Below are 41,993 nucleotides of genomic sequence, written 5' to 3'. Positions count from 1 at the left end.
GACTCGTTCGTGGAGATCGGGCTCGGCTACCTGGCGCTCGACCGGCCGGCGGGCACGCTGTCGGGCGGCGAGGCGCAGCGCACCAAGATGATCCGCCATCTCGGCTCCTCGCTCACCGACGTCACCTACGTCTTCGACGAGCCCACCACGGGCCTGCACCCGCACGACATCCAGCGGATGAACGAGCTGCTGCTGCGGCTGCGCGACAAGGGCAACACGGTGCTGGTGGTGGAGCACAAGCCGGAAGTGATCGCCATCGCCGACCATGTCGTCGACCTCGGTCCCGGCGCGGGCGCGGCGGGCGGCGACGTCTGCTTCGAGGGGACCGTCGAGGGGCTGCGGGACAGCGGCACCGTCACCGGCCGCCACCTGGACGACCGGGCCACGCTGAAGGAGACGGTGCGGAAGCCGACCGGCGCGCTGGAGATCCGCGGCGCGACGGCCAACAACCTCCAGAACGTCGATGTGGACATCCCGCTCGGCGTGCTGTGCGTCGTCACCGGGGTGGCGGGTTCCGGCAAGAGCTCGCTCGTGCACGGGTCGGTGCCCGCCGGCGCGGGCGTGGTGTCGATCGATCAGACGCCGATCAAGGGCTCGCGGCGGAGCAACCCGGCGACCTACACCGGCCTGCTGGACCCGATCCGCAAGGCGTTCGCGAAGGCCAACGGCGTCAAGCCCGCGCTGTTCAGCGCCAACTCCGAGGGCGCCTGCCCCACCTGCAACGGCGCCGGCGTCGTCTACACCGACCTGGCGATGATGGCCGGGGTCGCCACCACCTGCGAGGACTGCGAGGGCAAGCGGTTCCAGGCGTCGGTGCTGGAGTACCGGCTCGGCGGCCGCGACATCAGCGAGGTGCTCGCGATGTCGGTGGCCGAGGCCGAGGAGTTCTTCGGCGCCGGCGAGGCGCGCACGCCCGCCGCGCACCGCGTCCTCGTCCGGCTCGCCGACGTCGGGCTCGGCTACCTCACCGTCGGCCAGCCGCTCACCACGCTGTCCGGCGGCGAGCGGCAGCGGCTGAAGCTGGCCACCCACATGGCCGAGCAGGGCGGCGTCTACGTCCTCGACGAGCCGACCGCCGGGCTGCACCTCGCCGACGTCGAGCAGCTTCTCGGGCTGCTCGACCGGCTCGTCGACTCCGGCAAGTCGGTCATCGTCGTCGAGCACCACCAGGCGGTCATGGCGCACGCCGACTGGATCATCGACCTCGGTCCCGGCGCCGGGCACGACGGCGGCCGGATCGTCTTCGAGGGCACCCCCGCCGACCTGGTCGCCGCCCGCTCGACCCTCACCGGCCGGCACCTGGCGGACTACGTCGGCGCCTGACCGGCGGCCCCTCGCGTCCGTCGCGAGGGGCGTCAGCGGCGTCCCAGCAGCTCGGTGACCCGGATGAAGCCGTCGGTGCCGTGGCCCAGCCCGATGACGCGGCGGGCCAGGCCCTCGGCGGCCCGCATGACGCCGGCGTCGATGCCGTGGCCCTCGGAGGTGTGGATGATGTGGGCCATGGACGACGCCGCCGAGGTGATCGGGTTGCCCTCGCCGGAGAAGTCCCCCTCGTCCACCCTCGCCGCGAGCTCTTCGAAGCCCGGCGACAGGATCGCGCTGATGCCCTTGGCGAACGGCGCCAGCTCGCGCGCGGTGATCCCCTCCGCCTTCGCCACGGCCAGGGCGTGCGCGTAACCCGACATCGCGGTCCAGAAGATGTCCAGCAGCGCGATGTCGTACGCGGCGGCCCGGCCGATGTCCTCGCCCAGGTGGGTGTGGGTGCCGCCTAGGGCCTCCAGCACCGGCAGGTGCTCCCGGTAGAGGTCGTGCGGGCCGCTGTGGATGAACACCGCGCCGGGGGTCCCGATGGTGACGGTCGGCGTCATGATCGCGCCGTCCAGGTACCGGATGCCGTGCTCGGCCGCCCAGGACGCGGTGGCGCGGGCCCGTCCGGGCGTGTCGGCGGTCAGGTTCACCACCGTGCGGTCCTTGAGCGCGGCGGTGACCGCGTCGCGCCGCAGGATCGCGTCCGCCGCGTCGTAGTTGACCACGCAGACCACGGTCAGCTCGCTCGCGGCGACCGCCTCCTCCACGGAACGGGCGCGGACCGCGCCGCGTTCGACCAGTTCGCGGTCCCGGCCCGGGGTCCGGTTCCACACGGTGGTCCGCACACCGGCGTCCACGAACGCGCCGGCCAGGGCCCGCCCCATCGGTCCCAGACCGATCACGGTGACGGCAGACTTGTCAGACATGGTGCAACCTCCACGACAAAGCGAAGAACAACGGACGGGACAGTGATGACGCGCAAGCTCGCCCAGAACACGAACGTCTGCGGGGTGACGGCCGCGATCGCCGTGATCGACGGCAAGTGGAAGACGGGCCTGCTCTGGATGCTGGAGGACCGCCCGCACCGGCCCGGTGAGCTGCGCCGGCGGCTGCCGGGCGTCAGCGAGAAGGTGCTGACCCAGGCCCTCCGGGAGATGGAGGACGACGGCCTGGTGCACCGCGAGGTGCACGACGGGCTGCCGCTGAAGACGGTGTACTCCCTGACGGAGTTCGGCCGCGACCTGTCCGAGGCGCTGGCCCCTCTCTCCGACTGGGGCCACCGGCGCCTGGAGAAGATCGCCGAGGCACGGTCGGCTTCCTGAACACGCGCCCCCTCCGCTCCTCCTCGGCCGTGCGGCCCGCCGACCGCCCGACACCAGGTTCGCCCCACCGCCGCGTCCCCGCCAAGTACCCACAAAAAAGTGGGTATCGGCTGGTGGAGCCGGGGGACGAGGGGCGTCTGCCCGACGCTGTCCGAGGGGGTTCCTAAGATCGTGGCATGGCTCTGGATCTGTTCGCGGGGATCCCCGTCGCCGACTACGCGGCGGCCCTGGAGTGGTACGAACGGCTGCTGGGCTCCCCGCCGACGTTCGTCGTGAGCGACACGGAGGCCGTGTGGGAGCTCGCCGAGCACCGGTCCGTGTTCGTCGAACACCGGCCCGAGCGCGCCGGCCACGCCGTGCACACGGTCTTCGTCGACGACTTCGACGAGCGCCTCGCGCGGATCGCCGAACGGGGACTGCGCCCGGCGGAGCGGGAGACGTACTCCAACGGCGTGCGCAAGGCCACGTTCCGTGATCCCGAGGGGAACGAGATCGGCTTCGGCGGCGCTCCGCGGTGACCGCCGATCGTGACCGCGCCCAACGGGCGCGGCGGCGACCCGTGGCCGTCGCCGCGCCGCACGACGGCGCGGGTCAGCGAGCGTCCCGGCCGAGGTCGCCGTGGGCCGCCGCCGACAGGTCCCGCCCGTCGTCCCAGGTCTTGAGCCGGTCGGCGTAGGCCTGCCGGATCATCGGGTGGAAGCCCTGGCCGAACAGCACTCGCAGGGGCGGCTCGTCGGAGTCGACGATCTTCAGGAGGGTCCGGGCCGCGGCGGCCGGGTCTCCGGCGGGCTGCTTTCCGGTGACCGCGGCCAGGCGCTGGCGAAGACCGGCGTAGGCCGGGTCGGGCCGGGCCATGTGGCCGTTGTCGAGCGGGTCGGGGTTCCTGCCGTTCCGGGTGGCGAAGCCGCCGGGCTCGATGATGGTCACCTTGACGCCGAAACCGGCGACCTCACCGGCCAGGGCCTCGTTCAGGCCCTCCAGGGCCCACTTGGAGGCGTGGTAGGCGCCGCCGAGCGGCATCGCGATCAGCCCGGCGGCCGAGGACAGCTGGATGATGTGCCCGGAACCCTGCGCGCGCAGGTGGGGCAGCGCGGCCTGGACCACCCACACCGCGCCGAACAGGTTGGTCTCCATCTGGTCGCGCAGCTCCCGCTCGGTCAGTTCCTCGACCGCGCCGATCTGGGCGTAACCGGCGTTGTTCACGATGACGTCGAGGCGGCCGAAGTGCTCCTTGGCCCGCTTCACGCTCTCGAACACGGCGGCCCTGTCGGTCACGTCCAGTTCGAGGGGGAGCACCGCCTCGCCGTAGGTGGCGACCAGGTCCTCAAGGCTCGCGGTGCCGCGGGCGGTGGCGGCCACCCTGTCGCCGCGGGACAGCGCGGCCTCGACGAACCGGCGGCCCAGGCCGCGCGACGAACCGGTGACGAACCAGACCTTGCTCATGATGACGTTCCGCCCCTTCGCGGTGGCGGCGTTCCAGGGTCGCCCCGGCCGCCGCTGTCGGCTGTTACGCCCTCCAGACACACGACTCGGCGAAGCTGTGACACCCACCGAGAGTGACCTACGTCTCGCGCGACGGGGAGGCGGGCCGCTTCCGTCGGGGAAGGGGGTCGTTCTGGACTGGGAGGCGTTCAAGGAGCTCGACGCTCTCGGGACCCCCACCACCGGGGTGACTCCAGGGGGCTTCGCATGCCGGGGTGGCCGGTTCGGGCCAGCGGGGGCGGGGCGGGACGGCCGCAGTGGATCATGGGGATTTCGGACAGGGGGTCGTATGCGTCTCAAGGGGCCGGTTCCCGATGCCGGGTCGCCGTGGAACGAGATCTTGCCCGGGCTGTTCATGGGCGGGCACCACTGTCGCGGGAGCGGCGGCGAACGGGTTCCCGTCGTCGTCGGGCGCGAGTTCGACGTCGTCGTCAGCCTCTACCGGCGGGACGGGTGCGGGCCCGGGGACGGGGTCGCGCACCACTGCCGGGAGGTCCCCGACGGGCCGTTGAACGTCGGCCAGATCAGCGCCGTCCGCGAGCTGGCGGAGATCGTCGCCGACGACGTGCGCGAGGGCCGGCGGGTGCTCGTGCGGTGCCGGTCGGGGTACAACCGGTCGGGTCTCGTCGTCGTCCAGTCGCTGGTGGAGCTGGGTACCCCGTGGAGGACGCGATCTTCCTGGTGCGGTACCGGCGGTCCCGGTGGGCGCTCAACAACCAGCTGTTCGTCGACTACCTGACCACCGGGCTCGGCGTCGCCGAGCTGCTGGTGGGGCTGGACGAGGTCAGCGACGACGCCTGAGGCGCGGTGACGCGGCGGGGTTGACCGCGTCGGGTAGGGTGAGCGACGGCGAAGGGGAGTAGTCCCGAACCGCCGAGAGGTCGACATACTGGCTGCCCCCAGGGGTGGCCCGGCCCTCGGGCCGCGTGGAGCGGTGGACGAGACCTTCGGCCTGGTAGGACGTGCCCGGGACACCGGGCGCATTCGTCATGCCGGGCCGAGTGGTCCTCCCGTCCCGGGTGGCGTCGCGCGGCCCGGCCCGTCGGGAGAGGCCGCCGGTTCCATGTCGTTCAACGTCGCCACGTTCGCGACCACGTTCGCGCTGATATTCCTGGCCGAGTTGCCGGACAAGACCATGTTCGCCTCGCTGGCGATGGGCACCCGGATGCGCCCGTCGTGGGTGTGGCTGGGAACCGCGAGCGCGTTCGTGGTGCACGTCGCCATCGCCGTGGCGGCCGGCAGCGTGTTCTCGCTGCTGCCCGAGATGCTGGTACAGATCGTGGCGGCGGCGCTGTTCGCGTTCGGGGCCTGGACGCTGCTGCGCGGCGGGAACGACGACGAGGACGACGACGTCGCGCGGGGGCGGCGTGTGACGGGCTTCGCGGCGACCTGGGCGACGGCGTTCACGGTCGTGTTCGTCGGCGAGTGGGGCGATCTGACGCAGATCACCACCGCGAACATGGCCGCCACGCGCGAGGCCCTGCCGGTCGCGGCCGGGGCCCTGCTGGCGCTGACGACGGTGTCGGCGCTCGCGCTGGTCGCCGGCAGGTTCATCGCCGACCGGGTTCCGTTGAAGACGGTGCAACGGGTGGGCGGCGTCGTCATGCTGGCGCTGGCAGTCTGGTCGCTGGTCGAGGCGTTCACGGGATAGGGCGGAAACGATGGGTGCGCATCACGGGCGGGTTCCGGCGTCGCCGGGCGCGGTACGGGCGAGCCTGGCGGTCGTGGTGCCGCTGGCACTGGTCACGCTGGTCGCGTTGGTGTGGATGTGGCCGTCGGAGGTGAAGTCCGGGGGCGGGCAGAGCATGCCCCGGTTCACCGGGGAGGTCGTGGGGATCGAGCTCAGGCCGTGCCCGCCGCCGATCGGCGCGGCGAAGTCCGACCCGCGGACCTGCGGCCAGGCGCACGTCCAGCTGACCTCGGGCCTCAGCAAGGGGCAGGTCGTCCCGGTCGAGCTGCCGAACGGCCCCGGCTCGCAGGTGTTCTCGACCGGCGACGACGTCGTGCTGATCAACGCGGGCGAGTCCCCGGACGGCAACCCCTACCAGCTGTCCGACCACGACCGGTCGAACGCGCTGTGGCTGGTCGGGCTGGCGTTCGTGCTGGCGGTGGTGGCGTTCGGGCGGTGGCGCGGGCTGACCGCGCTGGTCGGGCTGGCGATCACGTTCGTGCTGCTGCTCCAGTTCCTGCTGCCCGCGATCCTGGACGGCGCGCCACCGCTGCTCGCCGCGATCGTCTGCGCGTCGGCGATCATGCTGACGGTGCTGTACCTGACGCACGGGTTCACGGTCACCACCTCGGTCGCGGTGGTCGGAACGCTGGTCAGCCTCGTCCTCACCGGCGCGTTCGCCTGGGCGGCGATGGAGATGGCGCACCTGAGCGGGTTCGTGGACGACAGCGCGCTGAACCTGAACCTCGGCTACCAGATCAGCACCGAGGGGCTGCTGCTGGCGAGCATCATCATCGGGTCGCTGGGCGTGCTCGACGACGTCACCGTCACCCAGGCCGTCACCGTCGCCGAACTCGCCCACGCCAACCCCGCCTCCCGGTTCCGGGACCTGTACCGGGCGGGCGCGCGGGTCGGCCGGGCGCACATCGCCTCGGTGATCAACACGATCGTGCTGGCCTACGCGGGCGCGTCGCTGCCGCTGCTGCTGCTGTTCACGGTGGGGCGGCAGCCGCTCGGCGAGGTGGTGACCGGGCAGATCGTCGCGCAGGAGATCGTGCGGAGCGTCGCCGGGACGATCGGGCTGATCGCGGCGGTTCCGGTCACGACGGTGCTGGCGGCGCTGGCACGGTCCCGGAGCGACGCGACGGCGGGGCGGCCCGCCGAGCCCGAGCCGCACGCCGCCCACGTCCACTAGGCCGTCCTCCAAAGCCCTGGCCCACGACGCTCGCCCAGGGGGCTCGCGCCTCACCAGGGCTTGGCGAGCGCGTGACCCGCGGGCCCTCGCCTCCGGCTGCGGGCCCGCAGGTCAGGTAACGCGCTCGCTTGGCCGAGGCCCACTCCGAAGCAGGCCCTAGCCCCAGAACCGGAACACCGGGCCGGTCCTCGCGTCCATCTCGCAGGCGTTGGCGAACGTCCGGCTCCACCACACCGGGACGCCCTGCCGGACGCCCGTCGCGGTCGCGGTGACCGGGGCGTGCCCCCGGGCGCAGGAGTGGGGGTCGCCGGGCAGGCGGTCGAGGTCCCCGCCGACCGATTCGAGGACGGCGCAGGTCTCCTCGCCGTGGGGATGGTTGCCGAGGCCGTCGGGGCAGGTCAGGAGCGCGCCGCGCAGGGGCGTTCCGGCCGCGTCCGCCACGGTCAGGTCGAACTCCGCGGTGGGCGGGCCGAGGACGGCGTCGGTCGGAAGGGCCGTGGCGGGGATCAGGACGGCGGGGATCAGGGCGGCGGTGAGCAGTGCGGTTGCGCCGGAGAGGGCGGGGACGCGCAAGGTTGCCTCCACTGTGTAGTGATTCCTGTACACAGTGTGACGGCAGTGGAGTGGCGGGTGCGCGGGACGCGGGGTGACGGATGGCTGCCGACGGGGCAGGTGGCTGTCCGTGCCGGGTGACGTAACGGCCCTCGGCGAAGGCCGTCAGCGGGCGGTGACCGGGGCCTCGGCGGGGGCGAGATGCTCGGCGAGGACTGCCAGATGGGTCCGGCGAGCCTCGGCGTGTCGCCGCCGCCCCGCCTCGGTCACCACGACGATGACGCCGCGCCGGTCGTCTTCGCACAGGGCGCGCTCGACCAGCCCGTCCTTCTCCAGGCGGGCGACGGTGCGGGACAGGGCGCTCTGGCTCAGGTACATGTCCGCCGAGATTTCCTGCATGCGGCATTTGTCACGTTCGTTGGCGACGAGGCGGTCGAGGGTCTCGAACTCGCTCATCGTCAGGCCGTGCTCGTCCTGCAGTGCGCGGTCCAGACGGCAGGCGACCGTGTTGTAGCTGGTCAGCAACGAGCGCCACTGGCCGATCAGCTCCGCCTCCGACTTCATGCCGCGCAGCGTACCATGCGCACGCATCAGATGCACGTGAATTAAATGTGAACACAATAAGTGCTTGGACATTTGATGCATGCGCATGTACTGTGCCGTGGCGTGACCATCACCGAAACCCCCCGTGCATCCGGAAGCCCGACCGCGGCCGGCTCCGCGCCGGTCGAGCAGCGATGGACCCCCAGGCTGTGGGGCGTCCTCGGCGTGCTGTGCGCCGTGCTGTTCCTGGACGGCCTGGACGTGTCGATGGTCGGCGTCGCCCTGCCGTCCATCGGGACCGAGCTCGGCCTGTCCACCACCTCCCTGCAGTGGATCGTCAACGGCTACGTCCTCGGCTACGGCGGCCTGCTGCTCCTCGGCGGACGCACCGCCGACCTCCTCGGCCGCCGCCGCGTCTTCCTGATCGCGCTCGCCGTGTTCGCCGTGGCGTCGCTGATCGGCGGGCTGGTCGACAACGGCCCGCTGCTGATCGTCACCCGCTTCGTCAAGGGCCTGGCCGCCGCGTTCACCGCGCCGACCGCCCTGTCCATCCTCACCACCACCTTCCACGAGGGCCCCGCGCGCAACCGGGCACTGTCGGTGTTCTCGGTCTTCGGCGCCAGCGGGTACTCCTCGGGGCTGATCCTGGGCGGCCTGCTGACCAGCTTCGGCTGGCGGTGGACGTTCCTGACGCCGGTCCCGCTGGCGATCCTGGCGCTGGTCGCGGGACTGGCGCTGATCCCGAAGGACAAGCCCGCCGACGGCGGCGGCCACGACCTGGTCGGCGCGGTCACGCTGACCGCGGGCATGCTGCTGGCCGTCTACACCGTCGTGTCCGCGCCCGAACGCGGCTGGCTCGACCCGCTGACGATCGGCTCGATCCTGCTGGCCGTCGCGCTGCTCGCCGCGTTCCTGATCACCGAGAACCGGGTGCGGCACCCGCTGATCCGGCTCGGCATCCTGCGGATCGGCTCGATCGTGCGGGCCAACCTCAGCGTGGTCGCGCTGTTCGGCTCCTACCTGAGCTTCCAGTTCATGATGACGCTGTACCTCCAGGACGTGCTGCGCTGGTCGCCGCTGAAGATGGCGCTCGCGCTGCTGCCCGCCGGGCTGATCGTGGCGTTCGGCTCGCCGTTCGTGGGCCGGCTCATCGACCGGTACGGCACGTCGCGGCTGATCCTGGCCTCGATGGCGTCGCTCAGCCTCGGCTACGTGTGGTTCATCGCCACCGCCGGGAACACGCCGCACTACGCGTTCACGGTGCTGCCGACGATGCTGCTGCTGGGCGGCGGGTTCGCGTTCGGCTTCAGCTCGATCATGGCGCAGGCCACCGAGGGGATCGACGACTCCGAGCAGGGGCTCGCCTCCGGCCTGGTGCAGACGTCCGGGCAGGTCGGCGCGGCGCTGGTGCTGGCCGCGGTGACCGCGCTGGTCGCGGGCGGCACGCACGGCGGCGGCGACTTCGGCCAGTTCCACGCCGGGGTGAACCTGGTGACGGCGGTCGCGGTCGTCGGCCTGGCGCTGAACGTGGTGCCGCTGCTGCGGCGCCGCCGCGAGCCCGCCCTCGCGTCCTCCTGACCCGCCCCGATGATCGTCCTGCGGCCCCCGGTCCGGTCCACACCGGGGGCCGCAGGCGCGGATCAGGGGGCGCAGCCGAGGGCCTCCAGGAACGCGGTGGCGGCCGGGCTCGGCGTGAAACGGCTCCACACCAGGACCTCGATCCGGACCGGGGCGTCCTTCACGCAGATCGTGCGGACGCCGTCGAGCTGCGGCGTGAACGCGGCGGGCAGCATCGCGATCCCGAGGCCGCTGCGCACCATCCGCACCATCAGCTCCCCGGCCGACACCTCGAACGGCACCTCGCGCCGCACGCCCGACGCCGCGAACGCCTCGTCGGACTGGGCGCGGCCCACCGTTCCGGAGGGGAAGTCGATGAACGTCTCGTCCGCCAGCCGCCGCAGCTCGACCTCCGGCTCGCCCGCCAGCGGATGCTCGGGATGGACGACCGCGACGAGGTTGTCGTGGGCGAGCCGGCGGTGGCGGACGCCGCGCGGCTCCATGCCCGGCAGCAGCCCCAGCAGCGCCGCGTCCAGCGTCCCGTCGCGCACCTGCTCGACCAGGACCTCGCTGGCCATGGTCCGCAGGCTGATCCGCACGCGCGGGTGGCGGCGGTGGTACTCCTTCAGCACGTTCGGCAGGTCGACCGCCGCGACCGTGGGGATCGCGCCGATCGCCAGGTTCCCGCGGATCTCCCCGGTGACCGCCGCGACCTCGGCGCGGGCGCGTTCGGCGGCGTCCAGGGCCTGCCGGGCGGCGGGCAGGAACGCCGCGCCCGCCGGGGTCAGCCGCACCATCCGGCTCGTCCGGTCGAACAGCCGCGCGCCCAGCTCGCGTTCCAGCTTGGCGATCTGGTGGCTCAACGCCGACTGCACGACCAGGCACCTCTCGGCGGCGCGGGTGAAGCTCCCGGTGTCGGCGACGGCCACGACGTAACGCATCTGCTGCAGGTCCACGCCATCTATCGTGAATCACGATCGTTCCGATGACAAACATGTGTTGGACTCATTGATCGTTGTCAGGCCAGGGTAGGGGCATGACCACGATCGCGTTGCGCCCCCGCCCCGCGGAGACCCGGCAGGCCGCCGGCCTCGGCCGCGGACTGCTGTTCCTGATGTCGGCCGCCACCGGCCTGTCGGTGGCCTCCAACTACTTCGCCCACCCCCTGCTCGACCTGTTCAGCCGCGAACTGAACCTCGGCACCTCGATGGCCGCGATGATCGTCACCGCCGCGCAGATCGGCTACGGCGCGGGCCTGCTCCTCCTGGTCCCGCTCGGCGACCTGCTGGAGCGCCGCAAGCTCGCCGTCGGCCTGTTCATGGTCACCGCCGCGTCGCTGCTGGTGTCGGCCACCGCCCCCAACGGCGCGGTGCTGCTGGCCGGAACGGTCCTGACGGCGTTCGCGTCGGTCGCCGCGCAGGTGCTGGTGCCGTTCGCCGCCGCGCTGGCGGCCCCCGAGCAGCGCGGCCGCGTCGTCGGCACCGTCATGACGGGCCTGCTGCTGGGCGCGCTGCTGTCGCGCACCGTCTCCGGCGGCCTGTCGGAACTGGGCGGCTGGCGCACCGTCTACTGGGTGAACGCCCTGCTCATGGCCGCGATGGCGGCGCTGCTGTGGCGGGCCCTGCCGGCGATGCGCTCCGACGCGGGCCTGTCGTACCCGGCGCTCATCAAGTCGACGCTGCTGCTGTTCCGGGAGGAGCCGGTGCTGCGCTGGCGGGCCGGGATCGGCGCGCTGTCGTTCGCCGCGTTCAACGGCGTGTGGGTCGCCCTGGCGTTCCTGCTGGCCCGCCCGCCCTACGGCTGGACCGAGGCGGCGATCGGCCTGTTCGGGCTGGTCGGCGTGGGCGGCCCGATCGCGGCGTCGATGGCCGGACGGCAGGCCGACCGGGGCGGCGCCCAGCGGGTGACCGGGGTGGGCACGCTCGGGATGCTGGCGTCCTGGGGTCTGCTGGCGCTCGGCGGATCGTCCCTGCCGTGGCTGCTGGGCGGGCTGATCCTGCTGTCGCTCGCGCAGCAGGGCCTGCTGGTGGCCAACCAGAACGTGGTGTACGCGCTGCGGCCCGAGGCCCGCAACCGGCTGAACGCGGCGTTCATGACCTCCAACTTCGTCGGCGGCGCGGCGGGCTCGGCGCTGGTCTCGGTGGCGTGGGTCAACGGCGGCTGGTCGGGGGTCGTGCTGCTGGGGACGGCGCTGTCGGCGGGCACGGTGGCGCTGTGGCTGCTTGAGCGCGCCCGGACGAAGAAGTGAGCGCGGGCTGTCGAACCGCCGCCGGTGCAGTCGAGCGCACCGGCGGCGGTTTCGTTTTGCACGCGGTCCGTTCGCCGGGTCCCGCCGGACCGCGCCGCCAAGTCCCTGAGGAAGCACCGCCTCGGGAGTTAGTCGCCTGCCGCCAGCCGCACTCCCAGGGCGACGAGGACCATGCCGGAGAGGTACTCCACGCGGCGGCGGACGGCGGGGCGCTGGAACAGCCGCCGGACCTGGCAGACCGCCACGACGACGCCGAGGTACCAGGCCAGGTCGATCAGGGTGGAGGCGACGGCCAGCAGGAGCAGCGTCGGCAGCACCGGGGCGCCGTCGGGGACGAACTGGGGGAGGAAGGAGAGGGCGAACACGCCGGCCTTGGGATTGGCCAGATTGGTGAGCAGCCCCATCCGGTAACAGCGCCACCGGGACCGCCGGCGGGGAGCGGCGGACGCGCCGCCGGTGCCGTCGGAGGCGTCGGCGGAGGCGTCGCGGCGGATCGAACGGCGGGCCCGCAGCAGCGCCTGGACGCCGAACCAGATCAGCACGGCCGCACCGGCGACCCGCAGGACGTCGTAGGCCAGGCGGGAGGCCAGCAGCAGCGCCGACAGGCCGAAGGCCGCCGCCAGGCACCACGCCAGCCAGCCGGTCTCGTTGCCCAGCACGGTGGCGACCCCGGCGGGCCGCCCGGCGTCGATGGACTGCCGGATGATCACCACGGTGGTCGGCCCCGGCGCCATGGAGACCAGCAGCGACGCCAGGGCGAAAAGCAGCAGGGTGTCGAACACGGTCACTCCCGGGTCGGGCGGCTCGCGGTCGGCTCCCGGGGACGGTCTCCCGCTGCCCGGCGTGCCGCCGGGACGGACCCGGGACTTGCGCTCTCGCCTACACGGTAGGCGACCCCGTTCCGCACGACCAGCCCGAGCACGCGACGGCCCGCCGGACGGGGGCCGGTGCGGGGAACGCCTGGTGGAGGTCGTGACGGGCGACTGGTCCGAGCGCGCGGTGGTCTGTTGGACGGGGGCTGGTGCGGTGTCTTGGAGCGGAAGGCCGGTGCGGGGAACACCTGGTGGACGTCGTGACGGGCGACCGGTCCGAGCGCGCGGTGGTCTGCTGGACGGGGCTGGTGCGCTGCCTTGGGCGGAAGGCCGGTGCGGGGGAACGCCCAGTGGACGTTGTGACGGGCGACCGGTCCGAGCGCGCGATGGTCTGTTGGACAGGGGTCGGTGCGGTGTCTTGGGGTGGAGGGCCGGTGCGGGGAACGCCTGGTGACGCCGTGGCGGACCTCTCTGTGGTCCGCTTCGGCTGGGCTGTTGAACGTGAGGGTCGGGTTGCCGGGTCGCGTGTCGCGATCGTTTCGCGTCGTGCGGGCGGTCAGGAACTCCCGGGGCGGCCGAGGCCGGTGGCGCGGGCCGTGGCGATGGCCTCGTCGCGGGTGTGGACGTCGAGTTTGCGCATCACGGACGAGGTGATGTTGCGGACGGTCTTCGGGGAGAGCGACAGGCGGGCGGCGATGGCGGCGTTGTCCAAGCCGCGGATCATGCCGTCGAGGACCTGGCGTTCGCGGCCCGTCAGGTCGGGGAACGGCTCGACCGGCGTCCCGCCGGAGGCGGCGCGCTCGGCCAGGTGGGACGCCAGGACGGGACCGATGACGGCCTCGCCCCGGTGCGCCTGGCGGATGGCGCGGCGCAACTCGTCGCTCCGCGCGCCCTTGAGGACGTAACCGCAGGCCCCGGCGTTGATCGCGGCCAGTAGCGGCCGTTTCTCCGCCCGTCCGCTCAACGTCAGCACCCGCGCGTGCGGGACCGCCTCGACGATGCGCCGGACCACGGCGATCCCGTCGCCCGGCAGCCGCAGATCCACCAGCGCCACATCGGGCCGCCCCGCGAGGACCTGGGCCAACGCCGCGTCCGCGTGCTCCGCCTCGCCCACCACCGCGATGTCCCCGGCTCGCTCCAACAGCGCGCGGACCGCCCGCCGGTACGCCCGCCGGGCCTCGGCGACCAGAACGCGGATGACCTGGTCGTTCACGACGCCTCCAAGAAACGTCCGCCCGAGCCGAACACCGTGCGCCCCGCTCCGCCGCCCCCTCCACGAAGTGCCGCCGCGCCGTCGCGTTCCCGTGCGTGCCGAAGCGCTCAGCGAAACCCGCACAACGCCGCCGCGCCTCGTGACAAGCCGCGCCGCTCGGTTCCGGAGGACGTCGCGCGGTGTCGCGGCATGCCGCCTTCGCCGTGCCGCTGACTCCACTATCCGCCTACTCCGCCCTCCCGCCTACCCACCCGCGGCGCCCTCTGCGGGAACGCACGGCGGAGGCGGCGTCGGCCCGCGTCCGAGGTGTGGACGCGGAAGGACCTCGCGAGCCGCGATGATTCATGCGGCGGTCGGTGGTCTCACCGTTTGTCGGGCCGTTACCGAGGAGGGGTTCCGATGCGCAGCGTGACCTATTCGATGAACGTCTCCCTGGACGGGTACATCGTCGGACCGGACGGTGGCTTCGAGTGGACGGAGCCCGATGAGGACGTCTTCCGCTCCTGGATCGACGAGATCCGGCAGGTGGACGTCCACCTGTTGGGACGCCGGCTGTACGAGGCGATGCTGTACTGGGAGACCGCCGACCAGGATCCGTCGCTCGACGACGCGAAGCTGGAGTGGGCCGCGCTCTGGAAGCCGCTCCCCAAGGTGGTGTTCTCCACCACGCTGTCGGCGGTGCGGGGCAACGCCCGCCTGGCCTCCGGCGGCCTGGCGGAGGAGATCGAGAGGCTGCGCGCCGAGCCGGGGGAGGGCGACATCGCGATCGGCGGCGCGACCCTCGCCGCCGAGGCCGCGGCGTCGGATCTGATCGACGAGTACCGGGCCAGGGTCTACCCGGTGCTGGTCGGCGGTGGCGTCCCGTTCTTCCCCCGGCGCGAGCGCCGGGTCGATCTCGAACTCGTCGAGACCCGCACCTTCAGCTCGAAGGTCGTCCACCTCCGCTACCGCGTGGCGCGCTGACCCCGTCGGCCCGCCCGCCGGACCCCTGGCTCCGGCGGGCTTCGAGCGCGTCCAGAATCAGATCCAGGCCGTAACCGAACTCGCTCGTGTGGTCGTAGCCCGGCCGCAGGGCGTGGTGGACGATCACCTCCGTGAGGTACGGCAGCTCGTCCGCGGGCAGGTCCTTGAGGATGCCGCCGGCCACCTCCTCGACGTCGTCCGGCCTCGCCACCGGCAGGTTCGCCTCCTGGAGGACGAATCCGCCGACGTAGCTGTCGATGAGCGAGACGGCGTGCACGGCCATCGGCAGCGTGAACCCCGCCTCCCGGAGGACGCCGAGGACGGCGTCGTGGTGGCGGAGCGTCGCCGGTCCCGGGTTGCGGCGGGAGTCCATGAAGCCGAGGGCCCAGCTGTGCCGCGACAGGACCGCGCGCGCGGAGGAGGCGCGCGCACGGATCGCGTCGCGCCAGTCGTCGCGGTCGGCGTCGGGCGGCTCGATCGCCGCGAACACCATGTCGACCACGCCGTCGAGGATCGCGTCCTTGTTCGGCACATGGTTGTAGAGGGACATCGCCTCCACGCCCAGTTCCTGCGCCACCCGCCGCATGGTGATCGCCTCCACGCCGCCGCGGTCCGCGACCCGGATCGCGGCCTCCAGCACGCGCTCTCTGCTGAGCGGCTGCCGTGGTGGGGGTGGTGACACGACGACTCCCGGCGGTGGACGCATTGACAGGCTTACAAGTGTAAGTCAGCCTTACGGGCGTAAACCCTCTCGGGCTGGAGGCAGCCGGGAGACCGACGAGCGTCCGACCTGCGGCCCGCCCCGCCGGGGCGAGAGAAGGAGATCCCGATGCCGATGCCGAGGTGGTGGGGGCACATCAACAAGCGGGTGTTCAACCCCCGCGCGGTCGCGAGCGGAAAGTGGCCGGTGCTGATCCACGTCGGTCGCGTCTCCGGCGCGACGTACCGCACGCCGCTCGACGCGCATCCCGTCGACGGCGGTTACCTGTTCGTCCTGGTGTACGGGCCGGGCTCGGACTGGGTGCGGAACGTTCTGGCGGCCGGTGGCGCGCGGCTCCGGGTCGACGGGAGGGAGAGGGAGCTCACCGCCCCGCGCCTCGTCGGGAAGGACGAGGCGTTCCAGGCCCTTCCCGCCGAGGTGGCGCGCCCGCCGAGGCTGCTCCGCATCACCGAGTTCCTCCGTATGGACCTGGCCGCAGGCTGACGATCAGCGTCCAACGCGAAGCCTCGGCCCGGCCGGGCGCCCGGTGGAGCACCAGGGCAGATCATCGAGGGGGCCGTGGCCGCGTTGCGCGAGACCGACGTGCTGCTCGCGGAGACGAGCAGCGGAGCCCGCTCCGCGCCCGACGCCTCCTGCCCGGCGTTCGACACGGCCCGGATGCTCGATGCCCGGCGGCCCGCTGGCGGCTCCCGAACGGACCCCGGCGGAATCCGCTCCGCTCGACTCGACCCTGCGATGGAGACGAGCTGAAGGCAGGGCGTTGTCGGCTTTCCACCCCGGAGACATCAGGCCACGAGCGTGATCGCCGCCTGGGCGGGTCATTTTTTCGGGGTGTGGGGCAGGAGTTCGCTGTCGCCGGTGTTGTGGTGGGCTCGCAAGGGGCGTTCCACCGTTCGGTGGCGAGGAACGACGACCTGGCTCACCAGAGCTCCGGTGCGGGTGGCGTGGCGCGACCTCACGGACTTTGAGAAACCTGTTCGCCAGTGGCTTTGGGTTTTGAGAACGGTCGCAGACGTTCCTGCTGGACCCGTGCGGGGATGGGCGCGGGCAGAGCGCGCCCACCCCTTCGGGATCGACCTGGCGTCTGTTTCCTGAATGTCGAGCCAGAGAGCATGACGCCGCTGATGGTGCCCGCGATTGCTCCTGATTTGTGCCGGTGGGCGAAATGGCTCTCGCACGCAGATCGTGATCACTACCGTGTTGTGGCCATGAGAGATATGGCGGGTGCCGAGTCGGCGCGCAGGGCGGCTGGTGTATCCCTCCAGTACTTCTGGGAGGTCACTGAGCACGCCACCCCGGATGAACTGGAGGGCGAGGACGAGGTGAGGGACGCCTGCGCAGCCATCCAGGACGCCGTCGGCGCGGACCCCACCAGTGCCGTGTGCCTGACGGTGCTGGCCCTGGGGAAGCTGCGTGCCCACCTGAACGAGGTTTCCGATGGCGGCGAGGACCATTTCGAAGCGCGGTACGAGCCGCCGGCCGGGCTGGAGGAGGACGACGAGCTCGGGCAGGAGCTGGCGACGGAGGTGGTGCGGGCCGCACACCATGCCCTCAGGCTCCAGCCGGATGACAACCTCGCGGCGTTCTCGCTCGCGTGCGCGCTGCATTGGCTGGGCGAGGAGGAGTCGGCGGCCGTCGCCTACCGCGAGGCGCTGCGCGTCGACCCTCACGATGACATCGCCAGGGCACGTGTGGAGGAACTGGAGGGGCTCGAACTCCCCGATCCTCCGACGAGGATCACCGCCGGTCATCCCTACGGATTCCACCTGCTGGAGATGACCCGTCTGGTGGGGCACGGAGGAAGCATCAAGGGGCAGGTCTGGCTGCTGAACGACGCGTCCATCGTCCAGAGCGCGGCCGAGGACCATCTCGCCGGATGGCTGGAGGGCCGTGGCCAGGGACTGGACGAGGACTTCGGCGTGTGGACCCATGTTCCCGGCGGCCAGAGCGGAGGAACGGAGCTGGCCGAGGTGCTCGGGCAAGGCCCCGATGGCGGTCCGGCGATCGACTGGTCCCGGGTGTTTCTGCCGTCGCTGGGGGATGGCCGACTTCCAGCCGGTCATCCGGTCCGTTGGCAAGGGCAGCTGCACTTCTTCGGCCGCACCGACCACGACGATTAAGGCATGCTTCCCCGGTTCACGAGACGGGCGCGCGAAGCCGGATCCCGATGGACGCGGCATTGATGGTGCCCTGGCAGACGACCTCGCGCTTGCCGAAGCGGGTGGCCACAGCGCGGAACTGGCGGAGTCCGTTCACACGGCGCTCGACGATGTCGCGTTCCTTGTGGCGCTCGGCGTCGAAGTCGGGGAACGGTCATCGCACGCGCCACGCTTGAGCCGGTTGACCTTCTGGTCTCCCTCGACCGGGATGACGGCTCGGACGCCATGGGGGCGCTCGCCGAGATCTGGTGGGGCGCGGGCCTCCGGACGGGTGTGGTGGACCAGTGCTTTGGGGCACAGCCTGAGACGGGCTCCACGGAGACGAGGCGGGGGTGGGGCGTTGGCGGCTCTTCATCCTGGAGGCGTCAGGTCGCGAAGCGGTGGCGCGCTCGCCAGGGCCTGGTGGGGTGCGGGTCTCCGGGTGGGTGTGGTGGGCCAGGGGTTTGGGGCACGGCCTGGGCGGGGGAGGGAGTGGGCTCCACGCCCGATGTCCGCAGCCACCTGCGGTTATGAGCGCGGAGCCGACGGCTGGTCGGGGGCTTCCGGTTCAGACTCGGGTTGGGTTCGCGGTTGGTGGAGCCGATTCGGGGGCCGGTCCGGGGTGGCCGGGGCTCGTTCGGGGAGCCCCGGCCAGGGGCGTCAGGAGCGGCGCTTCCAGAACGCTCGCTTGGGGGGTGGCGTCGTGAACTCCTTGAGGGTCTCGATGGTGCGGGTCCAGAGCTCGTCCAGACGGGTGGGGTCGGCGGGGGACACGGCTCGGAGGTCGGTGAGCAGGGCCGACAGGGAGCGCGGGGTGTCGCCCCACCGGTCGAGGTCCTGGACGGTCGTCTCCAGGACCGGCAGCAGGTGCGCCAGGAGGTACTGGTGACGGTCGGCCTGGGGGGCGGACCGCAGGTCGGTGAGGCGGCGCAGCTCCTCGGCGAGATCGCGGCGGGCGTTGTCCAGGCGCTGGACGGCCGCGTCGTCCTTCGTACGACGGCGCGGAGGGGGAGCGGACATGCCCGGCGCGGCGGGGCTCGGCGCGGCGGGGCTCGGCGCGGCGGAGCTCGGGGGTGCGGGGCTCGGGGGTGCCGAGGAGGCGAGGAAGTCGGGGACGTCCAGGCTTTCCGCTGCGAAGCGCTCGGTGCCGCGTGCCGCGCCGCCTCGGGGCGCGCCGGGCGGTGCGGCCGTGGCCCGGGGCATGGCGGCGGGCATGGCGGGGGCTCCGTAGGAGGCCGCCATCAGCGTGGCCTGGGGGCTTTCCCAGCCGCGGGGCGACTCGACCGGCTGGACGACCTGGTGCGGGGCCTGGCCTTCGGTGGCCACCCGGCTGTCGATCGCCACGAACGCGGTGAAGCGGCACAGCACGCCGAAGCGCAGCGAGGCGTCCACGATGCGCCGTTCCAGCTCGTCGGAGCCGGAGATGGCGTAGCGGTCCTCCAGGTCGCGGAGGTGGGCGCGGGCCCAGATCGAGGTGATCGAGCGGTTGCCGGTGACGGCGGCCTTGGCGTCGCGTTCCCATCGGGTGCCGTCGGAGCCGGTGCCGCGGACGGTCAGCGTGCCGGAGGGGGCTCCCCGGAAACGGCCGGAGACCACCAAGGGGACGCCGGGGAACAGCGCGCCGAGGCGGCTGGGCGCGACCGTGTCGGGGACCAGCGTCAGGCCCTCGGCGTGCAGTGACAGGTCGGTGACGAGCGGGGCGCCGATGCGGTGGTGGATGTGCTCCATCGCCGTGTCGAGCCGGTCCTCGGACTCGACCAGCTCGCAGCGGCCCCGTCCGATCTCCGCCAGGCGGTTCAGGAAGCCCGCGTTGACGGCCTGGTCGATGCCCACGGTGTGGACGCGCACGCCCTGGAGGCGGGGGCCGAGCTGGGCGAGGATCTGGTCCTCGTTGCCCACCTGGCCGTCGGTGATGAGGACCAGCACGCGGTCCCGGTGCGGGTCGGCGAGCAGCGCGCACGCCTCCTGGAGCGGGGCGAGCAGCACGGTGCCGCCGCGCGCGTCGACGGAGACCAGGTGCTCGACGGCGCGGAACCGGTTGCGGTCGGTGCCGGAGACCAGGCCCGTGCCGAGGTCGCGGGGCCGTTCCACGACGGTGTCGAACGACAGCACCGCGAACCGGTCGTCGGCGGTGAGGGTGTCCACGATGCGGGCGGCGGCCCGGCGGGCCGCGACCATCTTCCAGCCGTGCATGCTGCCGGAGCGGTCGAGGACCAGCACGACGTCGCGCGGCCGGGGGCGGCCGTGGCCCGACGGCAGCACCGTCAGCGTGAAGGTGCCCTCGGTGCCGGACTCGTCGGGGACCAGCGCGAGGGAGGCGGGCGCGGCGGTGTCCTCGCCGTCCCGCGCGGCGTAGACCAGGCGCAGGATGAAGTCGCGGTCGAGCCGTTCGCCGGGGACCAGGCGGACGGTGCCGCCGGCGGGGCCCGTGCCTTCCGCGCGGTCCTCGTCGGTGGTGGTGACGTGGAGGGCCGAGCGCAGCTCGGTGAGGGGGAGCCCCGCCGGGTCGATGTCCACGGTGATGGCCAGCCGGACCGGGTTCGGGAAGCCGGGGAGCAGCACGGGCGGGGAGATCCGGGAGGCGTCGGGGACCGCGTCGGTGTCGGGGGCGGTGCCCTGGCCCGCCGCCTCGTCCCCGAGCGGGACGCCGGGGATGTAGCGGGGCGCGACGACGAGCGGGAAGCGGAACGTCGCCTCGCCGCCGCCGTGCTGGTCCGTCTCGTACGGGAGCGGCTGGTCGAGGGTGAGGCGGATCGTCACCCGTTCGCCGGGGAGGATGTTGCCGACCCGCATGGTGAAGACGTCGGGGCGGTCCTCCTCGGCGATGGCGGCCCGCTGACCGGCGGCGACGGCGCGGTCGTAGTCCTGGCGGGCCTGGCCGCGCTCCTTGAGGACGCCCTCGATCGTCCGGTCGTCGGCCTCCATGCGCAGCCCGGTCACCGCCGCGCGGTCGGGCAGCGGGAACACGTAGGTGGCTTCGAGCGGGACGTCGAACGGGTTGCGGAAGCCCTGGACCACCTCGACGCCCGCGACCAGTCCGGTCACCGAGGCGCGGACGTCCACGGTGTCGAGCGGCAGGTTGCCCTTGTCGGTGGTGAGCGCGCCCAGGCCGCCGTCGGGTTCCGGGAGCGTCGGAGTCTCGGGAAGAGGGGTGATGCGCATGGTCACTGGGACCTCCCGGCTGGATCGGCTGACGTGGTGGAGGAGGGATCGGTGGGGTCCGCGGCGGAGGGATCCGCGGCGGAGGGGGCGGCCGTGGTGGGCGGCTGCCCGGCCGCGTGGGAATGCGGGATCTCTTGCGGGTGTGGCGTCTCTTGCGAATGTGGGGAGTCGTGGGGGCGCGGTGCTTCTTGGGAGTGCGGTGTCTCCTGGGGGCGCGGCGCGTCGGGTGAGGTGTGCCCGGCGGGGAGGAGGCCGCGGCGGTGGAGCTCGGCCAGGAGGGGGCGGGCGGCGGACTGGAGGGCGGTCAGATCCTCCGGAGTCGGCGGGATGGGACCGGGTCCGTCCGGGATCGGGGCGTCGAGCATGACGACGACGCCGGGGGCGAGGCGGATTCCCTGTACCAACGCGGCCGGTTGCGCGGCGGGCTGTGCGGCCGACCGCCGGGCCGGTTGCGCGGTGGGTCGCGCGGTCGGCTGCGGGGTGAGTCGTGGAGCGGGCTCGCGCAGCTCGGCGGGGAGTGGAACGGGGGAGTGGAGGTCCTCCTCGGGGATCTCGTGGTCGGGGGAGAACGAGATGTCGGGACGGGCCGCCCAGAAGCGCGGACGGCTGTCCGCCGGCGCCTCCGCGGGGAGGCCCCCGAGACCCCCGCGGTCTCCGCGGTCCTCCGCGGGAAGGTCCCGGAGGTCCCCCTCGGGCAGGGCGGCGATCTCGCGCAGCATCACGTCGGTCGCGCCGGTCAGCTCCCGCTGGATCTCCGCTATGGAACGGCCCTGGGACTGGCGGCGCTTGACCGCCACCAGCTGGAGCAGGTGGCGGCGGCCGTACAGGGCCGTGCGGCCCCGGCGGCCCAGCGGCGGGTCGAGGAGGCCGATGGTGGTGTACCAGCGGATCAGGCGGGCGTTGGGCAGGTCGCGAACCCGGCCGTTGACCCGCACGGGAGCGCCCGCGGCGAGGGCCGCGGCGGCGCGTTCGGCGAGTTCGGCGATGGTCCAGGCGGCGTCCATGCCCCGATGATGACACTGTCATCGTGACACTGTCAACGACGCGCTTTTTCGCGATGTGGGAACGACGAGGTCAAAGTCCTTGAAGGACGGTGGCGGCTGCCGCACGCTTGTGCCTTCGGTCCCGAGCGGAAGGGGCGTTCGGTGCGGGACAGGGTGAGGGGCGCGGGCGACGCCGGGGCCTCCGCCTGGGCTCGGTACCGGGTGCTGGCCGCCGAGTACCGCCGGGAACGCGTGGTCGTCCGCGGCCTGGTCGCCGTGTCGGCGGGGGTGGTCGCCGCCGGGGTGCTGCCGTGGCGGGCGGGGCCGGTTGTGGCCATCGTGGTGTTCGTCGGGCACACGCTGTACGAGCGGTCGCGGCACGAGCCGCTCGCGGAGTGGCGGCGGGGCGCGTTGGCCGAACGCCGTACCGGGCGGCGGTTGCGGCGGCTCGATCCGGTGGGCCACCACGTGCTGCACGACCGGGCGCTGCCCGGCGCCACCGCCAACCTCGATCATCTGGTGGTGGGCCTGACCGGCGTGTACGCCATCGTCAGCCGCCGCTGGCGGTGGGGCGTGCGGGTGCGGGTCGAGGGGCGGCGGCTGTGGGTCGGGCGGCGGCCCGCCGGGAACGTCGCCGTCGCCGCGCGGGCGGCGCGGACGGTCTCGGAGGGGCTGTCGAAGGAGCTGGACCACCAGGTCGCGGTCATGCCGCTGGTGGCGGTGCACGGCGCCCGGGTGCCCCGGGGCGGGCTGGAGCACGCCGGGGTGGCGCTGTACGCGGTGCGGGAGGTCACGGCCGTCATCGCCGGGGAGCCGGTGATCTTCACCAGCGCTCAGGTCGCGACCGTCGCGGCGGCCGCGGAACGGCTTTTCCCGCCGATGACGGGGCCTTGCCCCGCCAGGTGAGTCACCATTTCGAGCCTGTTTACGAAGAGTGCGTGACCGGATGCGTGGTGACAGATGATGCTGCTCGGAGCGCCCCCACGAAGGCGCCTCGCAAAGCGGACATTATTCTCTAATCGATTAATCGCCTCATTCTAGGGTGGTCGGGTAAAGGGGCGACCGTTCTTGGGAAATCACCGGTATGAAGCGCGGTGAACCTTTACTTTTCTGGTCATGAATGACCACCTCCTGGTCGAGGCGATGCGTGAGCGGGAGCCCGGCGCGACGTCCGCGGCGTACGACGCCCACGCCGAACGGCTCTACGCCTACTGCTGGTTCCGGCTGCACGACCGGGACGCCGCCCAGGCGGCGCTGCGCGACACGTTCGTCGTGGCGGAGGCGCACGTCGACCGGCTGCGCGACCCCGGACGCCTGCGCGCGTGGCTGCTCGCCCTCGCGCGGCTGGAGTGCGCGCGCCGCCCCCCGGCCGAGGACCGGCCGCCGGACGTGCCGGTCGCCAGCCACGACCAGGAGGACGTGGACGAACGCATCACCGCCTGGCACGCGACGTCGAACATGCCCCCGTTCAGCCGCGAGCTCCTCGAACTGCGGTTCCACCACGGGCTCCCGCTGGACGAGGTGGCCGCCGTCATGGGCGTCCCGGACAAGGAGTCGGAGATCGCCCTGGCGCGGGCGCACGTCGACCTGGAGGCCGCGCTGACCGCCGAGCTGCTCGCCGCCCGGGGCCCCTACGGGTGCGCCGAACGCGGCATGCTGCTGCGCGACTGGCGCGACGATCCCGGCCCCGCCCTGAACGGCCTGCTCCTGCGGCACGCCCGGGAGTGCGGGGCGTGCGCGGTGGCGCGGCCCGCGCGGGTCGCCTCCTCCAAGGTGTTCGGCCTGCTGCCCCGCCCGGAACCGTCCGAGGCGCTGCGGGACGAGGTGATGGCCTGCTTCCACGATCCCGAGCTGGTCGGCTACCGGCTGTTCGCCGCCACCCGGGTCACCGAGTTCCACGCCGACGGCTTCCCGGTCCAGGCGCGGACGCCCCGGCGACGGCGGCCCCGGTTCGGGGCCGTCCGCAGACCCCGCCGCGTCGCCGCCGTGGCCGCGGTCGTCGCCGCGCTGGTGGCCGGGGGCGCGACGGCGTCCACGTTCCTGCAGCCCGTCCCCCACGACGCGGGCCGCGCGGCGCTCGGACCCTCCGGGCGGCCGCCGGTCCCCGCGCCGCCGAGCGGGGGCGGGGACGTCGACGGGCGGGTGGAGTCGGCCCCGGTCTCGGCGACCTTCCCGCTGGGGGCACGCGTTCCGGCCGTGCCGCCCGGCGCGTTGCCGTCCCCGCCGCCCCGCCGCGACTACCAGTCGGCCCCCGGCACCGGGCCGTCCGCGCCGCTGCCGCCCGGCGGATCCGGGGCGCTGGCCGTCTCGCCGCTCCACCTGGACCTGGCGGGCGGCTCCCACGGCGCCGTCGAGCTGCGCGCCGAGGGCGGCCCGGTGCACTGGCGGGCCGTGACCCGGGGGCCGGTCCGGCTCGGCCGGAACTCCGGAAGCCTGGAGGCCGGGCAGTCCGTGACCGTGTACGTCCAGGTGTTCCGCGACGCGCGTTCCGGGGGCGAGGGCGGCGTCACGTTCCAGCCCGGCGGCCTCCAGGTCCATGTCACCTGGCGTCCCGGCCCGCCCCCGACCGACCCGCCGACCAGCCCCCCGACGACCCCTCCCACGAATCCGCCGACGAGCTCCCCGACCGGCCCGCCGACGTCCCCCACCAGCCCGTCGAGCCCGCCGCCCTCGTCGCCTCCCGGCACCCCGCCCACGAAACCGGACCCGACCACCCCCGGCCCGACGGCCGCGCCCCCGCCGCCGAGCGATCCGCCCCCGCCGAGCGATCCGCCGCCCCCCAGCGATCCGCCGGCCGCCTCCGGCTCCTCCCCGGAACCCCGGGGCTCGGACGGCTGACCATGAGCGACCCCGCGTTCGTGCTCCGGCCGGACGCCCGGGTGAGCCCGCAACCGGTCGCCGCCACGCTGGTCCGGCTGGTCGCCGAGATCCAGCGGGTGAGCTGGCCGCTGTGGATCGAACCGGCCGTCCGCGCCCGCCGCGAGGTCGCCGACCTGTGCCGGCTGCAGACCGCGCGCGGGCTGACGGTGCTGTCCTGGATGGCGCTCGGCCCGGACGCGGACGTCCCCGAGGACGTGCGGTGGCTGCTGACCACCAGCCGCCTGACCGGAGCCCGCCAGGAACGCATGTACGCCGCCGCCGACCTGCTGCCCGCGCCCGTCCGCGCGCTCGTCGTCGCCAACTGGACGTGGGCGCTCGGCTCCCCGCACGGCGGGCAGACCACGGCCGCGTTCCTGGCGGGCGGGGCCTACCCCGAGGACGGCTACTCGGCCGCGCACGCGACGGTCGCGCTGCTGCGGCTGTGGGAGCGGCGGCCCGAGACGCGTCCCCCGCTGGCGGCGGCGTGGGCGGCGACCCGCACGACCGCCGACTGGTGCAAGGCCGCCGAGCTGCGCTCCGCCTACGGCGCGCCGGTGCCGATCTTCAGTTATCCGCGTGTCGTGCCGCCCCCCGGTGTCCCCGTACGTCCCTGGATCACGCGGTTGCTGGGGTCGACGGACGGATGTGACACGGGTTGACCTGCGTGGCAGCCGTGACGGAAGTTCCGATCGCCGCCCCGTTGAACTACTCTCGGTAGTCGATCGCGTGCGTCATGTGCGGCAGGGGGAGGTCTGTGTTTCCATCACCGGGCACCGCGCGGCGTCTCGCCGCCCTGTCCTCCGGAACGGTCGTCGGCCTGACCATGCTGGCCTCCCCGCTCGCCGAACGCCCGGCGGCGGCCGAACCCCCGCCCAGCGCCCGCGACGTGCGGGAGAGCAAGCGCCAGGTGGAGCGGCGGGCCGCCGAGGTCGGCCGGATCAAGGCCAGGCTCGCGCGCGCCGACGGTGAGCTGGAACGCCTCGGTGTCGCCTCCGCCACCGCCGTGGAACGCTACAACGGCGAGCTGGTCAAACTCGATCAGGCGCGCCGTACCCATGCCGAGACGCGACGCCGCGCCGCCGACGCCCGCGGGCACCTGGACGAGGCGCAGCGCGAGCTGGCCCGGTTCGCCGCCGACGCCTACCAGGCCGGGACCGGCTACAACCCCTGGTCGTCGATCGTGGCCGGGGAGGGCGGCCCGCAGGGCTTCATGGACCGCGCGGGGCTGCTGGAGGTCCTGGCGCACCGCCGCGCCGGGATCGTCCAGCGGGTGGAGGCGGCCCGCGACGTCGCCGAGCTGTTCCGCCGCCAGGCGCAGGCGGCGTTCGAGGAGCAGCGCGCCGCGACGCTCCGCGCGGCCGCCGCCAAACGGGCGGTGCAGGAGGCCGTCGCCAGGCAGCGGACGCAGGTGCGGCGCATCGAGGCGGAGAAGGAGCGCCTGGAACGGAGCCTGGGCAGCGCCCGGGCCCGCGCCGCGCGCCTGGAACGGGAGCGCCGGGCGGCGTTGGAACGTGCCGAGGCGGCCCGGGCGCAACAGCTCTACGGGGGGACCGCCCAGGTCAAGGGCGCCGGACGCGGCGCGCAGGTGGTGCGCTGGGCCCTGAAGTGGCTGGGCACGCCCTACTCCTGGGGCGGCGGCACCCCGGCGGGCCCGAGCTACGGCATCGCGCACGGTTCGGGCATCCACGGCTTCGACTGCTCGGGGCTGGCGTTGTACGCCTGGAGCAAGGTGGGCGTCCGCCTGGACCACTGGACGGGGACCCAGTGGACGTCGGGCCCCCACGTGCCGCTCGACCGCCTGGCCCCCGGCGACCTGGTGTTCTTCGCGAACGACACCTCGGACCCGGACACGATCCACCACGTGGGCATCTACATCGGCAAGGGCCGGATGGTGGAGGCGCCGTACACGGGCGCGAGGGTGCGGATCGCCAGCATCCACCGCGACGGCCTGATCGGAGCGACCCGCCCCGCGGGGTGACCGTCCCGCGGGGTCACGGGTCCGTGGGCCTCGACGATCGTGGGGGCGGCTGTGCCCAGCCGCCCCCACATCGGAATGTCAGCGCGCGTCGGAGGTGCGCGGTGGTGTCGGTCCGGAGCGGAGGCCCCCCGGAGACCGGAGTGAGGACGGACACCACCGCACGGGCGGGGGACGCCTCAGTGACCGCCCGCCTCGATGAAGCGCTTGCGGGAGCGCTCGACCTCCTGCTCGGCCTCGACGCGGCCGACCCAGTTGGCGCCCTCGACGGACTTGCCGGGCTCCAGGTCCTTGTAGACCTCGAAGAAGTGCTGGATCTCCAGGCGGTCGAACTCCGGAACGTGGTGGATGTCGCGCAGGTGCTCCATGCGCGGGTCGGTGGAGGGGACGCACAGGAGCTTGTCGTCGCCACCGGCCTCGTCGGTCATCCGGAACATGCCGACGGCGCGGCAGCGGATCAGGCAGCCGGGGAACGTCGGCTCCTGGAGGATGACCAGCGCGTCCAGGGGGTCGCCGTCCTCGCCCAGGGTGTCCTCGACGAAGCCGTAGTCGGCCGGATACTGGGTCGAGGTGAACAGCATGCGGTCGAGCCGGATGCGGCCGCTCTCGTGGTCCACCTCGTACTTGTTCCGGCTACCGCGCGGAATCTCGATGGTGACGTCGAATTCCAAGATGTCCTCCGCTCCCTGCGCGCTGGCAGTGAATAGTCTTTCGTGAGTCTGCTGCGGGCGAGGCCGACCCGCGCAGAGTCATGGTTCTCATATAAGGATGTCGCACGTTGGTGAGTGCTGAGCAGGTGAGGGGCGGTCACGCGCCGCGACGGGCCCGTGTACTCGCCATGACCGTGCTGTCCCTCCTCAGCGTTTTCGCCGCCGGTGCCGGGACGGCAGTGGCGAAACTCACACCGGAGCGGCGGCTGGTGCCGCAGCCCCCCACCGTGGCCGAACGCGAGCCGCTGCGGCCGGTCGCGGCGGTGGCCGCGGCCGACCCCGCGGCGGCGCGGGTACCCGACGCGTCCGCCCTGGCGGGACGGTTGTCGGCGCTGGCCGGCGACCCGGCCGCGAAGATCAACGCGGTGGTGATCGACGCGGTGACGCGCAGGCCGCTGTTCCAGCAGCGCGCCGACCGGCCCGCCACCCCGGCCTCGACCACCAAGCTGGCCACGTCGGTGGCCGCGCTGGCGGCGCTGGGGCCCGGGCACCGCATCACCACGCGGGTCGTGCGGGGCGCCGGGAACGGCGTGGTACTGGTCGGCGGCGGGGATCCTACCCTGACCGCGCTGCCGCCGCGTCCGGAAGGGGAGCATCGGGGGCTGCCCGGCGCCGCCTCGCTGACCGAGCTGGCCCGCCGGACCGCCGCCGCGCTGAAGGCCGCGGGGACGACCCGGGTCCGCGTCGACTACGACGACTCCGCCTACGCGGGTCCGCGCACCGCGCCGGGCTGGAAGCCCAACTACCTGCCCGACGGCGAGGTCGCCCCGGTCAGCGCGCTGACCGTGGACGAGGGGAGGACCGCCCCGGACGACCCGACGGTCAAGACGCGGGTCGCCGACCCCCCGGCGGCGGCCGTCGCGACGTTCGCCAGGCTGCTCACCCGGGAGGGCGTCCGGGCGAGGCCGGGCCGCCGCGCCCCGCACCGGGAGGACGCCGCGCGGCTCGCCCAGGTCCAGTCGCCCCCGCTGTCGGCCCTGGTGGAACGGCTGATGAGCGCCAGCGACAACGACATCGCCGAGGCCGTCGCCCGCCAGGTCGCGATCGGGAAGGGGGCGCCCGCGTCGTTCACCGGGGCGGCCGCCGCCGTACGGGCGACCCTGGACGGGCTCGGCGTCGGCGAGGGGGTCTCGGTCAGTGACGGCAGCGGCCTGTCCACCCGTAACCGCATCACCCCGCTGGCGCTGGCCCGGATCGCGGCGCTGGCGGCCGCGCCGGAGCGTCCCGGCCTGCGCGCGGCCGTGACCGGGATGCCGGTCGCCGGGTTCTCCGGGACGCTCGCCACCCGCTACCTCACCTCCGACAGCCAGGCGGCCGCGGGCATGGTGCACGCCAAGACCGGGACGCTCAACGGCGTCAGCACCCTCGCCGGGATCGCCCGCGACGCCGAGGGGAGGCTGCTGGCGTTCGCGTTCATGATGGGCGACGGGAAGGGGCACGCCGACCCGGCGGTGCTGGACCGGCTGGCCACCGCGATGGCGACCTGCGGCTGCTGAACCGTTCCCGTCTCTCCCCGCCGCACCCCCCGGTCACGTCACAAATCACCCATGCCGGGGCGTTCCTCCGGCGTGTGGCGGGGGACGTACGGGAGATAACCAGAACGGTTGTTCGTTGAACGATCGTGCAGGGCTGCCACCGGCGGAGACCGGCGGCACGCAGCGGCCGAGAGCAACGGTGGAGTACATGAGCGCCTCAATGATCGACTGGAACGTCGCGGTCCAGACCGGAATCCGGCTGGTCCGGCCCGGACCCCAGGTCAGCCAGTCCGAGGCCCGCGAGGTGGTGGCGGAGCTGCGCGAGCTGTCGACGATCGCCCACGGGCATGTCCGGGACTTCACCGGCATGGACATCGACCCGAACCCCGAGCCCGCCACGATCGTGGACCGGCCCGGCTGGATCCGCGCCAACGTCGACGGCTTCCGCGTCGTGCTCGAACCGCTGATGGAACGCCTGGAGGCCAAGCGCGGCCCCGGCCTGCTCGGCGGCGGCCCCGGCGGCGTGATGGTGCAGGCCGTCGGGTCCCGCGTGACCGGCATGCAGGTCGGCGCGATCCTCGCCTACATGGCCAGCCGCGTGCTCGGCCAGTACGAGCTGTTCCTGCCGCCGGACCCGTCCGGCCGCGCCCCGACCGGCCGGCTCACCCTCGTCGCGCCCAACATCGTGCACGTCGAGCAGGAGCTGGAGGTCGATCCGCACGACTTCCGGCTGTGGGTGTGCCTGCACGAGGAGACGCACCGCGCCCAGTTCACCGGCGTCCCGTGGCTGCGCGAGTACGTGCAGGAGCAGATGACCGAGTTCCTGCTGGCCTCCGACCTGGACCCGGGGGCGCTGCTGGACCGGATCCGGGAGGCCACCGACGTCCTGGTGGACGCGGTGCGCGGCGGCGAGGGCAACCTGATCGACGCCATCCAGACCCCCGAGCAGCGCGCCATCCTCGACCGCCTCACCGCCGTGATGACGCTGGCCGAGGGGCACGGCGACTTCGTCATGGACGCGGTCGGGCCGGGCGTGGTGCCGTCGGTGCAGCAGATCCGGTCCAAGTTCCAGGGGCGCCGCGACGGCGGCACCCGGCTGGACAAGACGATCCGCCGGGTCCTCGGCCTCGACCTGAAGATGAAGCAGTACGCCGAGGGCTCGCGGTTCGTGCGGCGCGTGGTCGGCGAGGTCGGGATGGAGCAGTTCAACCGGATCTGGGAGTCGCCCGCCACGCTGCCCACGCACGCCGAGATCAAGGAGCCGGCGCTGTGGATGGACCGCGTGCTCGGCCCCCGCGTGCTCGACCCGGCCCCCGAACTGGACGCGCCCCGGACGGACGAGGCCGAGGGGGCGTGATCGCCGCCCCCGCCCCCGATGGGGTAGAAGAGGGGCATGGGGCCTGATCCGGCGGTGGCGGCGGTGCGGCTGGCGGTCCGGCGGGTGCTCGCCGGCCAGCCGCCGGGCGCGATGGTGCTGGCCGCGTGCAGCGGCGGCGCGGACTCCCTGGCCCTGGCCGGGGCGCTGGCGTTCGAGGCCGCCCGCTCGGGCCACCACGCGGGCGGCGTCACCGTCGACCACGGCCTCCAGGAGGGCTCGGCCGGACGCGCCGAGGCCGTCGTGCGGGTGATGGCCGGTCTCGGCCTCGACCCCGCCGGGTCGGTCGCGGTGACCGTCGGGGAGCGCGGCGGCCCCGAGAACGCCGCCCGCGAGGCCCGGTACGCCGCGCTCGACGAGGCCGCCGTCCGCCTGAACGCCTCCGTCGTGCTGCTCGGCCACACCCGCGACGACCAGGCCGAGACCGTCCTGCTCGGCCTGGCGCGCGGGTCGGGCACGCGCTCGCTGGCCGGGATGCCGCCGGAGTTCGCCCGCCGACTGCCCTCCTCCCTGCGCGAACGGCTCGACGCCCCCGGCGCCGTCGAGGTCTCCGAGCCCGTCGCCGTCCGCTACGCGCGCCCCCTGCTGGACCTCGACCGCGCCACCACCCGCCGCGCCTGCCTGGCGATGGGCCTGGACCCCTGGGACGACCCCCACAACGACGACCCCGCCTACACGCGCGTGCGGGTCCGCCACGAGGTGCTGCCCGCGCTGGAGAACGCCCTCGGCCCCGGCGTCGCCGAAGCGCTCGCCCGCACCGCCCGGCTGCTCCGCGACGACGCCGAGGCGCTGGACGCGTACGCGGCCCGCGCCTACGCCGACTGCGAAATCGCGGCGGCCCCGGGCGACCCCGCGGCGGACGCCGCGACGGCCCCGGTCGCGTTGCGCGTCGCGGACCTGGCCGAGCTGCCGCGCGCCGTGCGGACCCGCGTGCTGCGCACCGCCGCGATCAGGGCGGGCAGTCCACCGGGTACGCTCGCGGCCGTCCACGTAGAGGAAGTGGATCGCCTGGTCACGGCCTGGCGCGGGCAGCGACGCGTCGATCTGCCGGGGGGCGTCCGCGCGTTCCGACGGCATGAGAAGCTGCTGTTCGGCCCGGCCGACGCCGGGTCGTAAGCGTGCCGTCACAAAGGGTGGGGTTGTGGACGAGAAGGACCTGGGCAACGACCTGGCCAAGGTGCTGATCCCCGAGGACCAGCTACAGGCCAAGATCAGGGAGTTGGCCGCGCAGATCGACGCCGACTACCGGGGCAAGGATCTGCTGCTGGTGGGGGTGCTGAAGGGCGCCGTCATGGTGATGGCGGACCTGGCCCGCGCGCTGCACACGCCGGCCTCCATGGACTGGATGGCGGTCTCCTCCTACGGGTCGGGCACCAAGTCCTCGGGCGTGGTGCGCATCCTGAAGGACCTGGACACCGACATCCTCGACAAGCACGTGCTGATCGTCGAGGACATCATCGACTCCGGCCTGACGCTGTCCTGGCTGATCAGCAACTTGCGGTCGCGCGGTCCGGCGTCGCTGGAGATCTGCGCGCTGCTGCGCAAGCCCGAGGCGGTCAAGACCGAGATCGACTGCCGCTACCTGGGTTTCGACATCCCCAACGAGTTCGTCGTCGGGTACGGGCTCGACTATGCCGAGAAGTACCGCAACCTCCCGTTCGTGGGTACCCTCGCCCCGCACGTGTACGGAGGCTGACGGCGCCGCGGGGCGCCTGACGCACTTGACAGGACGCGAGTAGGTGTGACCCGCGAAGGGTGGGGGACACCCGCGCAGGGAACAAGACACCGTGACGGATCGTTGCAAGGGTCGTTGACGCGTATATCGAACGGATCAGGGGAACGCGCTGGCTGCGTCCCCTGTGCCCTGCGGTGTACCGTCGATGTTCCGGGCCACGGGCCGGGGCCGCGCCCGCGGTGCGCCGCCCCGGAACCGGAACGGCCGCACACCAAGCCGGCTCACAGTGGCGTCCGTCCCACCGGACGGGCGAGTATCGCAAGGTCAGGAGGGACGGGCCCCGGAGGGGTTACCGGATAAATGGACGTGAAGCGCTATTTTCGCGGGCCGCTGCTGTGGATCCTGCTGTTCGGCCTGTTGATCGCCCTGGTGATGTGGGGGATCAACCCCGGCCGTTCCTACGAGAAGTCCGACACCTCCAAGGTGGTCCAGGCTATTGCCGCCGGCCAGGTGAAGTCCGCCAAGATCATTGACAAGGATCAGCGGATCGAGGTCACCCTCAACGACGGCAAGCAACTGCAGGCCTCCTGGGTCGAGGGCCAGGGCATCAGGCTGCAGGAACAACTTCAGCAGCAGGCCGCCGCCGGCAAGCTGCCGGGCGGCTACAACGTCGAGGTTCCCAAGCAGAGTCCGCTGATGAGCCTGCTCTTCAGCCTGCTGCCCATCGTGGTCATCGTGCTGATCTTCCTGTTCATCATGAACCAGATGCAGGGCGGCGGCTCGCGGGTGATGAACTTCGGCAAGTCGAAGGCCAAACTGATCACCAAGGACACGCCGAAGACCACGTTCGCCGACGTGGCCGGGGCCGACGAGGCCCTGGAGGAACTGGAGGAGATCAAGGACTTCCTCCAGAACCCGGCGAAGTTCCAGCAGATCGGAGCCAAGATCCCCAAGGGTGTGCTGCTGTTCGGCCCACCCGGCACCGGCAAGACCCTGCTGGCGCGCGCCGTCGCGGGCGAGGCCGGGGTGCCGTTCTACTCGATCTCCGGTTCGGACTTCGTGGAGATGTTCGTGGGTGTGGGCGCCTCCCGCGTCCGCGACCTGTTCGAGCAGGCCAAGGCCAACGCCCCCTCGATCATCTTCATCGACGAGATCGACGCCGTCGGCCGGCACCGCGGCGCGGGCCTCGGCGGCGGCCACGACGAGCGTGAGCAGACCCTGAACCAGCTGCTCGTCGAGATGGACGGGTTCGACGTCAAGGGCGGCGTCATCCTGATCGCCGCGACCAACCGTCCCGACATCCTCGACCCGGCGCTGCTGCGTCCGGGCCGCTTCGACCGCCAGGTCACCGTCGACCGTCCCGACCTGGAGGGCCGCAAGGGCATCCTGCGGGTCCACGGCCGCGGCAAGCCGTTCGCGCCCGACGTCGACCTCGACGTCATCGCGCGCCGCACGCCGGGCTTCACCGGCGCGGACCTCGCCAACGTGATCAACGAGGCGGCGCTGCTCACCGCGCGGTTCGACCGCAAGCTGATCGACATGGCCACCCTGGAGGAGGCCATCGACCGCGTCATGGCCGGGCCCGAGCGCAAGACCCGCGTGATGTCGGAGAAGGAAAAGAAGATCATCGCCTACCACGAGGGCGGTCACGCGCTGGTGGCGCACGCGCTGCCGAACGCCGACCCCGTGCACAAGGTGACGATCCTGCCGCGCGGCCGGGCCCTGGGTTACACCATGACCCTGCCGATGGAGGACAAGTTCCTCACCACCCGCAGCGAGATGACCGACCAGCTGGCGATGCTGCTGGGCGGCCGGACCGCCGAGGAGCTGGTGTTCCACGAGCCGACCACCGGCGCGGCCAACGACATCGAGAAGGCCACCGCCATCGCGCGGAACATGGTCACCGAGTACGGCATGAGCGAGCGCCTCGGCGCCCGCAAGTTCGGGACCGGCGCCGGCGAGGTGTTCCTGGGCCGCGACGTGGGCCACGAGCGCGACTACTCCGAGGACATCGCCTCGGCGATCGACGACGAGGTCCGCCGCTACATCGAGGCCGCGCACGACACCGCCTGGGAGATCCTGGTCGAGTACCGGGACGTCCTGGACAACCTGGTCGTCAACCTGATGGAGAAGGAGACCCTCTCCAAGGAGCAGGTTCTGGAGATCTTCGCGCCGATCCAGAAGCGGCCGCTCCAGAAGTCCTACACCGGCTACGGCAAGCGTCTCCCGTCCGACCGTCCCCCGGTGCTGACCCCCAAGGAGCTGGCGCTGATGGGTCCGCAGGACGTGAACGAGCTGCAGATCGGCGACGAGGTCACCAAGGGCAACGGCCAGGGCGCCGGCCAGGCCGAGCCCGCCTCCGACGCCCCGGGCGAGAGCTGATCGCTTTGGCTCTCCCGTACGACCCGTTCGCGGGCGACGCGCCGGAGCGCGACGACCCGCCGGGCTTCGACCACGCCCGGATCGAGCGGGCGGTGCGCGAGATCCTGCTCGCGATCGGGGAGGACCCCGACCGCGACGGGCTGCTCGACACCCCCGCCCGGGTCGCGCGCGCCTACGCCGAGCAGTTCGCCGGGCTCCGCCAGGAGCCCGAGGACGTGCTGAACAAGGTGTTCGAGGCCGACCACGACGAGATGGTGCTCGTCAAGGACATCGAGGTCTACTCGACCTGCGAGCACCATCTGGTCCCGTTCCACGGCCTGGCGCACGTCGGCTACACGCCGAACAGCAAGGGGCAGATCACCGGCCTGTCGAAGCTGGCGCGGCTGGTGGACGTCTACGCCCGCCGCCCGCAGGTCCAGGAGCGGCTGACCAGCCAGGTCGCCGACGCCGTCATGCGGATCCTGGAGCCGCGCGGCGTGATCGTGGTGATCGAGGCCGAGCACCTGTGCATGACGATGCGGGGGGTGCGCAAGCCCGGCGCCAAGACGGTCACCTCGGCGGTGCGCGGCGACTTCCGGGACCACGCGGAGACGCGCGCGGAGGCGATGGGTCTGATCATGGGGAGATGAACCCCCTCTCCGACGCTCGAAGGGGCGGGAACGGCATGACGCCGTTCCCGCCCCTTCGGCGTCGCGGGCCCGTCCGGACTTGACCTCAAGCAAGGTTGAGGATCTTGGATGGAGGTCGTCGGCGGGACACCGCCGTTCCGGTAGGAGAAGGGCAGGGCCATGGCGAACGACGTTCAGGTGGTGGGGGACATCCCGGTGGAGACCCGCGAGGCGGTCACCGGCGTGGTGAGGGCGCTGGAGAAGGCGTTCAACGCCAAGGACCCCGACGCGCTGGGCGAGCAGTACGCCCATGACTCCTCGTGGACCAACGCGATGGGCCGCACGCTGGGCGGGCGGGAGGAGATCACCGAGTTCAGCCGCCCGGCGATGAAGGGCTTCCTGAAGGACTCCCGCGCCCGCTACGAGATCGTCCGGATGCTGGCGGTCGCCCCCGAGGTGATCGCGGTGAACGTGGCGCAGACACCCGTGGACGCCTCCGGCGAGCCCGTGCGGGCCCCGCACGGGCGGGCGCTCTACGTGATCGCCCGGCGGGAGGACGGCTGGAAGATCGTGGCGGGCCAGAACAGCGCCATCGACCCCCCGACCGACTGACGGCGCGCCGGTCCGCGGGGGCGGCGGGGAAGCCGGGGGCGAGGGCGCGCGGCGGTCGGATCAAGCCTTAGGGTTGGGGCATGACCAGTGCCATCGTCGCGGGGCTGCCCGATCCGGGGCGCTGCCTCGTCATGGGCGTGGTCAACGTCACCCCCGACTCGTTCTCCGACGGCGGGTCCTGGTTCGACCCCGACAAGGCCGTCCGGCACGGCCTCGACCTCGTCGCCGAGGGCGCCGACATCGTCGACGTGGGCGGGGAGTCCACCCGCCCCGGCGCCCAGCGCGTCCCGCTCGACGAGGAGCTGCGTCGCGTCGTCCCGGTGATCGAGACCCTGGCGGCCGAGGGCGTCGCGGTCAGCGTGGACACCATGCGGGCCGAGGTCGCCGAGGCCGCCGTCGCCGCCGGGGCCCGGCTGGTCAACGACGTCAGCGGCGGCCTCGCCGACCCCGGCATGGCGCGGGTCGTCGCCGCCGCCCGCGTGCCCTACGTCGTCATGCACTGGCGCGGCCACAGCCACGACATGCAGACCCGCGCGATCTACGACGACGTCGTGACCGAGGTCCGCGACGAGCTCCTGCGGCGCGTGGACGCCGTGCTGGCCGAGGGCGTCGACCCCACGATGATCGTCCTGGATCCGGGCCTGGGGTTCGCCAAGAGTCCCGAGGCCGGGCACAACTGGCAGCTCCTCGCCCGGCTGGACGCCCTGCTGGACACCGGCTACCCGGTCCTGGTCGGGGCCTCCCGCAAACGCTTCCTGGGCAGGCTGCTGGCCGCGCCGGACGGGACGCCGCGGTCGTTCACCGGCGCCGACGACGCCACCGTCGCGATCACCTCCCTGGTGGCGGCGGCGGGCGCGTGGTGCGTGCGCGTGCACCGCGTCCGGCCCAACGCCGACGCCGTCCGTGTCGCCGCCGCGGTCCGCGCGGCCGTCCCGCGGCGGGGCGCCCATGGGTGACGCCGACCGGACCGCCGTCGAGAAGGCCAACGCCGAGTTCTACGCCGCGTTCGAGGCCGCCGACCTCGACCGGATGTCCGCCGTGTGGGCCGCCGGGGCGTTCGCGCCCGGCGTGTCGTGCGTGCACCCGGGCTGGCCGATGCTGCGCGGCCGGGAGGAGGTGCTGCGCTCCTGGGCGCTGATCATGGCGAACACGACGTACATCCAGTTCGTCCTGACGGACGTCGAAACGGACGTTTACGAGGACCACGCGGTGGTCACGTGCAAGGAGAACGTGCTGACCGCCGACGAGGACACCGAGACCGGCTTCCTGGCCGGCGGCAGCATCGTCGCGACCAACCTGTTCGTCCGGGACGGAGATGGATGGCGTCTGCTGCTCCACCACGGTTCACCGATTCTCAACACCACAGAGGAAGAATGACGCTCGATCGGATCGAACTGCGCGGGCTGCGCGCCCGAGGCCGGCACGGATGCCTGCCCGCCGAGCGCGAGCTCGGGCAGGAGTTCGTGGTGGACGTCACGCTGGGGCTGGACGTCCGCCCGGCCGCCGCCGGGGATGATCTGTCGCGTACCGTCGACTACGGATCACTCGCGGGCAAGCTGGTCGCCGCCGTCGAGGGCGAACCGGTCAACCTCATCGAAACGCTGGCCGAGCGGCTCGCGAAGATCTGTCTGGAAGACCCGACCGTCCAGGAGGCGGCCGTCACCGTCCACAAGCCCGCCGCCCCGGTGCCGCACCCCTTCACGGACGTGGCCGTGAAGATCGTGAGGAGTCGTTCATGACAGCGCACGACCGTATGTCCGACCGCACCGCGACCGGTGGCCACATGCTGGTCGCCCACCGGGTCGTGTTCTCCCTCGGCAGCAACCTCGGCGACCGCCTGGAGAACCTCCAGGAGGCCGTGGACGCGCTGTTCGACGCGCCGGGGCTGAACTTCGTGGCGCTGTCGCCGGTCTACGAGACCGCGCCCTACGCGCCCCCCGGCGAGGACCTCCCCGAGCAGGGCGACTACCTCAACATCGTGCTGGTCGCCGACACCCGTCTCCCCCCGGAGAACCTGCTGGAACGCGTCCTCAACATCGAGAACTCGATGCGCCGCGTCCGCGAGGTCCGCTGGGGGCCCCGCACCCTGGACATCGACATCGTGGTGTTCGGGAACGTCACCTCCGACGACCCCGACCTGACCCTGCCGCACCCCCGCGCCCACCAGCGCGCGTTCGTCCTGGTGCCGTGGGCCGACATCGAGCCCGACGTGCTGCTGCCCGGCCACGGCCGGGTCGGCGACCTCGCCGAGGCCAGGCTGGCCGAGGACGGCCCGGACGTCGTGCGCCGCCGTGACGACCTGACCCTGCAAGAGCCCGCGTGAAGCCCAGCCGTCCCCTGTTCCTGCTCGCCCTGGTGGTCGTCGTCGGAACGATCACCTGGGCGGTGCTGCGCACGGCCTACGTGTCCCTGCCGCCGCTGCCGTGGACGGCCGTCCCGACGCTGCTGCTGCTGGCGCTCGGCGAGGCGTTCACCGGCGTCAACATCCTGCGCCGCATCCGCCGCAAGCCCGGCACCAAGCCGGTGGAGCCGCTGGTCGTGGCGCGGATGGCGGCGTTCGCCAAGGCCAGCGCGCACGCCGCTGCGGTGCTGGCCGGGGTGTTCGGCGGGTTCGCGCTGAGCCTGTCCAACGCCCTGGACAAGCAGACGCCGCGCGCGGACTTCTTCGTCAGCGGCGCGACGTTCCTGGCGGCGGTGGTGCTGATCGCGGCGGCGATCTTCCTGGAGTACTCCTGCCGCGTCCCCAAGGACCCCGACGAGCGGGCCCGGGACCTGGGGGCCTCCCCCCGGACCTGAGCCCCGCCCGGGCTACTTGTCGATGTCCCCGACCACGAAGAACATCGAACCCAGGATCGCGATCATGTCGGCGACCAGGGTGCCGGGCAGCAGCTCGGTGAGGACCTGGACGTTGTTGTAGGACGCCGAGCGCAGCTTCAGGCGCCACGGGGTCTTCTCGCCGCGCGAGACCAGGTAGTAGCCGTTGACGCCGAGCGGGTTCTCCGTCCAGGCGTAGGTGTGGCCCTCGGGGACCTTCAGGACCTTCGGCAGGCGCTGGTTGATCGGGCCCGGCGGGAGGTCGGCCATGCGGTCCAGGCACGCGTCGGCCAGGTCCAGCGAGGCGTGCACCTGGTCCAGCAGGCACTCGAACCGGGCCAGGCAGTCGCCCTCGGCGCGGGTGACCACCCGGACGTCCAGCTCGCCGTAGGCCAGGTACGGCTCGTCGCGGCGCAGGTCGAAGTCCACCCCGGCGGCGCGGGCGAGCGGGCCGGAGACGCCGTACTGGAGGACCTGCTCGCGGGTCAGCACGCCGACGCCCCGGGTGCGGGCGCGGAAGATCTCGTTGCCCATGATCAGGTCGGAGATCTCCGACATCCGGGACCGGACGTCCTTGACCGCCTGGCGGACGCGGTCGGTCCAGCCCGCCGGGAGCTCCTCCTTGAGGCCGCCGACGCGGTTGAACATGTAGTGCATGCGCCCGCCGGCGACCTCCTCCATGACGCGCTGGAGGGTCTCGCGCTCCCGGAACGCGTAAAAGATCGGCGTGATCGCCCCCACCTCGAGGGGGTAGGAGCCGAGGAACATCAGGTGGTTGAGGACGCGGTTCAGCTCGGCCAGCAGGGTGCGCGTCCAGGTCGCGCGGGCCGGGACCTCCATGCCGAGCATCCGCTCGACGGCCAGGACCACGCCGAGCTCGCTGGAGAACGCCGACAGCCAGTCGTGCCGGTTGGCCAGCACGATGATCTGCCGGAAGTCGCGCACCTCGAACAGCTTCTCCGCGCCCCGGTGCATGTACCCGACGATCGGCTCGGCGGCGGTGATCCGCTCGCCGTCCAGGGTCAGGCGCAGCCGTAGGACTCCGTGGGTGGAGGGGTGCTGGGGGCCGATGTTGAGGACCATGTCCTCGGTGGCCAGTTCCTTCGCGCCCGCCCCGATGCCGACCGTCCGCTGAGTGCTCACCTTCTCATGGTGGCATGGCGAAGCACGCGCGGTTTCCGGTTGACTAGGGACTAATGAACGCATCCCATGGCGAACCGCCCCACCCCCAGCATTCGGTGCCGCACGGCCCGCCGGTGCCGCGACCCGGGCCCGGTCTGCCTCCGTCCGGGCCGGGGCCCGTCCAGCCGGGTCCCCCTCCGCCGGGTCCGGCGCTGCCCGTTCCGCCGGGCGCGGGGCCCGTTCAGTACCCGGCCGACCAGGCGTTCGCGCCCGGCGGCGGGCTGGCGTGGTCGCACATCTCCAAGCGGTACACCTGGCAGCAGCGGATCTCGGCGCTGCTGTGGGCGGTCCCGGTGGCGGCGCTCGGCGCGTTCCTGATGCGGGGCGACGGCTGGGTGGTGCCGGGGATCTGGATCGCCGTGGTGGCCGTGTCCACCCTGCTGGCGTGGATCGTGGCCGAGCTCGCCTACCGGTCCTACGGGTACGCCGAACGCGGCGACGACCTCATCGTCACCTCGGGCGTGTTCGTCAAGCGGCTGATCGTCGTGCCCTACGGGCGGATGCAGTTCGTGGACGTCACGGCGGGCCTGCTGGAACGCTGGATGGGCATCGCGACCGTCCGCATGCACACGGCCGCCGCCGCCACGGACGCGCGGATCCCCGGGCTCCCCGCCGAGCAGGCGTCGCGGCTGCGCGACCGGCTCGCCCAGAAGGGCGAGGAACGGAGCATGGGTCTATGAGCGGCCCCTACGGCCCGCCCAACCCCTACGGGCAGCCGCCCTCCCCGTACGGCGGTCCCCGGCCGCCGTACCCCGGCCCCTACGGGCCGCCGCGCCCGCCGTACGGCCCTCCCGTCCCCTACGGCCACCAGCCGCCGCCCCCGGTCCGGTTCTCGGAGGGCAGGCACCGGCTGCACTGGGCGACCATCCCGCTGCGCGTGATGTTCGCGATGGCCGTCTACTTCGTGCTGGGCGGCTTCTCGCTGCTGCTGACCCGCACCGAAGACGGCGTGACCCTGCTGCTCACCCCGCAGGTGGTGGCCCGGTTCCTGGTCGTGACGGCGCTGGTCGGGATGGTCGTGCTCGCCGCCGTGCTGTGGAGCTGGCTGGCGGTGCGGTTCCGGGTGGACGACGACGACCTGGTGGTCGACAACGCGCTGCTCCGCAAGCGGACCCGCCGCATCCCGCTGTCGCGCGTGCAGGCGATCGACGTGGTGCGTCCGCTGGTCACGCGGCTGTTCGGGCTGGCCGAGGTGCGCGTGGAGCTGGCGGGCGGCGGGCAGAGCGAGATCGCGCTGCGGTGGCTGGGCAGGAACGCCGCCCACCAGCTGCGCGCCGAGCTGCTGGCGCTGGCCGCCGGGCTCCCCGGGCACACGCCCGAGGCCCCGGAGCGGCCGTTCTGGCGGGTCTCCGGCGGCGCGCTGTTCGGGTCGCTGGTGCTGAAGCTGCCGGTGCTGGGATCGTTCGTCGGGCTGCTGTTCTCGCTGGTCTTCCTGCTGCTGTTCGCCGAGGGCGCGATGCTCGCGGTCGCGGTGCCGATCCTGCTCGGCCTGATCCGGGCGGTGATCGCGCCGGTGGTGATGTACGGCGGGTTCACCGTGGCGCTGTCGCCGGACGGGGTGCGGCTGCGGGCGGGGCTGCTGGAGACGCGGATGCAGACCGTTCCGCCGGGCCGCGTGCAGGCCGTGCGGATCGTCGAGCCGGCGCTGTGGCGGGGGCTCGGCTGGGCCCGCGTGGACGTGACCGTCGCCGGGTACGCGGGCGAACGCGAGGCCCTGTCGTCGGTGCTGCTGCCGGTCGCGCCCCGCGAGGTGTGCATGCGGCTGATCGCCGAGGTCTTCCCCGGCGCGAACGTGGACGCGGTGCCGCTGCTGCCCGCCTCCGCCAAGGGCGTGGCGCTGGACCGGGCCGACGGCGCGGGCACCGACGACCGGGTCTTCGTGGCGCGGCACGGCTGGCTGTGCCGCCGCACCGACGTGATCGCGCACGCCCGCGCGCAGAGCGTCCGGCTGACCTCGGGCCCGCTGCAACGCGCGCTCGGCCTGGCCACGGTCCATATCGACGCCCCGCCCGGCGCGGTGCGGGTGGCCGCCGCCGACCGGGACCTGGGCGAGGCGCGGGCGATCGTGGAGTCCACGGCGTCCCGCGCCCGGACGGCCCGCGCGACCAGCGGGGAGAAGGCCCGCTGGGCCCGCTGACCGAAGACCGCAGCGAAGCGAGGATCTTCGGTCAGCGGTTCTTGCCGGGGGGTCTGGGGGTCGTCCCCCCAGGTGTGGTGCAGGCGAAGACCGCAGCGAAGCGAGGATCTTCGGTCAGCGGTTCTTGCCGGGGGGTCTGGGGGGGCGTCCCCCAGGGATGGCGCAGGCGGAGACCGCAGCGGAGTGAGGATCTTCGGCTGCGGTTCTTGCCGGGGGTCTGGGGGCGTCCCCCAAGTGGGCTGACCTGCGCGTGTCGGGGTGGTGCTCGCTCGGGCGGTGCGTGCCGGGGCGGCGCGTATTGTCCCGGGTATGAGCTTTCTG

41 protein-coding genes are annotated in these 41,993 nt (G+C 73.0%); 29 read left to right on the top strand and 12 right to left on the bottom strand.

Features of this window, described 5'->3' with window-relative positions; genetic code table 11:
- A partial coding sequence (locus AKI01S_RS30420) for an ATP-binding cassette domain-containing protein (RefSeq protein ID WP_157420254.1) occupies window positions 1-1,323 on the top strand: 1,323 nt, incomplete at its 5' end.
- A gap of 32 nt (window positions 1,324-1,355) precedes the next feature.
- Here AKI01S_RS30420 and AKI01S_RS30415 read toward each other — a convergent pair.
- Window positions 1,356-2,234 (bottom strand): NAD(P)-dependent oxidoreductase, encoded by an 879-nt coding sequence (locus tag AKI01S_RS30415; protein ID WP_067825449.1) that lies wholly within the window; start codon window positions 2,232-2,234, stop codon window positions 1,356-1,358.
- A 45-nt stretch (window positions 2,235-2,279) separates the two neighbouring features.
- Between AKI01S_RS30415 and AKI01S_RS30410 the strand changes: the two genes are divergently transcribed.
- Complete coding sequence (locus AKI01S_RS30410; RefSeq protein WP_067825447.1) at window positions 2,280-2,630, top strand: winged helix-turn-helix transcriptional regulator; 351 nt, start codon at window positions 2,280-2,282, stop codon at window positions 2,628-2,630.
- Between the two features lie 176 nt (window positions 2,631-2,806).
- The gene (locus AKI01S_RS30405; RefSeq protein ID WP_067825446.1) at window positions 2,807-3,148 is read left to right on the top strand and encodes a VOC family protein; all 342 of its coding nucleotides are present in this window, start codon (window positions 2,807-2,809) and stop codon (window positions 3,146-3,148) included.
- A gap of 73 nt (window positions 3,149-3,221) precedes the next feature.
- On the opposite strand, the gene AKI01S_RS30400 is transcribed toward AKI01S_RS30405, so the two are convergent.
- Window positions 3,222-4,073, bottom strand: coding sequence for an SDR family NAD(P)-dependent oxidoreductase (locus tag AKI01S_RS30400; RefSeq protein ID WP_067825444.1), 852 nt, complete (start codon window positions 4,071-4,073; stop codon window positions 3,222-3,224).
- A 699-nt stretch (window positions 4,074-4,772) separates the two neighbouring features.
- On the opposite strand from AKI01S_RS30400, the gene AKI01S_RS52920 reads away from it, so the two are divergent.
- The 3 genes from AKI01S_RS52920 (at window position 4,773) to AKI01S_RS30385 (ending at window position 6,976) form a co-directional block, all read left to right on the top strand.
- Window positions 4,773-4,913, top strand: coding sequence for a hypothetical protein (locus AKI01S_RS52920; RefSeq protein WP_218009877.1), 141 nt, complete (start codon window positions 4,773-4,775; stop codon window positions 4,911-4,913).
- Between the two features lie 262 nt (window positions 4,914-5,175).
- Window positions 5,176-5,763 (top strand): TMEM165/GDT1 family protein, encoded by a 588-nt coding sequence (locus AKI01S_RS30390; RefSeq protein ID WP_067825442.1) that lies wholly within the window; start codon window positions 5,176-5,178, stop codon window positions 5,761-5,763.
- 10 nt (window positions 5,764-5,773) lie between these two features.
- On the top strand, window positions 5,774-6,976 hold the full coding sequence (locus tag AKI01S_RS30385) for a YibE/F family protein (RefSeq protein WP_067825440.1): 1,203 nt from the start codon (window positions 5,774-5,776) through the stop codon (window positions 6,974-6,976).
- 156 nt (window positions 6,977-7,132) lie between these two features.
- Here the strand turns inward: AKI01S_RS30385 and AKI01S_RS30380 are convergent, their stop codons facing one another.
- Window positions 7,133-7,549, bottom strand: coding sequence for an SSI family serine proteinase inhibitor (locus AKI01S_RS30380; RefSeq protein WP_218009876.1), 417 nt, complete (start codon window positions 7,547-7,549; stop codon window positions 7,133-7,135).
- Window positions 7,550-7,693: 144 nt separating this feature from the next.
- Window positions 7,694-8,119 carry a MarR family winged helix-turn-helix transcriptional regulator gene (locus tag AKI01S_RS30375; RefSeq protein ID WP_245681841.1) on the bottom strand — a complete coding sequence of 142 codons (426 nt, stop codon included), beginning with the start codon at window positions 8,117-8,119 and terminating at the stop codon, window positions 7,694-7,696.
- Window positions 8,120-8,194: 75 nt separating this feature from the next.
- Here AKI01S_RS30375 and AKI01S_RS30370 point away from each other — a divergent pair, with 75 nt between their 5' ends.
- On the top strand, window positions 8,195-9,649 hold the full coding sequence (locus AKI01S_RS30370; protein WP_245681840.1) for an MFS transporter: 1,455 nt from the start codon (window positions 8,195-8,197) through the stop codon (window positions 9,647-9,649).
- Window positions 9,650-9,711: 62 nt separating this feature from the next.
- On the opposite strand, the gene AKI01S_RS30365 is transcribed toward AKI01S_RS30370, so the two are convergent.
- Window positions 9,712-10,584, bottom strand: coding sequence for a LysR family transcriptional regulator (locus AKI01S_RS30365; RefSeq protein ID WP_067825435.1), 873 nt, complete (start codon window positions 10,582-10,584; stop codon window positions 9,712-9,714).
- Between the two features lie 80 nt (window positions 10,585-10,664).
- On the opposite strand from AKI01S_RS30365, the gene AKI01S_RS30360 reads away from it, so the two are divergent.
- Window positions 10,665-11,876: an MFS transporter gene (locus AKI01S_RS30360; RefSeq protein ID WP_084000393.1), complete on the top strand. Its 1,212-nt coding sequence runs from the start codon at window positions 10,665-10,667 to the stop codon at window positions 11,874-11,876.
- 128 nt (window positions 11,877-12,004) lie between these two features.
- Here AKI01S_RS30360 and AKI01S_RS30355 read toward each other — a convergent pair whose 3' ends face one another.
- Together AKI01S_RS30355 and AKI01S_RS30350 are read right to left on the bottom strand one after the other, a co-directional pair.
- Window positions 12,005-12,658, bottom strand: a complete 654-nt coding sequence (locus AKI01S_RS30355; protein WP_157420253.1) for a LysE family translocator — start codon at window positions 12,656-12,658, stop codon at window positions 12,005-12,007.
- A gap of 586 nt (window positions 12,659-13,244) precedes the next feature.
- Complete coding sequence (locus AKI01S_RS30350; protein WP_067825432.1) at window positions 13,245-13,901, bottom strand: response regulator; 657 nt, start codon at window positions 13,899-13,901, stop codon at window positions 13,245-13,247.
- Window positions 13,902-14,300: 399 nt separating this feature from the next.
- Here AKI01S_RS30350 and AKI01S_RS30345 point away from each other — a divergent pair, with 399 nt between their 5' ends.
- Window positions 14,301-14,864, top strand: coding sequence for a dihydrofolate reductase family protein (locus AKI01S_RS30345; protein ID WP_067825431.1), 564 nt, complete (start codon window positions 14,301-14,303; stop codon window positions 14,862-14,864).
- Here AKI01S_RS30345 and AKI01S_RS30340 read toward each other — a convergent pair.
- Window positions 14,821-15,546, bottom strand: coding sequence for a TetR/AcrR family transcriptional regulator C-terminal domain-containing protein (locus tag AKI01S_RS30340; RefSeq protein ID WP_067825429.1), 726 nt, complete (start codon window positions 15,544-15,546; stop codon window positions 14,821-14,823). The two genes, AKI01S_RS30345 and AKI01S_RS30340, sit on opposite strands and share 44 nt — an antisense overlap.
- Before the next feature lie 147 nt (window positions 15,547-15,693).
- On the opposite strand from AKI01S_RS30340, the gene AKI01S_RS30335 reads away from it, so the two are divergent.
- Both AKI01S_RS30335 and AKI01S_RS30325 read left to right on the top strand, forming a co-directional pair.
- Entirely contained in the window at window positions 15,694-16,068 is a 375-nt protein-coding gene (locus AKI01S_RS30335) for a nitroreductase family deazaflavin-dependent oxidoreductase (protein WP_067825427.1), read from the top strand.
- Between the two features lie 629 nt (window positions 16,069-16,697).
- Window positions 16,698-17,705, top strand: coding sequence for a tetratricopeptide repeat protein (locus AKI01S_RS30325; RefSeq protein ID WP_157420252.1), 1,008 nt, complete (start codon window positions 16,698-16,700; stop codon window positions 17,703-17,705).
- Window positions 17,706-18,383: 678 nt separating this feature from the next.
- Here the strand turns inward: AKI01S_RS30325 and AKI01S_RS30320 are convergent.
- Together AKI01S_RS30320 and AKI01S_RS30315 are read right to left on the bottom strand one after the other, a co-directional pair.
- Entirely contained in the window at window positions 18,384-20,885 is a 2,502-nt protein-coding gene (locus AKI01S_RS30320) for a VIT domain-containing protein (protein WP_067825421.1), read from the bottom strand.
- Between the two features lie 2 nt (window positions 20,886-20,887).
- Window positions 20,888-21,889: a MerR family transcriptional regulator gene (locus AKI01S_RS30315; RefSeq protein ID WP_067825419.1), complete on the bottom strand. Its 1,002-nt coding sequence runs from the start codon at window positions 21,887-21,889 to the stop codon at window positions 20,888-20,890.
- A gap of 141 nt (window positions 21,890-22,030) precedes the next feature.
- Here AKI01S_RS30315 and AKI01S_RS30310 point away from each other — a divergent pair, with 141 nt between their 5' ends.
- From AKI01S_RS30310 to AKI01S_RS30295, 4 genes are all read left to right on the top strand, one after another.
- Window positions 22,031-22,774, top strand: coding sequence for an NERD domain-containing protein (locus tag AKI01S_RS30310; RefSeq protein ID WP_067825417.1), 744 nt, complete (start codon window positions 22,031-22,033; stop codon window positions 22,772-22,774).
- 210 nt (window positions 22,775-22,984) lie between these two features.
- Window positions 22,985-24,706, top strand: coding sequence for an RNA polymerase sigma factor (locus AKI01S_RS30305; protein WP_067825415.1), 1,722 nt, complete (start codon window positions 22,985-22,987; stop codon window positions 24,704-24,706).
- A 2-nt stretch (window positions 24,707-24,708) separates the two neighbouring features.
- Window positions 24,709-25,386, top strand: coding sequence for a hypothetical protein (locus AKI01S_RS30300; protein ID WP_067825413.1), 678 nt, complete (start codon window positions 24,709-24,711; stop codon window positions 25,384-25,386).
- Window positions 25,387-25,481: 95 nt separating this feature from the next.
- Window positions 25,482-26,705: a C40 family peptidase gene (locus AKI01S_RS30295; protein WP_245681839.1), complete on the top strand. Its 1,224-nt coding sequence runs from the start codon at window positions 25,482-25,484 to the stop codon at window positions 26,703-26,705.
- Between the two features lie 176 nt (window positions 26,706-26,881).
- Here the strand turns inward: AKI01S_RS30295 and AKI01S_RS30290 are convergent, their stop codons facing one another.
- Window positions 26,882-27,373, bottom strand: a complete 492-nt coding sequence (locus AKI01S_RS30290; protein WP_067825409.1) for an inorganic diphosphatase — start codon at window positions 27,371-27,373, stop codon at window positions 26,882-26,884.
- Between the two features lie 218 nt (window positions 27,374-27,591).
- On the opposite strand from AKI01S_RS30290, the gene dacB reads away from it, so the two are divergent.
- The 12 genes from dacB to AKI01S_RS30230 all read left to right on the top strand — a co-directional run bounded on the left by dacB (window position 27,592) and on the right by AKI01S_RS30230 (window position 38,335).
- The gene (dacB, locus tag AKI01S_RS30285) at window positions 27,592-28,908 is read left to right on the top strand and encodes a D-alanyl-D-alanine carboxypeptidase/D-alanyl-D-alanine endopeptidase (RefSeq protein ID WP_245681838.1); all 1,317 of its coding nucleotides are present in this window, start codon (window positions 27,592-27,594) and stop codon (window positions 28,906-28,908) included.
- 199 nt (window positions 28,909-29,107) lie between these two features.
- Complete coding sequence (locus AKI01S_RS30280; RefSeq protein WP_067825405.1) at window positions 29,108-30,244, top strand: zinc-dependent metalloprotease; 1,137 nt, start codon at window positions 29,108-29,110, stop codon at window positions 30,242-30,244.
- 36 nt (window positions 30,245-30,280) lie between these two features.
- Complete coding sequence (gene tilS, locus AKI01S_RS30275; RefSeq protein ID WP_067825402.1) at window positions 30,281-31,378, top strand: tRNA lysidine(34) synthetase TilS; 1,098 nt, start codon at window positions 30,281-30,283, stop codon at window positions 31,376-31,378.
- Window positions 31,379-31,403: 25 nt separating this feature from the next.
- The gene (hpt, locus tag AKI01S_RS30270) at window positions 31,404-31,958 is read left to right on the top strand and encodes a hypoxanthine phosphoribosyltransferase (RefSeq protein ID WP_067825400.1); all 555 of its coding nucleotides are present in this window, start codon (window positions 31,404-31,406) and stop codon (window positions 31,956-31,958) included.
- Window positions 31,959-32,297: 339 nt separating this feature from the next.
- On the top strand, window positions 32,298-34,319 hold the full coding sequence (ftsH, locus tag AKI01S_RS30265) for an ATP-dependent zinc metalloprotease FtsH (protein ID WP_067825398.1): 2,022 nt from the start codon (window positions 32,298-32,300) through the stop codon (window positions 34,317-34,319).
- A 5-nt stretch (window positions 34,320-34,324) separates the two neighbouring features.
- On the top strand, window positions 34,325-34,948 hold the full coding sequence (gene folE / locus AKI01S_RS30260) for a GTP cyclohydrolase I FolE (RefSeq protein WP_067825396.1): 624 nt from the start codon (window positions 34,325-34,327) through the stop codon (window positions 34,946-34,948).
- Window positions 34,949-35,107: 159 nt separating this feature from the next.
- A complete protein-coding gene (locus tag AKI01S_RS30255; RefSeq protein ID WP_067825394.1) occupies window positions 35,108-35,539 on the top strand; it encodes an SgcJ/EcaC family oxidoreductase in 432 nt (143 codons plus the stop codon).
- An 80-nt stretch (window positions 35,540-35,619) separates the two neighbouring features.
- Entirely contained in the window at window positions 35,620-36,495 is an 876-nt protein-coding gene (gene folP, locus AKI01S_RS30250; RefSeq protein WP_067825391.1) for a dihydropteroate synthase, read from the top strand.
- Window positions 36,488-36,916, top strand: a complete 429-nt coding sequence (locus AKI01S_RS30245) for a nuclear transport factor 2 family protein (protein WP_067825453.1) — start codon at window positions 36,488-36,490, stop codon at window positions 36,914-36,916. The genes folP and AKI01S_RS30245 overlap by 8 nt, the downstream gene beginning before the upstream one ends.
- On the top strand, window positions 36,913-37,278 hold the full coding sequence (folB, locus tag AKI01S_RS30240) for a dihydroneopterin aldolase (protein WP_067825389.1): 366 nt from the start codon (window positions 36,913-36,915) through the stop codon (window positions 37,276-37,278). Before AKI01S_RS30245 ends, folB begins: the two co-directional genes overlap by 4 nt.
- Window positions 37,275-37,862, top strand: coding sequence for a 2-amino-4-hydroxy-6-hydroxymethyldihydropteridine diphosphokinase (gene folK / locus AKI01S_RS30235; RefSeq protein ID WP_084000390.1), 588 nt, complete (start codon window positions 37,275-37,277; stop codon window positions 37,860-37,862). Before folB ends, folK begins: the two co-directional genes overlap by 4 nt.
- Window positions 37,859-38,335 carry a DUF3180 domain-containing protein gene (locus AKI01S_RS30230; RefSeq protein ID WP_067825387.1) on the top strand — a complete coding sequence of 159 codons (477 nt, stop codon included), beginning with the start codon at window positions 37,859-37,861 and terminating at the stop codon, window positions 38,333-38,335. Before folK ends, AKI01S_RS30230 begins: the two co-directional genes overlap by 4 nt.
- Before the next feature lie 12 nt (window positions 38,336-38,347).
- On the opposite strand, the gene AKI01S_RS30225 is transcribed toward AKI01S_RS30230, so the two are convergent.
- Window positions 38,348-39,496 (bottom strand): NADH-quinone oxidoreductase subunit D, encoded by a 1,149-nt coding sequence (locus AKI01S_RS30225; RefSeq protein ID WP_067825385.1) that lies wholly within the window; start codon window positions 39,494-39,496, stop codon window positions 38,348-38,350.
- Window positions 39,497-39,549: 53 nt separating this feature from the next.
- Between AKI01S_RS30225 and AKI01S_RS30220 the strand changes: the two genes are divergently transcribed.
- Window positions 39,550-40,215: a PH domain-containing protein gene (locus tag AKI01S_RS30220; RefSeq protein WP_084000389.1), complete on the top strand. Its 666-nt coding sequence runs from the start codon at window positions 39,550-39,552 to the stop codon at window positions 40,213-40,215.
- The gene (locus AKI01S_RS30215; RefSeq protein ID WP_067825383.1) at window positions 40,212-41,672 is read left to right on the top strand and encodes a PH domain-containing protein; all 1,461 of its coding nucleotides are present in this window, start codon (window positions 40,212-40,214) and stop codon (window positions 41,670-41,672) included. Before AKI01S_RS30220 ends, AKI01S_RS30215 begins: the two co-directional genes overlap by 4 nt.
- Window positions 41,673-41,993: the final 321 nt, after the last annotated feature.

The sequence above is a fragment of the Actinomadura kijaniata NBRC 14229 genome (assembly GCF_001552175.1).
In the GTDB taxonomy this organism is placed as follows: Bacteria; Actinomycetota; Actinomycetes; order Streptosporangiales; family Streptosporangiaceae; genus Spirillospora; species Spirillospora kijaniata.
This window is presented reverse-complemented; position numbering and strand designations above follow the sequence as displayed.

What these genes read in the sequence shown, in the direction of transcription:
- ftsH (WP_067825398.1), top strand. Translation starts at nt 32,298, where the DNA reads ATGGACGTGAAGCGCTATTTTCGCGGGCCGCTGCTGTGGATCCTGCTG.
- AKI01S_RS30405 (WP_067825446.1), top strand. Translation starts at nt 2,807, where the DNA reads ATGGCTCTGGATCTGTTCGCGGGGATCCCCGTCGCCGACTACGCGGCG.
- AKI01S_RS30305 (WP_067825415.1), top strand. Translation starts at nt 22,985, where the DNA reads ATGAATGACCACCTCCTGGTCGAGGCGATGCGTGAGCGGGAGCCCGGC.
- AKI01S_RS30385 (WP_067825440.1), top strand. Translation starts at nt 5,774, where the DNA reads ATGGGTGCGCATCACGGGCGGGTTCCGGCGTCGCCGGGCGCGGTACGG.
- AKI01S_RS30345 (WP_067825431.1), top strand. Translation starts at nt 14,301, where the DNA reads ATGCGCAGCGTGACCTATTCGATGAACGTCTCCCTGGACGGGTACATC.
- AKI01S_RS30335 (WP_067825427.1), top strand. Translation starts at nt 15,694, where the DNA reads ATGCCGATGCCGAGGTGGTGGGGGCACATCAACAAGCGGGTGTTCAAC.
- folK (WP_084000390.1), top strand. Translation starts at nt 37,275, where the DNA reads ATGACAGCGCACGACCGTATGTCCGACCGCACCGCGACCGGTGGCCAC.
- AKI01S_RS30375 (WP_245681841.1), bottom strand. Translation starts at nt 8,119, where the DNA reads ATGCGTGCGCATGGTACGCTGCGCGGCATGAAGTCGGAGGCGGAGCTG.
- folB (WP_067825389.1), top strand. Translation starts at nt 36,913, where the DNA reads ATGACGCTCGATCGGATCGAACTGCGCGGGCTGCGCGCCCGAGGCCGG.
- AKI01S_RS30255 (WP_067825394.1), top strand. Translation starts at nt 35,108, where the DNA reads ATGGCGAACGACGTTCAGGTGGTGGGGGACATCCCGGTGGAGACCCGC.
- AKI01S_RS30390 (WP_067825442.1), top strand. Translation starts at nt 5,176, where the DNA reads ATGTCGTTCAACGTCGCCACGTTCGCGACCACGTTCGCGCTGATATTC.
- folP (WP_067825391.1), top strand. Translation starts at nt 35,620, where the DNA reads ATGACCAGTGCCATCGTCGCGGGGCTGCCCGATCCGGGGCGCTGCCTC.
- AKI01S_RS30245 (WP_067825453.1), top strand. Translation starts at nt 36,488, where the DNA reads ATGGGTGACGCCGACCGGACCGCCGTCGAGAAGGCCAACGCCGAGTTC.
- AKI01S_RS30280 (WP_067825405.1), top strand. Translation starts at nt 29,108, where the DNA reads ATGATCGACTGGAACGTCGCGGTCCAGACCGGAATCCGGCTGGTCCGG.
- AKI01S_RS30360 (WP_084000393.1), top strand. Translation starts at nt 10,665, where the DNA reads ATGACCACGATCGCGTTGCGCCCCCGCCCCGCGGAGACCCGGCAGGCC.
- AKI01S_RS30400 (WP_067825444.1), bottom strand. Translation starts at nt 4,073, where the DNA reads ATGAGCAAGGTCTGGTTCGTCACCGGTTCGTCGCGCGGCCTGGGCCGC.
- tilS (WP_067825402.1), top strand. Translation starts at nt 30,281, where the DNA reads ATGGGGCCTGATCCGGCGGTGGCGGCGGTGCGGCTGGCGGTCCGGCGG.
- AKI01S_RS30315 (WP_067825419.1), bottom strand. Translation starts at nt 21,889, where the DNA reads ATGGACGCCGCCTGGACCATCGCCGAACTCGCCGAACGCGCCGCCGCG.
- AKI01S_RS30325 (WP_157420252.1), top strand. Translation starts at nt 16,698, where the DNA reads ATGACGCCGCTGATGGTGCCCGCGATTGCTCCTGATTTGTGCCGGTGG.
- AKI01S_RS30415 (WP_067825449.1), bottom strand. Translation starts at nt 2,234, where the DNA reads ATGTCTGACAAGTCTGCCGTCACCGTGATCGGTCTGGGACCGATGGGG.
- AKI01S_RS30215 (WP_067825383.1), top strand. Translation starts at nt 40,212, where the DNA reads ATGAGCGGCCCCTACGGCCCGCCCAACCCCTACGGGCAGCCGCCCTCC.
- AKI01S_RS30410 (WP_067825447.1), top strand. Translation starts at nt 2,280, where the DNA reads ATGACGCGCAAGCTCGCCCAGAACACGAACGTCTGCGGGGTGACGGCC.
- AKI01S_RS30300 (WP_067825413.1), top strand. Translation starts at nt 24,709, where the DNA reads ATGAGCGACCCCGCGTTCGTGCTCCGGCCGGACGCCCGGGTGAGCCCG.
- AKI01S_RS30320 (WP_067825421.1), bottom strand. Translation starts at nt 20,885, where the DNA reads ATGCGCATCACCCCTCTTCCCGAGACTCCGACGCTCCCGGAACCCGAC.
- AKI01S_RS30220 (WP_084000389.1), top strand. Translation starts at nt 39,550, where the DNA reads ATGAACGCATCCCATGGCGAACCGCCCCACCCCCAGCATTCGGTGCCG.